Annotated in this window: 52 protein-coding genes, 1 tRNA gene and 1 rRNA gene (1 of these 54 running past the window's edge); 52 read left to right on the forward strand and 2 right to left on the reverse strand. The window is 37.5% G+C overall.

Annotation, left to right across the window (positions count from 1 at the left end; translation table 11 throughout):
- The 8 genes from holB to AB1K81_RS11600 all read left to right on the forward strand — a co-directional run.
- Window positions 1–742: the 3' portion of a DNA polymerase III subunit delta' gene (gene holB / locus AB1K81_RS11565; protein WP_412976788.1), read on the forward strand. It extends 245 nt beyond the left edge of the window; only the last 742 of its 987 coding nucleotides appear in the window; its start codon lies off the left edge, out of view; the stop codon is at window positions 740–742.
- 4 nt (window positions 743–746) lie between these two features.
- A complete protein-coding gene (locus AB1K81_RS11570) occupies window positions 747–1574 on the forward strand; it encodes a PSP1 domain-containing protein (protein ID WP_412976789.1) in 828 nt (275 codons plus the stop codon).
- 14 nt (window positions 1575–1588) lie between these two features.
- Complete coding sequence (yabA, locus tag AB1K81_RS11575; protein WP_412976790.1) at window positions 1589–1927, forward strand: DNA replication initiation control protein YabA; 339 nt, start codon at window positions 1589–1591, stop codon at window positions 1925–1927.
- Between the two features lie 305 nt (window positions 1928–2232).
- On the forward strand, window positions 2233–2973 hold the full coding sequence (locus AB1K81_RS11580; protein WP_412976791.1) for a tRNA1(Val) (adenine(37)-N6)-methyltransferase: 741 nt from the start codon (window positions 2233–2235) through the stop codon (window positions 2971–2973).
- Entirely contained in the window at window positions 2966–3259 is a 294-nt protein-coding gene (locus AB1K81_RS11585) for a GIY-YIG nuclease family protein (RefSeq protein WP_412976792.1), read from the forward strand. Before AB1K81_RS11580 ends, AB1K81_RS11585 begins: the two co-directional genes overlap by 8 nt.
- Entirely contained in the window at window positions 3237–4103 is an 867-nt protein-coding gene (gene rsmI / locus AB1K81_RS11590) for a 16S rRNA (cytidine(1402)-2'-O)-methyltransferase (RefSeq protein ID WP_412976793.1), read from the forward strand. Before AB1K81_RS11585 ends, rsmI begins: the two co-directional genes overlap by 23 nt.
- Window positions 4104–4426: 323 nt before the next feature.
- Entirely contained in the window at window positions 4427–4963 is a 537-nt protein-coding gene (locus AB1K81_RS11595) for a DUF5412 family protein (RefSeq protein WP_412976794.1), read from the forward strand.
- A 118-nt stretch (window positions 4964–5081) separates the two neighbouring features.
- The gene (locus tag AB1K81_RS11600; protein ID WP_412976795.1) at window positions 5082–5765 is read left to right on the forward strand and encodes a hypothetical protein; all 684 of its coding nucleotides are present in this window, start codon (window positions 5082–5084) and stop codon (window positions 5763–5765) included.
- Window positions 5766–6001: 236 nt separating this feature from the next.
- On the opposite strand, the gene abrB is transcribed toward AB1K81_RS11600, so the two are convergent.
- Entirely contained in the window at window positions 6002–6277 is a 276-nt protein-coding gene (gene abrB, locus AB1K81_RS11605) for a transition state genes transcriptional regulator AbrB (protein ID WP_412976796.1), read from the reverse strand.
- 363 nt (window positions 6278–6640) lie between these two features.
- Between abrB and metG the strand changes: the two genes are divergently transcribed.
- From metG to AB1K81_RS11735, 26 genes are all read left to right on the forward strand, one after another.
- Entirely contained in the window at window positions 6641–8593 is a 1953-nt protein-coding gene (gene metG / locus AB1K81_RS11610) for a methionine--tRNA ligase (RefSeq protein ID WP_412976797.1), read from the forward strand.
- 328 nt (window positions 8594–8921) lie between these two features.
- Window positions 8922–9689, forward strand: a complete 768-nt coding sequence (locus AB1K81_RS11615) for a TatD family hydrolase (RefSeq protein ID WP_412976798.1) — start codon at window positions 8922–8924, stop codon at window positions 9687–9689.
- Window positions 9690–9929: 240 nt separating this feature from the next.
- A complete protein-coding gene (locus AB1K81_RS11620) occupies window positions 9930–11111 on the forward strand; it encodes a ubiquitin-like domain-containing protein (protein ID WP_412976799.1) in 1182 nt (393 codons plus the stop codon).
- A gap of 205 nt (window positions 11112–11316) precedes the next feature.
- Window positions 11317–11883: a ribonuclease M5 gene (gene rnmV / locus AB1K81_RS11625; protein ID WP_412976800.1), complete on the forward strand. Its 567-nt coding sequence runs from the start codon at window positions 11317–11319 to the stop codon at window positions 11881–11883.
- The gene (gene rsmA, locus AB1K81_RS11630) at window positions 11876–12760 is read left to right on the forward strand and encodes a 16S rRNA (adenine(1518)-N(6)/adenine(1519)-N(6))-dimethyltransferase RsmA (protein ID WP_412976801.1); all 885 of its coding nucleotides are present in this window, start codon (window positions 11876–11878) and stop codon (window positions 12758–12760) included. Before rnmV ends, rsmA begins: the two co-directional genes overlap by 8 nt.
- 114 nt (window positions 12761–12874) lie before the next feature.
- Window positions 12875–13771 carry a sporulation peptidase YabG gene (gene yabG, locus AB1K81_RS11635; RefSeq protein ID WP_412976802.1) on the forward strand — a complete coding sequence of 299 codons (897 nt, stop codon included), beginning with the start codon at window positions 12875–12877 and terminating at the stop codon, window positions 13769–13771.
- 245 nt (window positions 13772–14016) lie between these two features.
- Complete coding sequence (gene veg / locus AB1K81_RS11640; protein ID WP_412976803.1) at window positions 14017–14283, forward strand: biofilm formation stimulator Veg; 267 nt, start codon at window positions 14017–14019, stop codon at window positions 14281–14283.
- A gap of 76 nt (window positions 14284–14359) precedes the next feature.
- Window positions 14360–14707 carry an SCP2 sterol-binding domain-containing protein gene (locus tag AB1K81_RS11645; protein ID WP_412976804.1) on the forward strand — a complete coding sequence of 116 codons (348 nt, stop codon included), beginning with the start codon at window positions 14360–14362 and terminating at the stop codon, window positions 14705–14707.
- A 105-nt stretch (window positions 14708–14812) separates the two neighbouring features.
- Window positions 14813–14986, forward strand: a complete 174-nt coding sequence (locus tag AB1K81_RS11650) for a small, acid-soluble spore protein, alpha/beta type (RefSeq protein WP_412976805.1) — start codon at window positions 14813–14815, stop codon at window positions 14984–14986.
- Window positions 14987–15295: 309 nt separating this feature from the next.
- On the forward strand, window positions 15296–16147 hold the full coding sequence (gene ispE, locus AB1K81_RS11655) for a 4-(cytidine 5'-diphospho)-2-C-methyl-D-erythritol kinase (RefSeq protein ID WP_412976806.1): 852 nt from the start codon (window positions 15296–15298) through the stop codon (window positions 16145–16147).
- A gap of 65 nt (window positions 16148–16212) precedes the next feature.
- Window positions 16213–17022, forward strand: a complete 810-nt coding sequence (gene purR, locus AB1K81_RS11660) for a pur operon repressor (protein ID WP_412976807.1) — start codon at window positions 16213–16215, stop codon at window positions 17020–17022.
- 178 nt (window positions 17023–17200) lie between these two features.
- Complete coding sequence (gene spoVG / locus AB1K81_RS11665; protein ID WP_412976808.1) at window positions 17201–17488, forward strand: septation regulator SpoVG; 288 nt, start codon at window positions 17201–17203, stop codon at window positions 17486–17488.
- A 246-nt stretch (window positions 17489–17734) separates the two neighbouring features.
- The gene (gene glmU / locus AB1K81_RS11670) at window positions 17735–19120 is read left to right on the forward strand and encodes a bifunctional UDP-N-acetylglucosamine diphosphorylase/glucosamine-1-phosphate N-acetyltransferase GlmU (RefSeq protein ID WP_412976809.1); all 1386 of its coding nucleotides are present in this window, start codon (window positions 17735–17737) and stop codon (window positions 19118–19120) included.
- A gap of 14 nt (window positions 19121–19134) precedes the next feature.
- Window positions 19135–20085, forward strand: a complete 951-nt coding sequence (locus tag AB1K81_RS11675; protein ID WP_412976810.1) for a ribose-phosphate diphosphokinase — start codon at window positions 19135–19137, stop codon at window positions 20083–20085.
- Window positions 20086–20217: 132 nt separating this feature from the next.
- Window positions 20218–20841 carry a 50S ribosomal protein L25/general stress protein Ctc gene (locus tag AB1K81_RS11680; protein ID WP_412976811.1) on the forward strand — a complete coding sequence of 208 codons (624 nt, stop codon included), beginning with the start codon at window positions 20218–20220 and terminating at the stop codon, window positions 20839–20841.
- A 379-nt stretch (window positions 20842–21220) separates the two neighbouring features.
- Complete coding sequence (pth, locus tag AB1K81_RS11685) at window positions 21221–21781, forward strand: aminoacyl-tRNA hydrolase (RefSeq protein ID WP_412976812.1); 561 nt, start codon at window positions 21221–21223, stop codon at window positions 21779–21781.
- A 97-nt stretch (window positions 21782–21878) separates the two neighbouring features.
- Complete coding sequence (fin, locus tag AB1K81_RS11690) at window positions 21879–22109, forward strand: anti-sigma-F factor Fin (protein WP_412976813.1); 231 nt, start codon at window positions 21879–21881, stop codon at window positions 22107–22109.
- Between the two features lie 123 nt (window positions 22110–22232).
- Window positions 22233–25751 carry a transcription-repair coupling factor gene (gene mfd, locus AB1K81_RS11695; RefSeq protein WP_412976814.1) on the forward strand — a complete coding sequence of 1173 codons (3519 nt, stop codon included), beginning with the start codon at window positions 22233–22235 and terminating at the stop codon, window positions 25749–25751.
- A 218-nt stretch (window positions 25752–25969) separates the two neighbouring features.
- Window positions 25970–26506, forward strand: coding sequence for a stage V sporulation protein T (spoVT, locus tag AB1K81_RS11700; RefSeq protein WP_412976815.1), 537 nt, complete (start codon window positions 25970–25972; stop codon window positions 26504–26506).
- Window positions 26507–26712: 206 nt separating this feature from the next.
- The gene (locus AB1K81_RS11705) at window positions 26713–28260 is read left to right on the forward strand and encodes a putative polysaccharide biosynthesis protein (protein WP_412976816.1); all 1548 of its coding nucleotides are present in this window, start codon (window positions 26713–26715) and stop codon (window positions 28258–28260) included.
- Window positions 28257–29699 (forward strand): bifunctional methyltransferase/pyrophosphohydrolase YabN, encoded by a 1443-nt coding sequence (gene yabN, locus AB1K81_RS11710; RefSeq protein ID WP_412976817.1) that lies wholly within the window; start codon window positions 28257–28259, stop codon window positions 29697–29699. The genes AB1K81_RS11705 and yabN overlap by 4 nt, the downstream gene beginning before the upstream one ends.
- Window positions 29700–29704: 5 nt before the next feature.
- A complete protein-coding gene (locus AB1K81_RS11715; RefSeq protein ID WP_412976818.1) occupies window positions 29705–29968 on the forward strand; it encodes an RNA-binding S4 domain-containing protein in 264 nt (87 codons plus the stop codon).
- Between the two features lie 53 nt (window positions 29969–30021).
- The gene (yabP, locus tag AB1K81_RS11720) at window positions 30022–30324 is read left to right on the forward strand and encodes a sporulation protein YabP (RefSeq protein WP_412976819.1); all 303 of its coding nucleotides are present in this window, start codon (window positions 30022–30024) and stop codon (window positions 30322–30324) included.
- A complete protein-coding gene (gene yabQ, locus AB1K81_RS11725; RefSeq protein ID WP_412976820.1) occupies window positions 30321–30920 on the forward strand; it encodes a spore cortex biosynthesis protein YabQ in 600 nt (199 codons plus the stop codon). The genes yabP and yabQ overlap by 4 nt, the downstream gene beginning before the upstream one ends.
- A 4-nt stretch (window positions 30921–30924) precedes the next feature.
- Window positions 30925–31302 carry an FtsB family cell division protein gene (locus AB1K81_RS11730; RefSeq protein ID WP_412976821.1) on the forward strand — a complete coding sequence of 126 codons (378 nt, stop codon included), beginning with the start codon at window positions 30925–30927 and terminating at the stop codon, window positions 31300–31302.
- Window positions 31303–31373: 71 nt separating this feature from the next.
- On the forward strand, window positions 31374–31757 hold the full coding sequence (locus tag AB1K81_RS11735; RefSeq protein WP_412976822.1) for a S1 domain-containing RNA-binding protein: 384 nt from the start codon (window positions 31374–31376) through the stop codon (window positions 31755–31757).
- A 181-nt stretch (window positions 31758–31938) separates the two neighbouring features.
- On the opposite strand, the gene AB1K81_RS11740 is transcribed toward AB1K81_RS11735, so the two are convergent.
- Window positions 31939–32012: transfer RNA gene (locus AB1K81_RS11740), tRNA-Met, on the reverse strand.
- A gap of 158 nt (window positions 32013–32170) precedes the next feature.
- On the opposite strand from AB1K81_RS11740, the gene AB1K81_RS11745 reads away from it, so the two are divergent.
- The 18 genes from AB1K81_RS11745 to AB1K81_RS11830 form a co-directional block, all read left to right on the forward strand.
- On the forward strand, window positions 32171–32632 hold the full coding sequence (locus AB1K81_RS11745) for a DinB family protein (RefSeq protein WP_412976865.1): 462 nt from the start codon (window positions 32171–32173) through the stop codon (window positions 32630–32632).
- Between the two features lie 502 nt (window positions 32633–33134).
- The gene (spoIIE, locus tag AB1K81_RS11750; protein WP_412976823.1) at window positions 33135–35582 is read left to right on the forward strand and encodes a stage II sporulation protein E; all 2448 of its coding nucleotides are present in this window, start codon (window positions 33135–33137) and stop codon (window positions 35580–35582) included.
- A gap of 87 nt (window positions 35583–35669) precedes the next feature.
- Window positions 35670–36404 (forward strand): hypothetical protein, encoded by a 735-nt coding sequence (locus AB1K81_RS11755; protein ID WP_412976824.1) that lies wholly within the window; start codon window positions 35670–35672, stop codon window positions 36402–36404.
- A complete protein-coding gene (locus AB1K81_RS11760) occupies window positions 36379–37308 on the forward strand; it encodes a protein kinase domain-containing protein (protein ID WP_412976825.1) in 930 nt (309 codons plus the stop codon). The genes AB1K81_RS11755 and AB1K81_RS11760 overlap by 26 nt, the downstream gene beginning before the upstream one ends.
- Window positions 37309–37371: 63 nt before the next feature.
- Window positions 37372–38766: a tRNA lysidine(34) synthetase TilS gene (tilS, locus tag AB1K81_RS11765; protein ID WP_412976826.1), complete on the forward strand. Its 1395-nt coding sequence runs from the start codon at window positions 37372–37374 to the stop codon at window positions 38764–38766.
- A 10-nt stretch (window positions 38767–38776) separates the two neighbouring features.
- The gene (gene hpt, locus AB1K81_RS11770; protein WP_412976827.1) at window positions 38777–39325 is read left to right on the forward strand and encodes a hypoxanthine phosphoribosyltransferase; all 549 of its coding nucleotides are present in this window, start codon (window positions 38777–38779) and stop codon (window positions 39323–39325) included.
- A 109-nt stretch (window positions 39326–39434) separates the two neighbouring features.
- Window positions 39435–41411, forward strand: a complete 1977-nt coding sequence (gene ftsH, locus AB1K81_RS11775) for an ATP-dependent zinc metalloprotease FtsH (RefSeq protein ID WP_412976828.1) — start codon at window positions 39435–39437, stop codon at window positions 41409–41411.
- A gap of 217 nt (window positions 41412–41628) precedes the next feature.
- Window positions 41629–42408: a type III pantothenate kinase gene (locus AB1K81_RS11780; RefSeq protein ID WP_412976829.1), complete on the forward strand. Its 780-nt coding sequence runs from the start codon at window positions 41629–41631 to the stop codon at window positions 42406–42408.
- Window positions 42409–42425: 17 nt separating this feature from the next.
- A complete protein-coding gene (hslO, locus tag AB1K81_RS11785; protein ID WP_412976830.1) occupies window positions 42426–43301 on the forward strand; it encodes an Hsp33 family molecular chaperone HslO in 876 nt (291 codons plus the stop codon).
- 26 nt (window positions 43302–43327) lie between these two features.
- The gene (locus AB1K81_RS11790; RefSeq protein WP_412976831.1) at window positions 43328–44227 is read left to right on the forward strand and encodes a peptidylprolyl isomerase; all 900 of its coding nucleotides are present in this window, start codon (window positions 43328–43330) and stop codon (window positions 44225–44227) included.
- Window positions 44228–44389: 162 nt separating this feature from the next.
- The gene (gene cysK / locus AB1K81_RS11795) at window positions 44390–45316 is read left to right on the forward strand and encodes a cysteine synthase A (protein ID WP_412976832.1); all 927 of its coding nucleotides are present in this window, start codon (window positions 44390–44392) and stop codon (window positions 45314–45316) included.
- Window positions 45317–45455: 139 nt separating this feature from the next.
- Window positions 45456–46277, forward strand: coding sequence for a dihydropteroate synthase (folP, locus tag AB1K81_RS11800; RefSeq protein WP_412976833.1), 822 nt, complete (start codon window positions 45456–45458; stop codon window positions 46275–46277).
- Window positions 46277–46636, forward strand: coding sequence for a dihydroneopterin aldolase (folB, locus tag AB1K81_RS11805; RefSeq protein ID WP_412976834.1), 360 nt, complete (start codon window positions 46277–46279; stop codon window positions 46634–46636). The genes folP and folB overlap by 1 nt, the downstream gene beginning before the upstream one ends.
- Window positions 46637–46638: 2 nt before the next feature.
- Window positions 46639–47139 (forward strand): 2-amino-4-hydroxy-6-hydroxymethyldihydropteridine diphosphokinase, encoded by a 501-nt coding sequence (gene folK / locus AB1K81_RS11810; protein WP_412976835.1) that lies wholly within the window; start codon window positions 46639–46641, stop codon window positions 47137–47139.
- On the forward strand, window positions 47121–47333 hold the full coding sequence (locus AB1K81_RS11815) for a helix-turn-helix domain-containing protein (protein WP_412976836.1): 213 nt from the start codon (window positions 47121–47123) through the stop codon (window positions 47331–47333). The genes folK and AB1K81_RS11815 overlap by 19 nt, the downstream gene beginning before the upstream one ends.
- Before the next feature lie 2 nt (window positions 47334–47335).
- A complete protein-coding gene (dusB, locus tag AB1K81_RS11820; RefSeq protein WP_412976837.1) occupies window positions 47336–48325 on the forward strand; it encodes a tRNA dihydrouridine synthase DusB in 990 nt (329 codons plus the stop codon).
- 189 nt (window positions 48326–48514) lie between these two features.
- Window positions 48515–49996, forward strand: coding sequence for a lysine--tRNA ligase (lysS, locus tag AB1K81_RS11825; RefSeq protein WP_412976838.1), 1482 nt, complete (start codon window positions 48515–48517; stop codon window positions 49994–49996).
- Between the two features lie 530 nt (window positions 49997–50526).
- Window positions 50527–50802: ribosomal RNA gene (locus AB1K81_RS11830) — 16S ribosomal RNA — on the forward strand; the annotation flags it as partial.

A 50802-nucleotide genomic window follows, 5' to 3' on the forward strand; every position in this document is an offset into this window, starting at 1 on the left:
GATTGAACCGGATGGTCAATCTATCAAAATCGAACAGATTAAAAACTTACAAAAAGAATTTACCTATTCTGGTCTAGAGTCTGATCAGAAAGTTTATATAATAAAAGGTGCCGATACCCTAACGGCTAATGCAGCAAATCGTATTTTGAAATTTTTAGAAGAACCTAGCAAAAAAACAACGGCAATCATGATGACAGAGAATAGTCAGGCTATATTACCTACGATTCGTTCTAGGTGTCAAATTATTGATCTTCAGCCATTAAACCCAATTCACTTTAGACAAAAATTAATAGAATCAGGGTTAAATGAACAAAGTGCAAAATTAATGAGTGCTTTAACGAATAATTTAGAAGAAGCAATGGAATGGAGCCAAGATGAGTGGTTTGCCGTAGCTAGAAAGTTAGTGGTACAATTAGTAGAAGTATTTACAGATAATTCAAATGATGTATATTTGTTTATACACAATCATTGGTTATCTACCTTTAAAGACAGAGCACAGTTAGAGCAAGGAATCGATTTATTGCTATTAGCTTTTAAAGATATACTGTACTATCACTTGGAAAATGAGGAAGCGTTAATCTTTTTCCAGCAAGACGAGAGACTGGAGCGTCTAGGTATGTATTTTTCACAGGAGAAATTAGTCTCTATTTTACATGATTTACTAGATGCTAAAAGAAAATTGAAGCAAAATGTTCATCCGACTCTTGTGATGGAACAGCTGACACTTCAAATAGAGAGGTGAAAAAATGATTGGGGTCATTGGTGTCCGTTTTAAAAAAGCGGGTAAAATATATTATTTCGATCCAGCTGGGCTTGATATCGAAGTTGATAGCTATGTCATCGTTGAAACAGTTCGGGGGATTGAGTTTGGTAAAGTAGTTATTGCCAATAAACAAGTTGACGAGGAAGATGTTGTTCTTCCATTAAAGAAAGTTCTTCGTCTAGCAACAGATCAAGATAAATTAACCGTAATGGAAAATAAAGAATATGCCGATCAAGCATTTGCCGCATGTACAGAGAAAATCGAAGAGCATGTGTTAGATATGAACTTAGTTGATGTGGAATATACATTTGATCGCAATAAGATTATTTTCTACTTTACAGCAGACGGACGAGTAGACTTCCGTGAACTGGTAAAAGATTTAGCCACCATGTTTAAAACGCGAATTGAATTAAGACAAATTGGAGTCCGTGACGAGGCAAAAATGCTTGGTGGGATTGGTCCTTGTGGTAGAATGTTATGTTGTTCCACTTTCTTAGGGGATTTTGAGCCAGTTTCCATTAAAATGGCAAAGGATCAAAACTTGTCTCTTAACCCAGCAAAAATATCTGGTTTGTGTGGAAGACTTATGTGTTGTCTAAAATATGAGAATGATGAATATGAAGAAGCAAAACGTGAGCTTCCGGATTTAGGTGAACATGTCAAAACACCACATGGAAGAGGACAAGTTGTTGGTCTAAATATTCTTGATCGCGTAATTCAAATTGAAATTCCAGCAAAAGAACGTGTTATTGAATATACCTTGGATGAACTCATCGAAGAAGGAATTGTGACAGCTCAGGGCCAAGAATAATGGAGTGAGTCGACTTGCAAAAAAGACAAATATTTGACCAAGTATCCGATATGGAAAAACAAATTGGTGAATTATATGAACAACTAGGTGACTTAAAAGGGAAGCTTAGTGATTTACTAGAGGAAAATCATCGCTTAGCTATGGAGAATCATCATTTGCGAAATCGGTTAGATGTATTCGAACCTGACCAGGATGTTGCTGGTGAGGAATTTACGAAGATGCCGAGTGAGGGTTATGATAATTTAGCTAGGCTGTATGAGGAAGGTTTTCATATTTGTAATTTAGAATTTGGAAGCCCGAGACGAAATGAAGATTGTATGTTTTGTTTAGATTTTCTTAGTAAAAAGAAATAACATATAATATAGCTGTCTGGTTAAGATTAAATCCAGACAGCTTTTCTTTGTTTTGGTTTCTATGCCGGAACCGCGGCCAGAATACACTCCGCTTTCCACGGGGTGACCGGTGAGCCTCCTCGGACTACGTCCTGCGGGGTCTCACCCTGGGGCTGCGATTACTCGCCCCATCGAAGACCGTTTGCTCACTATTCCCGTAGGAGTCTCCGTGTATTCTGGCCGCTCAGTGCAATAAAATTAATTAAATTCTCCTATTTCATATTTTTTAAGAAATATTACTTTCACTATTAGAAAGGATTTAGATTATGGTTGAGTTGTTTGGTGATGAGAGGTTGGATTATTTGGTGGCGGATGAGGGGATGCAGATTATTCAGAGTCCTACTGCTTTTTCCTTTTCACTGGATGCGGTGTTGCTTTCGAATTTTGCCCAAATACCAATGAAACGTGGTAAGATTCTTGATTTATGCAGTGGCAATGGCGTCATCCCGCTCCTTTTGTCTAGAAAAACGAAAGCTAGTATAGTTGGTGTAGAAATACAGGACAGGATTATTAGTATGGCAAAGCGTAGTGTGGAGCTTAATAACCTGAACGAGCAAATTAGAATGATTCATGGAGATATCCGAAATGTAAAGGAAGAATTGGGACATTCTAGCTTTGATGTGGTAACCTGTAATCCACCATACTTTAAAACCCCATCTAGTACAGAGCATAATCAAAATGAGCATCTAACGATTGCAAGACATGAAGTGCTTTGTACGTTAGAAGATGCGGTAAAAGCTTGTAAACTACATGTTAGACCTGGTGGGAAGGTCGCGATGGTGCATAGACCTGGACGTCTTGTTGATATTCTAGAGACGTTCCGTGCATATAAATTAGAACCAAAGCGCATCCGCCTTGTTTATCCAAAAAAAGGTCGAGAGGCGAATATGCTGTTAGTTGAAGGCATTCGCGATGGAAAAGCAGATTTACATATCTTGCCTCCACTATTTATTTATAACGAAGATGGTACATACACTGAGGAAGCAAAGGAGATTATCTATGACTGATCAAGAGCATACAGTATATATACTAAAATGTGGTGACGGCTCATTATATACAGGCTACACGAATGACCTAGAAAATCGAATCAAGATGCATGAATCAGGTAATGGAGCTAAATATACCCGTGGACGTGGTCCTTTTCAAGTAATGTTTGTGGAAAAATTCCCTACGAAAGAAGAAGCGATGAAAAGGGAATATGAGATTAAGCAGTTAACTAGAAAAGGGAAATTCCAATTAATCCGGGATAAATTGAAAGAGGTTATGCAATATGATAGTACAAAAGAGCTTTGAGACGCATGATGTAGGGTCTTTGTATATTGTACCGACGCCAATTGGGAATTTAGAAGACATTACCTACCGAGCACTTTCTATTTTAAAATCAGTTTCGGTTATTGCGGCTGAAGATACGAGGAATACGAAGAAACTATTAAATCATTTTGAGATTTCAACACCGCTTATTAGCTATCATGAGCATAATAAACATGGACGCGAAGAGCAGCTGCTTGAAAGATTAGCAAACGGTGAATCTATCGCGTTAGTAAGTGATGCAGGTATGCCAGCCATTTCAGATCCCGGATATGAAATCGTAAAAGCGGCAACCGAACAGGAATATCCTGTCATTGTGCTTCCTGGTGCAAATGCTGCTTTATGTGCATTAGTAGGGTCGGGATTACCGAATAAAGAGTTTTTATTTTACGGCTTCCTTCCAAGGAAGCAAAAGGATAAAGAGGCAGAACTTGAACGATTAGGGCGTTTGCAAGCAACGATTCTTTTCTATGAGTCCCCATATCGAATTAAGGAAACACTTAAGTCTATCCAGAAAACACTCGGAAACCGTCCTATCGCCATTGCTCGTGAACTAACGAAACGCTTTGAAGAATATGTACGTGGAACCGTGGATGAGTTAGTAGAATGGGCAAATGAAAATGAACCTAAGGGTGAGTTTTGTATAGTAGTAGAGGGTAGTTCAGAGCCGGAAGAAGTAGAAAAAGAAGCTTGGTGGGAAAACTTAGAGCTAAGTGACCATGTGAAGCATTATATGGAGGAAGGTATGTCCAGTAAAGACGCTATTAAGCAAGTAGCAAAAGATAGAAACCTTCCGAAACGAGAAGTATATCAAGCCTATCATGTGTAAAAAAGAGCTCAACTTTAACGGTAAATAGTTTAGTATTTATGGAGAAAATTTAAATGAAAGTATAAATGTAGTGCTAATTCTTATAGGATTTAGCACTATTTTTTTGTTTTTATATTATAGCCACTGGATTGAATGTACTGTGAATTGTATGCTATTTGGTACGATAACTCCTAGTTAAATTGCGGGTTAATTAAGAATTTAGGGTGTTGAAAAAGTCTCATAATTATAATACGATTTATACATAGTAATTCTAGGTATATAGTTATTTTACTTAAATAAAAAGGATAGATGTCAATATAGGATAATTTAAAGGGGGAAATTTTGTGGCAAAAAGATATAACGTAGGTTCCTTTTATTTAATACTTGTTTGTTTTGGATTAGGGCTTTATTCGCTGTATTCTAATCTTAATCATACTTGGATGATCGCACAACCAAATTATATTTTATTAGTATTTAGTTTATTAGCTTTTGTTTTTGGCATAATTGGTTTTAAAGATAAAAGGAATTGGCGAACGAAAATTAGAAGTTGGTTCACTATAATTTTGTCACTATTAATGGCTATTGTTCTCTCCCTGGCGGTTTTGTTAACGCTATTTGCATCTTCACTTGGCGCGAATGAATACATAAAAACAGTGCAGTCTCCTGATGGTAAGTATACAATTGATTTTTATCGTTATGATGCAGGAGCTCTAGGCTCACATGGGATAAGAGGGGAATTAAACGGACCGCTCTGGTTTAAGAAACGAATATATTATCGTGATAGAGAAGAGCAAGTTGAAGTGGAATGGAAGAATAATAGCACTATATCAATTAACAATCACACCCTAAATTTAAAAAAAGGAGAAACATACGGATATTAGTGATCATCTTTTTTTATTTGTAAAATCCAATAATGTTTTTTGAATATTATGTTAGTATTAAGTATAGAACTAATGGAGCGAGTTTGTTGAATTAGGCTATTTATTAAGGGGATACATAATGGAGAAAAAGAACAGATTTATTATTATAGGACTGATATCAATTTGTTTTGTATTGATAACAGCTTTTGGGTTTAAACAATACAAAGAGAACCAACAATTTGAAAGATATTTATCTTTCACACTGGTAAATGATATTTCTATATTATCATCCTCAACAGTAATGAATAGTAATTATTTAGAAGAAATTATTGAGAAGGAACAAATAACTAAAGAGCAATTAGACTATTTACAATCAAATTATGTAGAGATTTATAGAAGAGGAGAAAAAGTAGTCAACCTTGCAGAAGACTGGTTAAAACGTAAAGAGGATGAGAACCATTTTGCTAATCCTTATCCTGTATATATGGCATCATACTTTGGAATATATTTAAGAAAATTGGATGAGGCAGAATTGAGTAATAATAATACTTTTGTGTTGTCTTCGGATCAAGTAGAGAAATTTAAATTGATGAAGTCTGTTAATGATGAATGGGTAAGAGCAATTCTAGATAATATAGAGGGTATGCATTCACCGACAATAACGGAATTAGAAAATGGAGCAGATATTGCTACTGATAGTTATTTTCAAACATATAGAGAAGAAATGATAAATTCCGAAGATTGGATAGAAATGATAAAACAAATGCAAAGCTCATCTAAACCACATGAAAATGAGGTAGAATATTTCAAAGATGAAAAGTAAATTCTATGAGAATATTTATACTTCAAGTAACGGGTACATTACGTGAAAGCAAAATACAAAGTATTAAAAGAAGCTTAGAAATAAACCGGACGCCAATTGTTATGATTTGAGTGTCCAACAATTGGGACCGGTTCCATATTTTTAAGTACTTTGATGTTAATTAGGTTTTTTAATATATCGGTGTTTTTTGTATGGTTTTTAACGTGATTTTTGCTTCTTCAGCTTATCTGAACTACCTATTTAAAACGAGACTGAATTTCCTCAATTAGTAGTTTTGCTCCTTCAGGGCTTAATACGATTTTACCGTTAGCCAATGAAATATTTTCATCAGATGATTCCCCAGTAATTTGGCACGCCATATTTGGTTGATATTTTTTCAATACTACTTTGTCATTGTCTACATAAATTTCAAGTGGGTCCTTGATGTTGATATCTAAAGTTCTACGTAGCTCAATCGGGATTACTACTCTTCCAAGTTCATCTACTTTTCTTACAATACCAGTAGATTTCATAAATATTCCCCTCCTTATTATAAGCCTATTTCGTCACTTTTCGACATATTTCTTTGCTATATTAGCAAACCTCTCCTATATCTGTCAAATTTATTAATACAATAATAGGAAAATTTTATGAATTAACATTCTTTGTTTTCATACCCATTATTTCGGGACCCTAAACCAAAAAATGCAAAAAAACTTATAAATATCCAGTTACAATATAAAAAATATGCCTGTCTACACCATGTTTGGTCTAAAATATCTTCTTAGCGCCAATAATTCAAGGTAGATGTTATTTTTATAATATGAAAAAATGGAAATCTATAGTTAAAATCGATACAATAGAAGAATCATAAAAGGTTGCGAGGAGGCCATTTGATGAGTGAGAAGAAAACGTTTTATATTACAACACCGATTTATTATCCAAGTGGTAAATTACATATAGGACATGCTTATTCCACAGTTGCAGGAGATGCCATATCTCGATATAAGCGTATGCGTGGCTATGATGTAATGTACTTAACTGGTACAGATGAGCACGGTCAAAAAATTCAACGTAAAGCAGAAGAAAAGGGTGTAACCCCGCAGGAATACGTAGATGAAATTGTAAGTGGGATTCAGCAGCTTTGGAAAAAGCTAGAAATAACAAACGATGACTTTATCCGTACAACGGAAGAACGTCATAAAAAAGTCGTGGCGAAGATTTTTGATCAATTAGTGAAACAAGGCGATATTTATTTAGATCAATATGAAGGCTGGTATTGTACTTCTGATGAGTCCTTCTTTACCGAGCGCCAACTCGTAAATGGGCATTGCCCGGATTGTGGTGGCAAGGTAGAAATGGTGAAAGAAGAGTCTTATTTCTTTAAAATGAGTAAATATGTAGATCGTTTAGTTCAATATTACGATGAGCATCCAGAGTTTATCCAACCAGAAAGCCGTAAAAATGAAATGCTTAATAACTTTATTAAGCCAGGTTTAGAAGATTTAGCGGTTTCTAGAACGACGTTTGACTGGGGAGTTAAAGTTCCAGGGGATCCGAAGCATGTTATTTACGTTTGGATTGATGCGCTAAGTAACTATATTACGGCAATTGGCTATGGCTCTGAAAATGAAGATAAATTCAAGAAATACTGGCCAGCTGACGTCCATTTAATGAGTAAGGAGATTGTTCGTTTCCATACGATTTATTGGCCAATTATGTTGATGGCATTAGATTTACCACTTCCTAAAAAAGTGTTTGCTCATGGTTGGATTTTAATGAAGGACGGTAAAATGTCTAAATCGAAAGGGAATGTAGTAGACCCGGATAGCTTAATTGATCGCTATGGTCTTGATGCATTACGTTATTATTTACTACGTGAAGTACCATTTGGTTCAGACGGAGTATTTACACCAGAAGGCTTTGTAGAGCGTACGAACTTCGACTTAGCAAATGATTTAGGAAATCTATTAAACCGTACTGTTGCCATGATTGAAAAATACTTTGATGGTGAGCTTCCAGAATATCGTCTTGCGGAAACAGAAGTAGATGAATCACTAGAGGCGACGATTAAAGAAACAATCAAACAAGTAGAAGATGCACTAGAAGACATGCAGTTCTCTGTCGCTCTATCCTCTATTTGGCAATTGATAAGTAGAACGAATAAATACATCGATGAGACTACACCGTGGATTCTAGCAAAGGATGAAGCGAATAAAGCTAGACTAGGAAATGTAATGGCTCATCTAGCAGACTCTCTGCGTATCGTAGCTGTTATGCTTCAACCATTCTTAACCAAATCACCAGCTGAGATGTTTAAGCAACTTGGTGTACAGGATGAGGCTTTAAAAGAATGGGATAGCATTTATGAGCTAGGACAAATTAATCCTGGCACGAAGGTTGTAAAAGGTGCACCATTATTCCCACGTCTAGAAGTGGAAGAGGAAGTAGCAGCTATTAAAGCGATGATGCAAGGTCCTGCGGTAGAAGAAAAAGAAGAAGAGAAGCTAGAAGATAAAAAAGCTGAAATAGTCTATGATGATTTTATGAAACTAGATATGCGTGTAGCAGAAGTTATTCATGCTGAAAAAATGAAAAAAGCAGATAAACTACTAAAACTACAGCTAGATTTAGGTAGCGAAAAACGCCAAGTCATTTCAGGAATCGCAAAATACTATACACCAGAAGAAATGATAGGCAAAAAAGTCATCTGCGTCACAAACCTAAAACCAGTAAAACTACGCGGAGAAATGTCAGAAGGCATGATCCTATCAGGCGAAGACCAAAACGGCAACCTATCCCTAGCAACCACAGACCAAACCCTACCAAACGGTTCGGTAGTTAAATAACAGTTTTCTATAATAAAAAATTGTAGTTGTTTTATTATAGATATGGTTTTTACCACGGAGCAGGCAGAATACACGGAGACTCCTGCGGGAGGAAAGGCAAAGGTGAGACCCCTAGATGCCCCTGCGTCTGAAAGCGATGCTCTGTAGCAAGCTTCCTCGGGGAAAGGCAGCAAAGAAGTCTACTCAAGTAGTAGCCTGGCTCACAGCCGCCCGCGGAAAGCGGAGTGTATTCTGCCTGCGGACATGGTAGGTGGCAGACATAGAATTTATAAAGGTCAGCATACTACATTTGTAGATTCTGACCTTTTCCTATAGAAAGGACGATAACATGCTATTCGATACACACGTACACTTAAACGCAACCCAATTCCTAGAAGACCGCGACCAAGTCATCAAACGCGCATTTGACACCGGTGTCAATCATATGGTCGTCGTAGGATTTGACCGCGAAACTATCCCACTAGCAATAGAAATAGCAGAACAACACGAAACCATTTATGCGGCAGTAGGCTGGCACCCGGTAGATGCTATCGATATGACCAACGAAGACCTCGCATGGATTGAAGAATTATCACAACACCCCAAAGTCGTAGCCATTGGTGAAATGGGCTTGGACTATCATTGGGATAAATCACCAAAAGATATTCAAAAAGAAGTATTTCGCAAACAAATTCAATTAGCCAAAAAAGTGAACATGCCAATCATTATCCACAATCGCGAAGCAACAGAAGACATCATCGAAATATTAAAGGAAGAAAACGCTAAAGAAGTTGGCGGAATTATGCACTGTTACAATGATTCTGTCGATTATGTCCAAACATGCCTCGACATGAATTTCTATATTTCGTTAGGTGGACCAGTGACCTTTAAGAATGCACCAATGCCAAAGGAAGTAGCAAGCGTTGTACCAATCGATCGTTTACTCATCGAAACGGACGCTCCATACTTAGCTCCACACCCAAATCGTGGCAAACGAAATGAACCAGCATTTGTAAAATTAGTAGCTGAAAAAATTGCAGAAATAAGACAAATATCTTACGAAGAAATATGTGAAAAAACGACTAAAAACGCATTCGAAGTTTTCGGAATAAAATAGTAGTTGGGGTAAATTTTACTACAAATTTCATATTTTATTCATATTTTTAGATAGAAAAGACTAGAAATACGCTAGTCTTTTTTTCGTGCTTAAAAGCTAGTAATAGCAACGGTTTTTGAGACTTTTAAGACTTGTTGACAAGCGCATTGTAATAAAACTGTAAAGTAACCGTAATCCTATAAATATTTACTTTTACATAATAGTGTCTATATAATCAATTCGAATAAGGAGGCAAGATGCATGCGAATTCTTTCAAAGCTATTGCCGGCCTCGAAACGGATGCTGGTTATTTCAAATATTGGTATAATTGCTCTTTTAGCATTTGCCAGTCTAATACTATTTCATGCTACTCAAAAAGAAATAGTATTCGCTGAAAATGGGAAAGATAGAACAATTGCTACACATGCTGATACTGTAAAAGAACTACTAGAAGAAGTAGGAATTGAAGTCGGAGAGCATGATGCGCTATCACATGATATAAGTGCAGAGATTGCAGACGGAATGAAAATAGAATACAAAAAAGCAAATAAAGTTGTCGTAACAATAGATGGCGAAGAACAAACATACTTTACAGTTGCCGATACAGTTGGAGATTTTCTAAAAGAAAAGAATCTCTCTTTCTCTGAACATGATGAACTTTCTGTAGCCTTAGATACTGCGATTAAAGATGGAATTAACGTTACCGTTGAGCAAGCATTCCAAATATCGATTCAAGATGGCGGGAAAGAAGAAAAGGTTTGGACAACAGGTGGATCTGTAGAGGAATTGTTAAAGTCTCGAAATATTGAATTATCAGAGCTAGACAAAATTAAGCCAGCTCTTGATAAAACAATTACAAAAGATACTACAATCTCCATTGTTCGAATTGAAAAGAAAGTAGAGGAAGTAACGGATTCCGTCGCTTTCGATACAGAAACACGACATGATAGTTCTTTAGAAAAAGGAAAAGAAAAGGTTATTTCAGCTGGTGAAGAAGGTTCCGTTGTCAAAACATATGAAATTACGTATGAAAATGGCAAAGAGGTTGACCGTGAACTAGTAAGTGAAGAAGTAACAAAAGAAAGTAAGAACCGAATTGTAGCAGTAGGAACAAAAGAACCACAAAATCTAGTTGCGCTATCATCAGGTAGTGGCAAAGAATTTACGATGACAGCAAGCGCATTTACTGCTCTATGTAGTGGTTGTTCTGGATATACAGCTACCGGTTTAAATCTAAAAGCAAATCCAAACATGAAAGTCATTGCAGTTGATCCAAGTGTCATCCCTCTCGGCACTAGAGTGTGGGTAGAAGGCTATGGAGAAGCAATTGCTGGTGACACCGGTGGTCACATCGTAGGAAACCGCATCGATATCCACGTCCCAACAAAGGCAGACGCATATCAATGGGGCGTACGAAAAGTAAAAGTAAAAATTTTAGATTAATGAAAACCGTGCTCTTACCATGTTATAGTGGTAAGAGCATATTTTATTATGAAATAAAGTTATACTATATAAATAGACTTCACTTTTAAGTGTTTCCCCTTAGTGGCAATATACAAGGAGACTAATGTGGTAGGATGCATAGTGTATATGGACCGGAAAGTAGGTCAGAGGGTAGGTTTATTTTGTATAAAGCGAGGAAGAATCATTGAAAATAAAAGAAATAATCGTCGTTGAAGGAAAAGATGATACAACTAAAATAAAACTAGCGGTCGACGCAGACACGATCGAAACTAACGGCTCAGCCATAAATCAAAAAACCTTACAACAAATAAAACACGCCAAAGAAAAACGTGGCGTGATCATATTCACTGACCCAGACTACCCAGGCGAACGGATCAGGCAAATTATTAATAATGCCATACCAGGGTGTAAGCACGCATTCCTAACAAGAGATAACGCCCGTGCAAAGCATCCCACTAACAAAAGTCTAGGAATTGAACATGCCTCTGTAGAAGCCATAAGAAAGGCATTAGAGGATGTATATGAACTGTCTGAGGTGGAAGAGACTGATATTACGAAAGAAGATCTTATTCACCATCAGTTAATTGGTGGGCCGGGTGCGAGTAGAAGACGAGAACAGCTCGGGGAACTATTACAAATTGGTCACACGAATGGAAAACAATTACTGAAACGTCTAAACATGTTTCAAATATCAAAAGCACAATTTGAAGAAGCGTTAAGTAAGTTAAATCAGGAGGACATTCATGGATAAGAAATATATCGCAACCCCAATCAGAACAAGAGAAATACTACAAAAATACGCTTTTACCTTTAAAAAGAGTCTCGGACAAAATTTCTTAATTGATGTGAATGTACTCAAAAACATTATTGGTCATGCAGGAATAGATAAGACGACAGGAACGATGGAAATTGGTCCTGGTATTGGGGCATTAACGGAGCAACTTGCCATCCACTCTGATAAAGTCGTTGCTTTTGAAATTGACGGGCGCCTGTTACCGATATTAGAGGACACATTATCTGATTATGATAATATACGAATTGTTCATGAAGATATTTTAAAAGCGGATGTACACAACGTCATAAAAGAAAACTTTGAAGAAGGCCAGCCAATCCATATCGTAGCTAACTTACCTTATTACATTACGACACCAATTTTAATGAAATTGCTACGGGAAGGCTTACCGGTGGAAAGTATTACCGTTATGATTCAGAAGGAAGTAGCTGACCGTATGGCTGCGCAGCCTAATACGAAAAGCTATGGATCGTTAACGATTGCAGTACAATACTATACCGAAGCAAAAGTGGTCATGAATGTTCCAAAAACGGTATTCATGCCACAGCCAAATGTGGATTCCAGCATATTAAAGCTGGTAACTCGAAATGAGCCTCCAGTACAGGTAGAGGATGAGGATTATTTTTTCACTTTAGTACAAGCAGCATTTGCACAAAGGAGAAAAACACTCCGCAACAATCTTACTAGTCACTTCAAAGGCGTGTTCGATAAAGATACTATAAATGAACAACTTGAAGCGATTGGTATTGACGGTACAAGACGTGGCGAATCACTCGATATGCAAGAATTTAGCACTCTTGCTAACGCTTTTTACAAGTTACAACAGGATAATTAGAAGGTGCCAGGTCATGGCACCTTTTTTATATTGGTTAAAGCACGTATAAGGCACTTTACTCATAACCTATAGAGGAGAATGCTTTCATGTACATGAAAGCTGTGAGGTGTATATATGGAGCGTAAATTAGTAGGTGAACTAGTCACAAGGAAATCATATCATCATGATTTATTATTTCGAGTCTCATCCATCAAACAGGGTAAAGCAATTCTTTACGGAGAAGATATACGATTAGAAGCAGATGCCCCGTTAGATGATCTAACAAAGGTCGAAGAAAGAGAATTGCAAAAGAGACGACAAAAAGGAAAAGAACAAGAAGAATTTTCTTACCGGTTGTTTCGCCAAGATTACCAGTTGATGAAGGAAAAGCGCGATTACCAATCTACAGATGGGTATCAATATGCAGAGTACTTTCAAATACCTGCTAAAGTCCTCCATCTAGATGGGGATCAAACATACTTAAGGAAATGTATCAGTTTATATCAACGATTAGGATTACAAGTGCACGGAGTTCATTTGAACGAAAAAGAAATGCCATTTCACATACACTCGCTAATTGAAAAAATTCAACCAGATATTATTGTCATAACCGGACACGATTCATTTTCCAAAAGTAAAGGTACGAAACAGGATTTACGAGCATATCGCCATTCTAAATATTTTGCAGAGACTGTCAGAGAAGCAAGAAAAATGGTTCCACACCTTGACCAGTTAGTTATTTTTGCAGGAGCATGTCAGTCCCATTTTGAATCGTTAATCCGCGCAGGAGCGAATTTTGCCAGCTCTCCGCATCGAATTAACATTCATGCCTTAGATCCAGTCTATATCGCAGCTAAGATAGCGTATACACCGTTTATGGAGAAGGTCAGTGTATGGGATGCACTTCGTAATACAATGACAGGAGAGAAGGGAATGGGTGGCGTGGAAACGAAAGGATTACTCCGAACTGGTTTACCTTATTTAATTGAGGATGAATCAGAATCAAGTAATTCCATTCAGACGGAACAATAGGGCATAGCTCGACTTGCTAGAAAAAGGAAGTCGAGTTTTGTTTTTTATTCAAATACGGTGCCACTAGGACTTTTATCACTAAAATCCAAAAAAATATACATATTATGTTAACATTTAGAAATAATAAGACCAATAACTAGAATTTACTTGTTGACAGTAAAAAACGTATCTTGTTATAATATAAGATTTTATTTGACTTTGAAACAAGCATATGTTATAGTTAACTTACAGTGAGGTGGAGTGTATTGGCTAAAACATTAACCGAAATTAAGCAAGGTCTTGAGTGTCAAATTGGGAAGCGATTAACGTTAAAAGCTAATGGTGGCAGAAGAAAGACGATAGAAAGAACGGGAATTTTAGCAGAAACGTATCCTTCTGTATTTATCGTAGAACTAGATCAAGATGAGAATGCTTTCGAACGTGTTTCATACAGCTATGCAGACGTACTAACAGAAACAGTAGAACTTAACTTCAATGATGAACATACAAAAATGATGTTAATGGATCAGTAGCCTAATGGTTTACTGATCTTTATTTTTTGGTTATAATTATTTGACAATTTTTAATTTTTAACATAGGGGGGAGAACATGAGCTCACTTGAAACGGCTACATTGGAAGATGTATGGAAGGATATTGAGGCAAAACTATCCGATAAGAAAGAGCCTTACGCAGGAACAACGGCTACATATGAAATTCAAATTACGGATGAGGATGCTAGCTACGTGTTACGTTTTGATAATGGCAACTTATCGATTCATGCAGGAGCCGCTGAAAATGCTGATTGTACTTTAAAAATGAAGGATGCTATCTTTAGAAAATTTTTAGCAGGAAATCTCAATAGTATGACTGCGTTTATGACGGGGAAACTTAAAGTAGACGGTAATATTGGATTAGCACTCAAGTTAGAAAGTATGCTGAAGGAATATCAGTTTTAGTCATATTTTTCCTTGTTTACCTACATATAACTAGGCTAACTCCTCCATTAATGCAAAGAATATAAATGTCGTAACAGGTTATAACACGAAAGGGGTTGTTCTTCTTTGGGTAGACGTGGGATTATGTCTGACCAGTTGAAAGAAGAAATTGCAAAAGAGTTAGGCTTTTACGACACGGTTCAAAAAGAAGGTTGGGGCGGTATTAAGGCAAGGGATGCCGGGAACATGGTGAAACGTGCAATTGAAATAGCCGAGCAAAACTTATCGAGCAGATCATAAGAGGTCTGCTCTTTTTAATTTATATAAAAGTATAACTACAGGTACAGACCATGACACGAATAGTCAACAGCGATCTAGAGACTAGATAAACTTTATCAGTTTCCTAATTTAATGCTCCAGCATTGAATAGGGTTTAGATAAGCCTCATCAGTTCCCTTCTTTATCGCCCCAGCACTAAATAGGGTTTATATAAACTCCGACTGTTCCCGTATATATTTCTTGAGCGGCATCAGAAGAACCATATTACAAGTCGCAACCGTTTTTAATATATGTTACAATTTCCATACATGAAAAAAGTAGGTGACGGAGATGACTCACTTTGAGAAAGCGCCTGCTAAAATCAATCTATCGCTTGACGTTTTACGTAAACGTGATGATGGTTATCATGATGTGGAAATGATAATGACGACCGTTGATTTAGCAGATCGAATTGAGTTAAATACCTTGGAAGAAGATCGGATTGAAGTTTCATTATGGAGCAGGTACGTTCCGAATGATGAGAGGAATTTAGCCTATAAGGCTGCTAAGGCATTTAAACAAAAATATAATATTACAAAAGGGGTCCATATTAAGATTGAGAAGGTAATTCCAGTATCGGCAGGGCTAGGTGGTGGTAGCACGGATGCTGCTGCGGTATTACGCGGGTTAAATCAATTATGGAACATGGATATTCCATTAGATGAATTAGCAGATCTTGGATCAACCTTAGGATCGGATATTCCGTTTTGTGTTTATGGTTCAACTGGAATTGCTAAAGGATTCGGAGAAATAGTGGAAAAGTTACCATCACCCCCACCATTTTGGGTCGTATTAGCTAAGCCAAATATTGGTGTTTCGACTCGAACCATTTTTCAACGAGTGAAAATGGACGAGATTATCCACCCGAATACGGAAGCCGTTGTGGAAGCATTGTATGAAAAGGACTTTGATAAGCTTTGTAAAAATATCGGTAACTCCCTAGAACCGATTACCTCATCCCTGCACCCAGAAGTAAACAGGATAAAAGAAAAAATGAGACAAGCTGGTGCGTCTGGAGTATTAATGAGCGGTAGTGGTCCGACGGTTTACGGATTAGTAGAACAACAAAGTAAAGCACAGCGAATTTACAATGGAATGAAAGGCTTTTGCCAAGAAGTTTATTTAGTAAGACTAATCGGCTAGCACTTGCTAAATACGTATAATGGTGGTATGTTTAGATATAATAATTCGGTTTTAGAGGTGAAGGCATGAAAAGAAGTGGACGTTTAGTTGCAATTACGAACTTTTTTCTAGAAAACCCTAGAGTGCATAAGAACTTACCATCATTTGCAGAAAAGTATAATGCAGCAAAAGCTTCTATCAGTGAAGATTTGGACATTATAGACCAAATGTTTAGAGCGGAAGGTTTAGGATATTTAAAACGATTAGCGGGTTCTGCAGGCGGCGTAATGTTTATCCCTGAAGCATCGACAGAGAAGGGAATAGAATTTGTTGATCAGCTATGTCAACGCTTAAAGGATCCAAATCGTATTCTCCCGGGCGGATATTTATATATGAGCGATATTTTGGGTGAGCCGAATACTGTACGTGAAATTGGACGGATATTTGCTTCAAACTTCTCAAAATTAGATATAGATGTTGTCGTAACGGTCGCTACCAAAGGAATCCCCCTGGCATATGCAGTTGCATCCTTCTTAAATGTTCCAGTCGTTATTGTGCGAAGAGATCCAAAGGTGACAGAAGGTTCCTCGGTAAGTATTAATTATGTCTCTGGTTCATCTAGAAAAATCCAGACGATGGTACTTCCAAAACGGAGCTTGAAGGAAGGCTCTAACGTATGTATTATCGATGACTTTATGAAGGCTGGCGGCACGATTAATGGTATCGTAAGTCTATTAAAAGAATTTAATACGAATGTTAAAGCAATTGGAGTACTAGCAGAAGCTGATGATGAAGAAGAAGAGCGTGTAGTGAATGAATATTTGTCGCTCGTAAAAATATCTGATGTAGATATTAAAGAAAACTTTATTTCGGTGCAGCGTGGTAATTTCATTTAGTTATTTTTGAAGACTAGCCTTTAGAGGATAGTCTTTTTTTTAGTAAAATAGTAAAAAATACTCTAATATTTTACTTTTTGTGTAAATTATTAAACTTTTTTCAAAAACTAAGCAGGAATTTTCAAATTTTTGTAGAATTTAATTAACTAACTCGAAGACGAAAAGGTGGTGAATCAGCATGGAAGTAACTGACGTAAGATTACGCCGTGTTAATACGGAAGGTAGAATGCGTGCCATCGCATCTATTACGTTAGATCAAGAATTTGTCGTTCATGATATCCGAGTAATCGATGGAAATAATGGATTATTCGTAGCAATGCCATCTAAACGAACTCCTGATGGTGAATTCAGAGATATCGCACATCCGATAAACTCTAATACTAGGGCTAAAATCCAAGAAGCAGTATTAGAAGAATATCGCCGTGCAGGTGAAGAAGTGGAATTTGAGGAAGCTGGGGCTTCCTAAGAATTGAAACCCTTTTCAACTAGAGGTCTAATCTCCTAAAGATTAGCCTTCTTTTTTTGTTCCTCTAAGAATAATTCTCCTACTTTGAAAGAATACTACTTCGTTTAGCTTTCTCATGTAGTTTTTTACCCACCGGTTTTGCTTCCAATTGGTTGAAATCAACTGTCTTTTAAGATATAGTCAAAATGGATATTTATTAGAATATGATGATGGAGACATCGATCTTAAATATTGGAGGTTATCCTCATGAAAAAGCGTTATGCCATTATACTTGCGGCAGGTCAAGGAACTCGTATGAAGTCAAAGCTATATAAAGTACTTCATCCGGTCTTAGGCAAGCCGATGGTACAGCACGTGCTGGAACAAGTAAAGGCGGTAGGGTTAGAAGAAGTTGTTACCGTTGTTGGATTTGGTTCTGACAAAGTGAAAGAACACCTCGGTGATCATACAAAGTTCGTCTTACAAGAAGAACAGCTTGGAACAGGTCATGCAGTAATGCAAGCAGAAGAGCTGATGAAAAATAAAAAAGGCACAACGATTGTAGTATGCGGTGATACGCCCCTTATTACACAAGAAACTTTTGCTAAGCTATTTGAGCATCATGAAAATGAAGAATCAAAAGCGACGATCCTTACTGTGAAAGCTCCTAACCCAACTGGTTATGGAAGAGTCATTCGTAATGAGCAAAATGAAGTAGAACGTATCGTAGAGCATAAGGATGCTAGCCCAGATGAACTTTTAGTCGCTGAGATTAATACAGGAACATATTGCTTTGACAATGAAGCGTTATTCGATGCTTTGCAAAGTGTGTCCAATAACAATTCGCAAGGTGAGTATTACTTAACCGATGTCATTGAAATACTAAAAGGAAAATCGGCAAAGGTTACGGCTTATCAAATCGATAACTTCGAAGAAACGCTTGGTGTAAATGACCGAGTAGCCTTAGCCCAAGCTGAGAAGACGATGAAGCTACGTATCAATGAAAACCATATGCGTAATGGTGTTACCATAATGGACCCAGAAAATACGTATATCCAACCTGATGTTGTGATTGAATCGGATGCTGTTATTTATCCAGGAACGATCATTGGCGGTAAATCTATCATTCGTGGAAATGCGGTGATAGGACCAAATAGTGAGATTCAAAATTGTGAAATTGGTGAGTATTCGGTTGTGAAACAAAGTGTTGCAACAGATAGTAAAATTGGTGATCGCGTCAACATTGGGCCATTCGCTCACATTAGACCGGATGCTAATATCGGTGACGATGCTAAAATTGGCAACTTCGTAGAAATTAAAAAGGCGGAATTAGGCCAAGGAAGTAAAGTATCCCATTTAAGTTATATTGGTGATGCAAAAGTAGGAAGTAATGTTAATGTCGGATGTGGTACAATTACAGTAAACTATGATGGCAAAAACAAGTATTTAACTACAATCGAAGACGACGCCTTTATCGGCTGTAACTCGAATTTAGTTGCCCCAGTGACCATTGGGAAAGGCTCCTTTATTGCTGCGGGTTCTACCATCACGAAAGATGTACCTTCAGATGCATTGTCTGTTGCTCGTGCTAGACAATCAAACAAAGAAGGATATGCATCTAGATTAAAAAACAGATTAAAAGACAATAATTAACGGAGGGTCATTTCATGTCTCAATACCAAAATTCAAACATGAAGGTTTTTTCACTTAATTCGAATCAAAAACTAGCAGAAGAAATTGCTGATCACATTGGTATTTCTTTAGGAAAATGTACGGTAACAACATTTAGTGATGGTGAAATTCAAATTAATATTGAAGAAAGTGTTCGTGGCTGTGACGTGTATGTTGTACAGTCTACAAGCTCACCAGTTAACCAACATTTAATGGAGCTTTTAATTATGCTGGATGCATTAAAACGTGCATCTGCTAAAACGATTAATGTCGTCATGCCGTATTACGGTTATGCGAGACAAGATCGTAAAGCACGTGCGAGAGAGCCTATCACTGCTAAGCTAGTTGCAGATTTAATTGAAACAGCAGGTGCTGACCGTGTAATTACACTAGACCTACATGCTCCACAAATTCAAGGTTTCTTTGATGGACCAATCGATCATCTACAAGGTGTGCCACTTCTATCTGATTACTTTGAAGCGAAAAATATTGACGATATCATTATCGTTTCACCGGATCATGGTGGTGTAACGAGAACGAGAAAAATGGCTGATCGTCTAAAAGCACCAATTGGTATTATTGATAAAAGAAGACCCCGTCCAAATGTTGCTGAAGTAATGAATATTATTGGAAATATTGAAGGTAAAACAGCAATTCTTATTGATGACATCATCGATACTGCTGGTACCATCACACTTGCAGCAAATGCGTTAATCGAAAATGGTGCAAAAGCAGTTTATGCATGCTGTACACATCCAGTATTATCAGGCCCAGCAATCGAACGTATTCAAAACTCGCAAATTAAAGAATTAGTGATTACGAACTCTATTCCTCTACCAGAAGAAAAACTGATTGATAAGATTACCCAATTATCAGTTGCTCCTTTAATCGGGGAAGCGATTATTCGTGTCCATGAAGAACAATCCGTTAGTATTTTATTTGATTAATGTTTAATCTAGTTGTTTTAAGGGAACATACTATATGATGTAAGCTGCTTTAGATAAACAATAGAATAATACGAGGAAGTTGTCACAAAAAATTGGATGAGATACTAGTTTTACATTGGAAGGATGATAATGATGTCAGTAACCTTAAATGCACTAAAACGAGAAGATCATACAAAGTCGGCAACGAAACAGCTTAGAGAAAGTGGACAAGTACCTGCAGTTGTCTACGGTAAAGATAATGGAGCAAAGTCCATTTCAGTTGATAGTATGGAACTACTTAAAACCGTTCGAGATGAAGGGAAAAACGCTGTAATTTCACTACAAATTCAAGGTGAATCGTCATTAAATGTAATGTTACATGATTACCAAACAGATAAAATTAAGGATCACGTATTACACGCTGATTTTTATGTAGTGAATATGTCACAGGAATTGGAGACAACCGTTCCAGTCCGTGTCGTTGGGGAACCCGAAAATGGTGTCGTACAACAACCTTTATATGAAGTAACGGTACGAGCTACACCAAATAACTTCCCTAATGAAATTACAGTAGACATTTCCAATAAAAGTATTGGTGATATCGTCACAGTAGCTGAAATCGGTGAGTCAACAACATATGAAGTAACAGACGACCCCGAAACCATCGTTGCAAGTGTCCTTGCCCCTACAACGAATGCAGACATGGAAGGACAAGAAGAAACTGATGCAGAACCAGAATTTACCGGAGAAGCACAAACTGATAGAAACGAAGACTAAAACCAATCATATTACCCAAAAATAAAAACCAAACCCTCCATATAAATCAATTTATCATGGAGGGATTGTTGTATTTATTTATAGAGAAAATAATTATTATTAAATTATGGTTAAAAATTGTAATTTAAAACCAAATTATGGTGCGTTGCTGTGAGCGGTCCGAATACACGGAGACTCCAGCGGGAGGATAGGCATAGGTGAGACCCCGAGATGCCCCTGCGTCTGAAAGCGATGCTTCGTAGCAGGCTTCCTCGGGGCAAGGCAGCAAAGAATTTTACTCAAGTAGTAGCCTGGCTCACCGGTCACCCGCAGGAAAGCGAAGTGTATTCGGTCCGCGGGTATCGCACAATACTAATACATAAAAAGGAAGAAATATATTATGAAATGTATTGTCGGCTTAGGAAACCCGGGAAAAAAATACGAGAAAACCCGGCATAATATCGGTTTCATGGTAATCGATGAATTAACATCCCGCCATAATCTAAAATTAAACAAAACTAAATTCAAAGGCAATTATACAACAGCAACCATTAACGGAGAAAAAGTACTACTACTAGAACCACAAACGTATATGAACCTATCGGGTGAATCACTCAGACCACTAATGGAATATTATGATATACCATTAGAAGATGTCCTCGTTATTTACGATGACCTAGATTTACCTACAGGCAAAATACGCTTACGCCAAAAAGGCGGACACGGCGGTCATAATGGTATTCGCTCCATAATCGATCAATTAGGGACAAAAGACTTTAAACGAATCCGCTTAGGAGTGGGACGACCAGTATCACCAGTCCCTGTAGTAGATTATGTTCTAGGAGCATTCCCGAAAGAGGAAGAAAATCTAGTCCAAGAAAGCATCACCAAAGCAGCGGATGCTTGTGAGAAATGGTTAGAGAATTCCTTTGAAGAAGTAATGAATGAATTTAATGTTTAATGCGTAAAATGAACAAATTGATTCTAACCGTATAAAATAACACTTTTCGGATAAACCTATTAACTAATAATTTAAGTTTATTCGAGGAGGTTTTTCTATGTCTATCGTCTATAAATGTAGACATTGTGGGCAGAAACTCGGTGAAATAAAAGAGCAAGTAGTCGATACAACAATGCTCGGTTGGAATACACTTACAGATAAGGAAAAAAGGGAAATGATTCAGTACAAAGCGAACGGAGATGTCGAAATTAACGCCATATGTGAGAATTGCGAGGAATCATTAGGACATCATCCGGAATACCATGAATTAGATTATTTTATACAATAAAACAAGTAAGACAAAGCTTTGGTTCTCTAACCAAGGCGTTTTTGCGCTTACACTAATAGATTTTAAAAGCTATTAAATTAGTAAGGCTATGCTCGAAGGGAAAGTCATAATGGGGGTTTTGATGTGAAAGCGTTTAATCAATACTTAGGATCACAAAAGGATGTACAATCTATTATCGATGGTATTGATAGTGGATTAAAGGAGCAGTTAGTAGCTGGTTTATCTGGTTCAGCCAGAAGTATGCTAGTTTCTGCCATGGAAGAATCGTTAAACAGGCCAATACTACTTGTTACATACCAACTGGTGCAAGCGCAACAATTATATGATGATTTATCTGCATTTTTAGATGAAGAACATGTCCATTTATATCCAGTTAACGAGCTTATCGCATCGGAAATTGCAATCGCAAGTCCAGAGTTGCGCAGTAGCCGGATTGAGGCATTAACGAAATGGTCGAATCAAAAATCAGGTATTCTCATTGCGCCGGTAGCAGCACTTAAGCGGATATTACCCCCAATAGATTATTGGAGTAAATATCAATTGCTATTTCGTGAGGGAGAAGAAATCGATATTGACTCCTACCTTAGTTCATTAGTAGATATGGGATATGAGCATGCTTCTATGGTTACAACCCCTGGTGAATTTAGTAGACGCGGGGGAATAATTGATATTTACCCTGTCACGGAAGCTCATCCTATTCGAATTGAACTGTTTGATGATGAAGTGGATTCTATTCGATATTTTGATGCAGACACACAGCGCTCCTTAGATCGATTACAGGAAGTAACCGTAGGACCTGCTACAGAGTTACTTTTAACAAGTGAGGATATTTTGCGAGGGGCGCAACGTTTAGAAGAGGCGTTTTCTAAAACATTAAAAAAGTTAAAGTCAAAAGAGGCAAAAGAAACACTTTCCGAAGCCATCGAAGGAGATATCGATCGATTAAAAAATTTAGAACATTTTCCTGAAATGCATAAGTATTTAGGATTTTTCTATGATAAACCTGCTAGTTTGTTAGATTATCTCCCGAAACAGGGAATAGTAGTTCTGGATGAAATGAGTAGAATCCAGGAAACTGCTACGAATTTAGATCAAGAAGAAGCAGAATGGTACAGCAGTCTACTTGAGGCAAGCAAAATGGTAGTAGATAGTAAGTTTTCCTTTGATTGGCATACTGTTTGGGGCAATATGAATGCGACCCGTATTTATATGTCTGTATTTTTACGTCATATTCCAAATACGAATCCGCAAAACATAGTCAACCTCTCTTCTAGAGCGATGCAGGATTTCCACGGACAAATGCATTTATTTAAAAATGAATTAAATCGGTGGGAAAAAGGGGACTATTCCGTTGTAGTCGTCGTACCAAATAAAAATCGTGCAGATAAGGTTCATTCAATATTAAATGACTATGATATTGAGGCAGTCATTTCAGAACAAATCCATTTGCCAGTTGAAATACCAACTATCGTAGTCGGGAATATCACAAGTGGTATAGAGTTACCGATGCATAAATTAGCGTTAATAACGGAAAATGAATTGTTTAAGAAACGAAATAAACGCCCTAGAAAGAAACAAAACATCTCCAATGCCGAAAGAATTCAAAACTATCAAGAGCTTAAAGTTGGTGACTATGTTGTTCATACAAACCATGGTATAGGACGATATTTAGGAATTGAAACGTTAGAGGTCCAAGGAAAGCATAAAGATTACATGCTGATTAAATACTCTGGCGATGACAAATTATTTGTACCAATTGAGCAGATTGATTTAGTGAAGAAGTACGTCGGTTCTGAAGGGAAAGAACCGAAGCTTTATAAATTAGGCGGTAGTGAGTGGACAAAAGTAAAACGAAAAGTACAATCCTCTGTGGAAGATATTGCCGACGACTTAATAAAGCTATATGCAGAACGAGAATCTCGTAAAGGGTTTGCCTTTTCATCAGATGGTGAGATGCAGCGAGAGTTTGAAGCATCGTTTCCATATCAAGAAACAGAAGACCAATTACGTTGTATTGAGGAAATTAAACAAGATATGGAAAGAGAACGACCAATGGATCGATTGCTTTGTGGTGATGTTGGTTACGGTAAGACGGAGGTTGCAATACGTGCAGCGTTTAAAGCAATTGCCGATGGTAAACAAGTAGCGATACTTGTTCCAACGACGATTTTAGCGCAGCAACATTATGAAACAGTTCGGGAAAGATTCCAGGACTACCCGATTAATATTGGGTTATTAAGTAGATTTAGGACGGCTAAACAACAAAAAGAAACGATAGATGGATTAAAACGAGGATTAGTTGATATCGTAATTGGTACCCATCGCATCCTTTCCAAGGACGTAGAATACCATGATCTAGGCTTATTAATCGTCGATGAAGAGCAGCGCTTCGGTGTGAAGCATAAAGAAAAAGTGAAGCAAATGAAGACAAATATTGATGTCCTAACTTTAACAGCAACACCAATTCCGCGTACACTGCATATGTCCATGCTTGGAGTTCGTGATTTATCTGTCATTGAAACACCACCGGAAAATCGTTTCCCAATCCAAACGTATGTAATGGAATATAATCCAGTATTAATCCGGGAAGCAATCGAAAGAGAAATGGCTCGAGATGGTCAAGTATTCTTCTTATACAATCGGGTTGAAAATATTGATAAAATGGCTCGAGATATCGGTATGCTAGTACCAGAGGCTCGGGTAGCATTTGCCCATGGACAGATGAATGAGGCAGAGCTAGAAAATGTCATGTTTGGTTTTCTAGAAGGCGAGTTTGATGTACTTGTTAGTACGACCATTATTGAAACCGGTGTGGATATTCCGAATGTAAATACATTAATTGTTTATGATGCAGACCGAATGGGACTTAGTCAACTTTACCAGCTTCGTGGAAGGGTTGGACGTTCTAATCGTGTAGCATATGCTTACTTTACGTATAAAAAGGATAAAGTATTAAACGAAGTGGCGGAAAAACGCTTGCAAGCAATTAAAGAATTTACTGAACTAGGATCTGGCTTTAAAATTGCCATGCGAGATTTATCCATTCGTGGAGCAGGTAATCTACTAGGTGCTCAACAGCATGGATTTATTGATTCCGTTGGATTTGATATGTACAACCAAATGTTAAGTGAAGCTATTGAAGCAAAAAAACTAGGGAAAGAAATGGAAGAGATTAAACCGTTTGATCCAGAACTGAACGTATCCATCGATGCCTACATCCCGGATACGTATATTGAGGATGAAAGACAAAAAATTGATATGTATAAGCAGTTCCAAACAATCACCTCAAAAGACGATATAGAGGAGTTACAGGATGAATTACTCGACCGTTTCGGTGATTTTCCAACAGAGGTTGAAAATTTATTTATAGTTTCGGAGCTTAGATGGTTAGCGAAACGAGAGCGGATTGAATCGATTACGGAAAAAAATAACAAAATTGAATTGCTCGTATCAGAAGACAGAAGTCAGTTAGTCGATGGGGCGAAAATCTTTGAACTTGCTAATGAATATGGACGAGATATTTTACTCGGAACAGAACAAACAAAATTAAAAGTGATTTACCGTTTTTCCAGAGATACGAAATTTTCACGCTACGATACCATAAAAGATTTTATTGGAAAAATGGATAAAATTAATCGTTAACTACAATAAATGGTATTTCATGTATAGTTCTTCCAAGATGATTCATACTACTAAAACACAACTGGAGTTTACTTAAAAAAGAAGTTAAGGTTGTGTAAGTACTTAGGTTAGGCTACCCCTGGTATCTTAACTAAACTTTACCACCAATTAAGAAGACATAATAGCTTAGCTTCTAACTTTAGCACCAGAAATCATCATAAGAAAGAGAGGCTTCAGGAATGAAGGCAACAGGAATTGTACGACGGATTGATGATTTAGGTAGAGTAGTCATCCCGAAAGAAATTAGAAGAACTTTACGTATACGTGAAGGAGACCCGTTAGAAATTTTCATTGACCGAGAAGGTGAAGTGATTTTAAAGAAATATTCACCAATCAATGAATTAGGAAACTTTGCTACAGAATATGCACAAGCACTATTCGATTCACTTCATCATCCTGTCCTAATATGCGACCGTGATGAAATTATCGCCGTAGCAGGAGAATCCAAAAAAGATTACTTAAATAAAAACATCGGCCCTAAAATCGAAAAAGCAATCGAAAGTAGACTTCAAACACTAGAGACCGACGCAACATCATTAGAGCTATTACCAGGAAAAGAAGAAGAAGTAAATTCATATTGCATTAGCACAATCATTGCAAATGGAGACCCAATCGGTTGCGTTGTCATGTTCTCAAGAGAAGGAGAGAAGCTTAGCGAAGTAGAACAAAAATCCCTAGAAACAGCAGCAAGCTTTTTAGCAAAACAAATGGAATAAAATTAAAAAAGAGTAAAAATTAGTCCTAACACACTAATTTTTACTCTTTTTCTTGTGAAGAGGTAGATAATAGGATTGTATAGAGCGAATATGAAATTACGTTGTGATATAATGTATGGGAATTTCAGGAAGGCTCTAGACATATTGAATGGTTAATCTGATAACCAAACAAAACATACAATAATCAGCTCCAAAGGACGTTACATATGGAATCGAATAAATTCGTTAAAGGTGCCCTAATCCTCACACTAGCCGGGTTAATCAGCAAAATACTAAGTGCAGGATACCGAATACCACTACAAAACCTTACAGGTGACATTGGCTTTTACATATACCAACAAATATATCCAATTATCGGTATTACATTAATTCTAGCCCTATACGGCTTTCCAACAGCAATCTCAAAACTTACCGCTGAAGCCGAAGACATATCCTTTAAATATTTTATGTTACCAATCTGGGCTATCTCTTTCGGGCTAAGTAGTTTCTTCGCCTTACTCCTTTATCTAAGTGCCGATGAAATTGCCATATTTGTTGGCGACAAGGAGCTAGCTAGTGGATATAAAATTGCAAGCATACTATTTCTAGTCATTCCTTTTACGGCTTTATTACGAGGCGTATTCCAAGGGAAGTCAGACATGAAACCAACCGCCTATTCTCAAATTGGAGAGCAGCTTTTTCGTGTCTCGATTATCATTGGTATCGCAAGTCTTGTCGCAGTACATGGGTTGGATATTTATTGGATTGGAAATATGGCTGGGATTGCAGCTATTTTTGGGTCTGTCGTTGCTTTTGTTATATTAGTGTACTTCTATGTTAAGAATAAACCCGTAAAAAAAGTAAATCGGAACATTCCGTGGAAATACTATAGTAAAACCATTGTAGTATATGGATTTATAGCCGCATTAAGCCATATGATATTGTTAATCATTCAATTTGCCGATTCGTTTACCGTAGTTCCTGGACTAATGGAGAGTGGCCTAACAAATCAAGAGGCAATGGAAGCAAAAGGAGTATTCGACCGTGGCCAACCACTTATCCAAATCGGTGCAGTGTTAGGATCATCATTTGGTTTGGCCCTCATTCCAAGTGTGATCAAAGGTGCAGTGTATCCAGGAGAATCGCTAGCTTTTGATAAGATTGGAAGCTCGTTAAAGATTAGCTTTTATTTAGCCTGGGCTGCTAGTCTGGGATTAATATTACTATTTCCAGAAGTGAATCGGTTGTTATATGAAGACAATCATGGTGACATCGCCTTAATGATTTTAATGTCAGCTGTTTTATTAAGTTCTATCACCATAACTTCAAGCTCTATTTTGCAAGGGCTCGGGTTTATAAAATGGACAGCCGTTTATATTGTGTTAGCATTTATAATGAAATGGTTATTAAATATATGGTTCGTCCCACATTTCGGAATCGTAGGAGGTGCAATTGGTACAGTAGCTAGTTTATTGTTTCTAACTATTGCAACCATAATAAAGCTGAAACAAACGAGCCCACATGGAAAACTATTAACCGTGAAATGGAAGCCATTTTTAACTGCGACTATTGGTATGGTAGCCTTTTTATTAATTGCAGATGCTATCTTACCGACGGAGAGCTTTTCAAGGTTAGCGCTGCTTTTCACTGTCCTCTTATTGTCAGGAATCGGGGCGGTTATTTATATCGGGTTATTAATTCGCTTTAAGGCGTTCTCTGAAAAGGAACTCCATCTTATCCCTTTTGGAGCGAAATTTAGGAGGTCTAACAAATGAAAATCGAAGTAATAGGCCTAGGTGCAGGGGATATCGACCAGCTACCACTTGGCGTTTATAAAAAATTAATAAATGAAAAAACAGTGATCTACGCACGGACTTTAGACCATCCCGTAATCGAAACATTACAAGCTGAAGGTGTCCAGTTTACATCGTTTGATCATTTATATAAGCAAAATCAGACGTTTGAAGCGGTTTACCAAGAGATTGTTTACACTTTATTAGAGAAAGCAAAAGAATCTAATGTGATGTATGCCGTACCGGGGCATCCGATGCTTGCGGAGAAAACCGTTCAGTTATTACTTGAGCAAGATAACACCGACGTAGAAATTATTGGTGGACAGAGCTATTTGGATGCTTTATTTACCTCACTAAAAATTGACCCGATTGACGGGTTCCAATTTGTAGATGCTACCGGGTTTAATCGGAGTGAGCTTAATTACCAAAATCATATTGTGTTTTGCCAGGTTTATGATCAGTTTACTGCTTCAGAAGTAAAGCTTGCACTATTAGAGGATTTACCGCCTGATTATCAAGTAACGATTATAGATGCAGCTGGGAGTAATAAGGAAAAGAAACTTACGATTCCAGTGGAGGAATTAGACCATTCGGTAGAAGTGAGTAATTTAACGAGTGTCTATATTCCACCAGCACCGAAACAGTTATTACACCATACCTTTAATCGTCTTAGGGAAGTGATTGCGATATTAAGGGGTCCTAATGGCTGCCCGTGGGATAAGGAACAAACCCATGAATCGTTACGAGAATATGCCATTGAAGAGGTTTATGAGCTTATTGATGCGATTAATGATCAAGACGATGACGGGATTATTGAAGAGCTTGGAGATGTATTATTACAAATTATGCTTCATAGCCAAATCGGTGAAGATGACGGATACTACACAATAGATGATGTCATTAAATCCATTACCGATAAAATGATTTACCGACATCCACATGTGTTTTCCGATGTCTCAGTTGATTCTGTAGATGACGTATTAACCAACTGGGAAGCATTAAAACGGGAAGAGAAAAAAGAAACCCGGAAGTCTATACTAGAAGGAATACCAAAAGGATTACCAGCTCTTCTTAAAGCCTATAAATTACAGAAGAAGGCAGCTAAAGTTGGATTTGACTGGAATCAAGTAGAGGATATTTGGCAAAAGCTAGATGAAGAAATAAAAGAAGTCCGTGTTGCTATTGAATCCGGACATAAAGTGGAAATAGAAAAAGAGTTTGGCGACGTACTATTTGTACTAGCGAACTTAACAAGATATTATAAAGTAAATCCAGAGAATGCACTTAGTCAAACGAATCAAAAATTCATCCAGCGGTTTACGTATATAGAGGAAAAGCTTGAAGAAAAGGGACAAGATATCACGAAGTCTACGCTAGATGAAATGGATCATTATTGGAACGAAGCAAAGGAAAGAGAGTGAGAAGGATGCGTTTAGATAAATTTTTAAAGGTTTCTCGATTAATTAAGAGAAGAACATTAGCGAAAGAAGTAGCAGATCAAGGGAGAATCTCCATTAATGGAAATCCAGCTAAAGCTTCTTCTACCGTAGCCATTGGGGATACATTACAAATCAGGTTCGGACAAAAGCTTGTAACAGTAGAAGTTACATCGCTAAAAGAGACAGTTCGAAAAGATGAAGCAGGTATGCTTTATAAGATTGTAAAAGAAGAAAAAATCGAAGTAGAGTAGTTCTATACTTGTCCCTCCTATCATAAGTTATTAGTGATAAGGAGGAAGCGGATATGAACTATTATGAAAAAGAAAATAGTACAAGAGTACAACAGCAAGACCATCAATTAAAACTGAATAATCGTAGACTGTTAGAGATTACCGGCGTAAAAGAAGTGGATAGCTTTGATAATGAGGAGTTTTTGCTAGAAACCGTAATGGGATATTTAATCATTCGTGGACAAAACCTCCAGCTAAAAAACTTAGATGTTGGCGAAGGTGTAGTATCCATTAAAGGAAAGGTTTATGAAATGTCTTACGTCGATGAACATCATCAGGAGAAGGCTAAAGGCTTCTTTAGCAAGCTATTCCGATGACACTGAGTGTCCAATTCTTAACGATGGTTTCTATGATAGGTGGAGGCCTTTATCTTGGCATGGCACTTGAAACCTTTCGCCGATTCCAAAAGCATTGGAAAGAGAATTTGTTTTTAGTGTATTTTATGGAAGTTAGCTTTTGGCTCACCCAAGTTTTCATTTTATATTTTGTTCTATTCCAAGTGAATGCTGGGGAGCTACGTTTTTATGTATTTGCTGCATGTTTATTAGGTTTTGCGGCATATCAAGTCTTTGCCGCAAACCTGTATAAACGGCTCTTGGAACGAATGATTATCATCATATATAGAATCTACCAATTTTTGCGTAATGTAGTGAACATGTTAATTATAGCTCCCATACGATATATGATTAAATTATTGATTGCAGCAGTAATCTTCCTCTTTAATTTGCTGATACTTATCGTAGGCTTTATCTTAAAGTGCATCTATATTCCATTAAAATGGTTCTTTAGTATGATTTATCGCCTTCTACCTCAAAAATTCAAATTATTTTTACACCATTTAGCAGGATTTTATAGTAAAATACAGAATATATGTAGAAAAGTATTAAGATATATCACAGCAAAGAGGAGGTGACGCTATGCAGAAGAAGAAAACAGTAACGAAATTGAACTCGCAATATATGGATCAATATGATGCTTACATAGAAAGACAGAAACGTAAAAAGCAGCGACTTTTTCGTAGGCTGGCTCTTTTTCTTGTTGTAGTTGCAATTGCTGCTGGCAGCATGGCGGTCTACCACTTTCAACAACGAGCTCTACATGCTGAAAAGTTAGAAGAATATAAGCAACTGCAGGAAGAGCTTGCAGATTTAGAGAAAAAAGAGAAGAAGTATAAAGAAGAAATTCAATTGCTAAATGATGAAGAGTATATTCTAGAGATTGCTCGTACGAAATACTTTCTATCAAAAGAAGGCGAGTTAATTTTTAAAACTCCGGAAGAAGACTCGTCATATTGACACACTTTTACTGGCTTAGCTATAATATATAAGTAAAGTATTTTAATTTCTTAAGGAGGAGCATTTTTTTTATGTCAATTGAAGTAGGCAGCAAACTGCAAGGTAAGGTAACCGGTATCACTAATTTTGGTGCTTTTGTTGAACTTGGAGAAGGGACAACTGGACTAGTTCACATTAGTGAGGTTGCTGATAATTATGTCAAAGACATTAATGAACACCTTTCTGTAGGAGACGAAGTAGAGGTTAAAGTAATTAATGTTGAAAAGGATGGCAAAATTGGTTTATCCATTAAGAAAGCGAAGGAGAAAAAGCCAGTCCGTCAAAATCCTAGAGAACGTACGGAGACATTTGAAGCTAAAATGAACCGTTTTCTAAAGGATTCAGAAGATCGCTTAGCCTCTTTGAAAAAGCACACAGAATCCAGACGTGGGGGTCGAGGTGCTAAAAGAGGATAACAAATGCTGTCTACCCGGATAATGCTCTAAAATTTTTATATATATAAAACTAAACGGCTATCAATATGATAGCCGTTTTTCTATCTATTTTGACTTTGCAAGCATGTAGTCAGGTCAGCGGACCTGGCTAAAAATGCAAGAAAAACCTGCTATCTAAAAAGATAACAGGTTTTTTGTTTGATAGCGGCGGAGGGGATCGAACCCACGACCTCACGGGTATGAACCGTACGCTCTCGCCAGCTGAGCTACGCCGCCATAATATATAATTGATGAAAAACAAATTGGTTTGTTTAGTCAACAAGAATCATAATACATGACGATTTCACTCATGTCAATATGTTTAAATAAAGAGGATATTTTCAGATAAATGTCGAATGTATATAGTAATTTTCGAAAGAAGAAGGTGTAGAATGTTGAAAGCACGTCATAAAGTACTGTTCAACCAGCTAAACACCTATCGTCAAGAAACGTTACAGCTGGTTGAAAACATCACAGAAGTAGAAGCAGATATCATACCAGAAGGATTTAATAATAACATTAGATGGAACTTAGGGCATCTATATCTTGACCAATACCTTTGGATCCAAGCTGTTACAAAGGAAAAATCCGAAGAAGCAAACAAATTAAATCAATGGTTCGGTTTTGGTACAAGTCCCAGCGATTTTACTGCAGAAACACCAAACTTACACGAGCTAAAGGAATTATTACAACACCAAATCACAAATATTAAAGAAAAATACCAAGACCGACTAGAAGAGGAGTTCCAGCCAACCGAAATGGGCATGCACACCATCGAACAAGTTCTAATCCGAACCATCTACCACGAAGCCCTACACACAGCAGCAATACAATATATAAAACGATTTATAAAATAAAACAGTAGATGTTAAAAACTCGTATCGTTATTTTTTGATACGAGTTTTTTGTTTGTAGTGCTTGGAAAGAAATGTATATTGTTTTATAGCACTGAGTGGCGGGAATACACGGAGACTCCCGCGGGAGCAGTGGCCTAGGTGAGACCCCACAGAGCTTTAGCTCGAGGAGGATCACCAGCCCCCGCAGGAAAGCGGAGTGTATTCCCGCCACGGGATTGGCAAGAAGCATTTCTAAAAGATTACAATTAAATTACAACAATAAAAACCCCGACTTACTCTGACAAAAACAACAACCAAAAAATAAAGAATATGTAGAAAACCCAATCACCTACTAGATTTCAGTCGAACGATTTTTCTAAACAACCCTCTTGTTTTGACAAAAAAAAATAACCAACTATGTTTTACTGTTATGAAAGAGGAACTGTCCATAAAAATAGTATATGCACAAAAAACCATCAGTAGAACAGAAAACAAAAATAATCCGTCAAAGAGGAGTGGTTGAATGGAATCTGTTTCAAGAGTCCAGACAAAAGCAATCGATGTAGAAAATACATTTTTACATAACCTAAGGATGAAATTATACACACAAGGTAAAAGGATTTTACTAGACTATGGCTTACTATATATGATCGTAGGCTTTTTACTAGGACGAGCTATCATTCTATCGGTTGTCTCACCTTTTGCCGTCGCCTTCTTAGCAACATTATGGTTTATGCATCGAGACAAATCAGCAAAGACACTACTCGCAACGATGCTTGGTGCATTTACAATATCATTATCCCACGGTTTATTTGTCGGTATTGCGTTATTCTTCTTCATAATTCTGTCTACCATCTTTAAAAACTTAAAAGGACAACAAACTAAAATTCCTATATTCGTATTTTTAGCAACCGTAGGGCCGAGGATTTTCTTATATACCATTTATGGACAACTTACTTCCTATGAATGGATGCTTATTGTTGTAGAAGGAGTTCTAGGAACCGTATTAGTTTTAATATTTATGCAAAGTGTCCCTCTGATTTCCCAGAAGCGATATCGTCCGGGATTAAAAAATGAAGAAATTGTTTGTATGATTATATTAATTGCATCCATCCTTACTGGAACGGTTGGGTGGGAGTTATACAATGCGTCGATCGAACAAGTGTTATCACGATACTTCGTTTTAATGTTTGCATTTGTTGGTGGTGCGGCAATAGGTTCAACTGTTGGGGTTGTTGCAGGCTTAATATTATCTCTAGCAAATGTCGCTAATTTATATCAAATGAGCTTACTAGCATTTTCTGGTCTTCTTGGTGGGTTACTAAAAGAAGGAAAAAAGATTGGTGTCGGTGCCGGTTTACTAGTTGGAACGTTTTTAGTAGGAATCTATGGAGATTCTAATGCCTTAATCCCGTCTCTTATTGAATCAACTGTTGCGATTTTATTATTTTTAATCACACCTGGTAGCTGGTTTAAAAAATTATCCCGTTACATTCCAGGAACAGAAGAACATGCCAATGAACAGCAGCAATATTTGCAGAAAGTACGGAATGTCACGGCAAAACGTGTAGAGCAGTTTTCTGAAGTCTTTGAAGCATTGTCAAAAAGCTTTAGCTCTGCTGAAAACTATTCATTAGAAGATGAGGAATCACAACGAGAGACCGATTACTTCCTTAGCAATGTAACCGAAAAAACCTGTCAATCATGCTTCATGAAGGAAAGATGCTGGCAGCAGCAATTTGATAAGACGTATTCCTTAATGGGAGAAATGAAGCAAGATATTGAAACTGGAAATGATCCGAGCCGAAAGCTTATCCGCGAATTTGAAAATCATTGTATAAAATCTCGCAAAGTAATCGATACGATGAAAGAGGAGATGTCGTATTTTGAAGCGAATCGAAAATTGAGAAAGCAAGTATTGGAAAGTAAAAAACTAGTAGCAGAACAACTTCAAGGTGTATCGGATGTCATGGAAGACTTTGCAAAAGAAATTTTAAAAGAGCGAGAACATCATGAAAATCAAGAATTACAAATCGTTCATGCATTAAAATCGATTGGAATTGAACTGGAGAAGTTAGATGTGTATAGGTTGGATAAAGGTAGCGTCGATATTGAAATGACTGCTGCTTTCTATGAATACCACGGTGAAGGGGAAAAGCTCATTGCCCCAGTATTATCGGATATCTTAAATGAAACGATCGTTGTTAAGCAGGAAGATATTTCGCCTTTCCCAAATGGCTACTCATTCTTAGCGTTCGGTTCGGCTAAAGAATATACCGTCGAAACAGGGGTTGCCCATGCTGCAAAAGGTGGAGGTATTATTTCTGGAGATAGCTATACGATGATTGAGCTTGGTGAAGGTAAATATGCAATGGCAATAAGTGACGGAATGGGTAATGGTGTCCGGGCTAGTGAAGAGAGTAAAGAAACGTTAAGGCTCTTGCAACAAATTTTGCAAACCGGTATCCCAGAAAAAGTAGCAATCAAATCAATCAATTCGATTTTAGCACTACGAACTACTGATGAAATGTTTGCAACTCTAGATTTAGCTGTCATTAATTTACACAATGCCTTTGTTCGATTCTTAAAAATTGGTTCCACACCAAGTTTCGTAAAACGAGGCGATCAGTTACTAAAGATCGAGGCAAGTAACTTACCGATGGGGATTATTCGCGAATTCGATGTTGACATTGTCAATGAACAATTACAGTCAGATGATATTCTGATTATGATGAGTGATGGTATTTTTGACGGTCCGAAACATGTAGAAAACACAGATGTTTGGCTAAAGCGGAAAATCCGTGAAATGGAAACGGATAATCCACAAGAAATTGCTGATCTATTACTTGAAGAAGTCATTCGAACTCGTAGTGGTGAAATTGAGGACGATATGACAGTACTAGTTGCGAAAGTGCAAAAGAATATTCCTAGATGGGCAACTTTTCCAATCTATCAAACAGAAGCATTGTGAATAAATTGCTAGATTCCTTCTTTCTATATGTATACCTCTAAGCATTTTTGTCAATGATGGTAAAGGAATAATATGGAGGTGTTTCGTATGAAGAAGGGGACTTTAAAGCAAATTCTATTAATTACAGATGGGTGTTCGAATAAAGGAGAAGACCCAGCAGCAACAGCAGCACTAGCGTATCAGCAAGGAATTACCGTGAATGTAATTGGTATTTTAGAAGATGACCAAACAGAAGAGCCAGAAGGTTTACAAGAAGTAGAAGAAATTGCCTTGTCTGGGGGCGGTGTAAGTCAGTTAGTGTATAAGCAGGCATTATCACAAACCGTGCAAATGGTTACGAAGCAAGCAATGACCCAAACGATTCAAGGGTTTGTAAACATGGAATTAAAACAAATACTAGGGAAAGAACAAACGATGGAAGATTTAGACCCAGAAAAACGGGGCGAAATCATGGAAGTAGTGGAAGATTTAGGAGAAACAAGTGATTTAGAGGTACTTGTATTAATTGATACAAGTGCAAGTATGCATGATAAATTACCAACGGTGAAGGAAGCATTAATGGATTTATCGATTAGCCTAAACTCTCGTGTTGGTCGAAACCGTTTTGCTATTTATAACTTTCCAGGTAAACGTAAAGATATTGATAAAGTACTAGATTGGTCTCCGAAGTTGGATTCCATTTCATCCGTTTTCCCGAAGCTTACAAGTGGAGGCATTACACCGACAGGCCCGGCAATACGCGAAGCAATGTATCAATTTGGCAAAAAAAGCTTGTTAAGGAGCTTTAGAAATAACCATGAACAAGACGTCGAAAACGCATGATGCATTTTTAAGACCTGGGATGTCCATTACGGGTAAGTGGCATCAAAAACGCTACACGATAATTCGTAAGCTTGGAAATGGGGCAATTGGGTCGGTTTATCTATGTGATGCAGGTGGAAGGAAAGCAGCACTAAAAATTAGTGATAAAAGTGCTTCTGTTACTATGGAAGTAAATGTATTAAAGTCACTAGAAAAGGTCCAAGCACAAAGTCTTGGGCCTTATTTGTTAGATGTCGATGATTGGGTGACACCACAGGGTACGACTTTTTCCTTTTATGTCATGGAATATATACAAGGAAAACCCCTTCCTGAATTTATGAAGCATAACGGAAATGAATGGATTGGCGTGTTTATGCTGCAATTACTTGAAGACCTTGGGAGCTTGCATCAAGCAGGATGGGTCTTTGGTGATCTAAAGGTGGATAATTTATTAGTAACGAGTTCCCCAATACGTCTTAGATGGATCGATGTTGGAGGAACGACACAAATCGGTAGGGCAATAAAAGAATATACCGAGTTTTATGACCGAGGTTACTGGGGTCTTGGTACGCGAAAAGCAGAACCAAGCTATGACTTATTTGCACTAGTCATGGTATTTGTCAGCGTCTACTACCCAAAGCAATTTCCAAAAGGAGCAAATCCTCAAAACGTACTATTTAAAAAAATTGATGAAGTAAAAGCACTTCAACCATACCGGCAGTCTTTCAAAAAAGCATTGCTCGGGAAATACCATACTAGTGAAGAGATGAAACTCGAACTCTCTAGCGTTATCTATGATTTGCAAAAGCAATCGAGAGTCACAAAGCGTAAGGGAAGTGATGATAAACCATCTGTCGCAGCAGAGTCCATTGGATTCCTATTAATTGCACTTGGGTTTTACTTATCCTCATTAATAATTCCTTAAGGTTCAATGCTTCCGTATGGTAAAATGTAGGAGTACTTAAGAATTTAAGAAGGTGGACATGAAGTGAATGATGTAGTCACGTCTTTTATTCATAAACATCAACTGCTTTCACCAGATGCTACAGTGTTAGTCGCGGTATCAGGAGGACCGGATTCATTAGCACTTTTACATTTTTTCAAAACAATTCAACGCGATTGGAAATTACGGGTAATTGCCTTATCTGTTGATCACCAATTACGCGGTGAAGAAAGTAAAGAAGACCTCGATTATGTGGAGGAAATTTGTAGGAAGTGGGACATTGAATTTGTAGGGACATCGATTGATGTTAAAGGATTTAAGAAGAAAGAACAAATCGGAACCCAAATAGCTGCTAGAAAACTTCGCTATGCTTTTTTCGCTGAACAGATGAAGTTTTTTCATGCTGACTATTTAGCCTTTGGTCATCATGGCGATGATCAAGTTGAAACAATGGTCATGCGAATGGTCCGAATGGCGGATTCCAGCTCCTTTTCCGGCATACCCGTGAAGCGAGAATTTGCTGGTGGATTAATCATTCGGCCATTTTTATGTTTAACAAAGGATGAGATTGAACAGTATTGTAAAGAGAATCAAATCGTTGCGCGTTTAGATCCTTCTAATGAAAGCGTGGATTACACACGTAATTATTTTCGTAAAAACGTAATCCCGTTACTAAAGGAAAAGAATCAAAATCTGCATAGGACCATTCAGCATTTGAGTGAGTCAAAGGAAGCGGATGAAAGGTTCCTCCAATCAGAAGCAGAAAAACTGTTTGAGGAGATTGTCCAAATAGAAGAAAACCCAGTCAAAGCATTGTTACAGATTGATATGTTTCTAACACGTGCATCTGCTTTACAAAGGCGTACCTTTCATCTAATATTAAACTATCTATATAGTGATGACTTACCTAAAGATTTATCCTATGTCCATGAAGAGCAATTTTTCATGTTATTGAATAATGAAAAAGGTAATGTGCAAATTGATTTTCCCCGTCATTTAAAGGTAGAAAAAGCATATAATAAACTTATCTTTTATTTCCATCAAGATGAAAAAAATGAACCGTTCCACGAGGTATTAGATGTACCCGGTGAAGTCATACTTCCTAACGGTGATAAAGTAAGTGCTACATATATAAATGAAATTCCAATTCAAACGAACAATACATATATTTGTTTGGAAAAAGACATTAGTCTTCCATTCCATATACGGAATCGTAAGGCGGGAGACCGGATGAGATGGAATGGGTTAAATGGTAGTAAAAAGCTAAAAGATATTTTTATTGATGCTAAAATACCGTTACAAGATCGGAATAGTTGGCCAGTAGTAACGGATAATAATGGGGATATCCTTTGGCTAGTTGGTCTGAAAAAACGAGACACTATCCCGAAAGAGGAACAATCAATTTATATACAACTAAACTACGAACAAGGTAATGTGTAGGAGGATTATCGTGCATAACGACATTAAAGAGATACTAATTACAGAAGAGCAAATTGCAGCGAAGTGCAAAGAATTGGGTGAAAAGTTAACAACTGAGTATGAGGGGCGCTTTCCGTTAGCGATCGGTGTGCTAAAAGGTGCATTACCTTTTATGTCTGATGTGTTAAGACAAGTGCAAACCCATTTAGAGATGGATTTCATGGACGTCTCCAGTTACGGTGGAACAAGTATGGTTTCCTCAGGAGAAGTAAAAATAGTAAAAGACTTAAATACAAAAGTAGAAGGTCGCGATTTACTAATTATTGAAGATATCATTGATAGCGGTAATACATTACGCTATTTAGTTGATCTATTTAAATATCGCAAAGCAAAGTCGGTTAAAATTGTAACCTTGTTAGATAAGCCATCTGGAAGAACTGCTGACATTGAAGCGGATTTAGTTGGATTTGAAGTTCCGGATGCATTTGTAGTGGGATATGGATTAGATTATGATGAAAAATACCGAAACTTACCATATATTGGCGTATTAAAACCGGAAATTTACGGTGGTCAAGAATAAATAGAAGTCTTAAGAATATTGTTGGGTATCAAGGAGCAATTAGTTGAAAAATTTAAATTTTGTATGATACTATTGTTAATAGTTTTTCCCGTCTGGGAGGAGGTAGGCAATGAACCGAGTATTCCGTAGTGCATTTTTTTACTTAATTATATTTTTGGTTATTATAGCCGTAATTAGTTTATTAAGTGGTCAGCATGAGCAAGCTGAAGAACTTAACGTCAATGAGTTTATGCAATCACTTGAAACAGGCAACATTAAAGAAATGACCATGCAGCCTGTTAATGGAATTATGCGCATAACCGGTACCTTAGAGGACGACAAACAATTTGTCGCTCAAGTACCTGAAAATAATGATATTATTACGGATATCACAACAAAAGCAAGAGAACAGAGTGTATTAAAAACGATTCCGATGGATCAGCCTAGTATATGGGTGACACTGTTAACAACGATGATTCCGTTCTTAATCATTGGACTTTTATTCTTCTTCTTACTTAGTCAAGCACAAGGCGGCGGTGGCGGCCGAGTGATGAACTTCGGTAAAAGTAAAGCGAAAATGTATAGTGAAGAAAAGAAAAAGGTTCGATTTACAGATGTAGCTGGTGCCGATGAAGAAAAGCAAGAATTAGTCGAAGTCGTAGAATTTTTAAAAGATCCACGAAAATTCTCAGCAATCGGGGCAAGAATTCCTAAAGGGGTACTATTAGTTGGACCTCCGGGGACTGGTAAAACATTACTAGCCCGTGCGGTAGCTGGTGAAGCAGGAGTGCCGTTCTTCTCTATTAGTGGTTCGGACTTCGTTGAAATGTTCGTTGGGGTCGGTGCAAGCCGTGTTCGTGATTTATTCGAAAACGCGAAGAAGAATGCACCATGTATTATCTTTATCGATGAGATTGACGCAGTAGGTCGTCAACGTGGAGCAGGTCTTGGTGGAGGTCACGATGAGCGTGAACAAACACTAAACCAATTACTAGTTGAAATGGATGGTTTCGGGGCGAACGAAGGAATTATTATCGTTGCCGCAACAAACAGACCAGACATTCTAGACCCAGCGTTATTACGTCCAGGACGTTTTGACAGACAAATTACCGTTGATCGTCCAGATGTTAAAGGCCGTCAAGAAGTACTTAAAGTACATGCGAAAAACAAACCGTTAAATGCTTCGGTTGATTTAAAAACAATTGCAATGCGTACACCAGGATTTTCTGGAGCGGATTTAGAAAACCTTCTAAACGAAGCTGCCTTAGTTGCAGCCCGTCAAGATAAGAAGGAAATTGATATGACAGATGTGGATGAAGCAATTGACCGCGTAATTGCAGGTCCTGCGAAGAAAACGAGAGTTATATCAGAGAAGGAACGAAATATTGTTGCTTACCATGAGAGTGGTCATACGATAATTGGTATGGTGCTGGATGAGGCGGATATCGTTCATAAAGTTACGATTGTCCCTCGTGGTCAAGCTGGTGGATATGCTGTAATGCTTCCGAAAGAAGACCGCTACTTCATGACCAAGCCAGAGCTATTCGATAAGATTACTGGACTTTTAGGTGGTCGTGTTGCGGAGGAAATTGTATTTGGTGAAGTAAGTACAGGTGCTTCTAATGACTTCCAACGCGCAACTAATATTGCTCGTAAGATGATTACTGAATATGGAATGAGTGAAAAGCTCGGACCACTTCAATATAGCAGTGGCGGTGGAGAGGTATTCCTTGGTAGAGATATAAATAACGAACAAAACTATAGTGATGCAGTTGCTCACGATATCGATACAGAAATGCAAAACTTCATTAACTATTGTTATGATCGTGCCAAAACAATCCTTACCGAGAACCGCGACAAGCTAGAATTAATTGCACAAACACTTCTAGAAGTAGAAACATTAGATGCAAGACAGATTAAGTCTCTATTTGAAAAGGGTGTTCTTCCTGATCCAGAAGATCTTGAAGAAGAGGGTACAAGTGAAGTTAAAGTAAATATTAATTCTAAAAAAGATGATGATACAGTTGATTCTTTTGAAGAAGCAAAAGAAAAAGCAGATCAAAAACTTCACGAAGAAATAGAAGAAGACAAAAACAAAGATGAGTAATTAGAAAGGCGGCCTTTTAAAAAGGCTGCCTTTTGTTCGGTTTGGAAATTTCACTTACGTATTTGATTTTGGTATATTATTAAGGACTTAGGATTTTGTTAAAATATAATGAAGACAGATTGCTTATGAGAAGTGACTTCGATTTATGCACTGAGCGGAGTGTATTTCCTCCGCGGGTTACGATAGAAAGTCAATTTAATAAGGAAGGACTCAAAATATGTTATTTGTTCTAGATGTAGGAAACACTAATACAGTATTAGGTGTTTTTGAAAAAGATGAACTAAAATATCATTGGCGAATCAAAACTGACCGCTACAAAACAGAAGACGAATTTGGCATGCTAATCAAATCATTATTTGATTTTAGTGGAATCAAATTTAACGATATCGACGGAGTCATGATTTCATCCGTCGTACCACCAATCATGTTCTCTCTAGAGCGAATGTGTAAAACCTATTTTCATATAGATCCAATTGTGGTCGGAAAAGACACCGTTAAGACGAATTTAAAAATGTGCTATCCGAACCCGAAAGAAATCGGTGCAGACCGAATCGTAAATGCAGTTGGGGCAATCAAAGAGCACGAAGCACCACTTGTTATCATTGATTTCGGAACCGCAACTACCTACTGCTACATTAATGAAAATAAAGAATACTGTGGTGGGATCATATCTCCAGGGATAAATATTTCCATGGAAGCATTGTACCAAAGAGCTTCCAAACTTCCTAAAATAGAAATAGAAGCACCAGCAAATGTTGTCGGGAAATCAACTGTAGAGGCCATGCAATCGGGTGTTTTTTATGGCTATATAGGTCAAGTTGACGGATTAGTAAATCGCATAAAACAAACATCAGGAAAAGAAGCAAAGGTTATCGCAACCGGAGGACTAGCGTCTCTAATCGGGGAAGCATCGGAGACGATTGATTATGTGGACCCATACTTAACATTAAAGGGCTTAAACGAAATTTATAAAATTAACTTAAACGAAAACAGTTAAAAAGGAGTTTATACAGCATGTCAGATTACTTAATAAAAGCAACGACATATAAAGGAATGGTTCGTGCTTATGCCATACGTTCTACTAATATGGTAGAGGAAGCAAGACGTAGACAGGATACTTGGGCAACAGCATCAGCAGCTATGGGGCGTACGATGACCATTTCTGCCATGATGGGTGCCATGTTAAAAGGGAACGATTCGCTTACGGTTAAAGTGGAAGGTGGCGGTCCAATTGGCGCTATTGTTGCTGATGCGAATGCCGAAGGAGAAGTTAGAGCATATGTTACCAATCCACATGTAGATTTTGAATTAAATGCGAAAGGTAAGTTAGATGTTGCAAGAGCAGTTGGTACAACAGGGAGCATAAGCATTGTAAAAGATCTAGGACTTCGTGAATATTTCACAGGACAAACACCAATCGTGTCTGGTGAAATTAGTGAAGACTTTACGTATTACTTTGCAACGTCAGAACAAGTTCCTTCAGCAGTAGGAGCAGGAGTACTTGTAAATCCAGACCATACGATTCTTGCTAGTGGTGGCTTTATTGTGCAAGTAATGCCGGGTGCTGACGAAGAAGTGATTGATAAATTAGAAAATCGCATCAAAACGTTCCCACCAATTTCTTCTCTTGTTCAAGCAGGGAAAACACCGGAGGAAATACTAGAACAATTATTTGAAGGGGAAGAATTAAAAATTCATGAAAAAATGCCCGTTCAATTTAAATGTAAGTGTTCAAAAGAAAGATTAGCCAATGCGATTATTGGATTAGGCAAACAGGAAATCCAAGAAATGATTGATGAAGACCACGGTGCAGAAGCATCTTGTCATTTTTGTAATGAAAACTATCATTTTTCTGAGGAAGATCTTAAAGAACTAATGGATCAAGTCTAGGATTCGGTAATGGGAAGGGGTTAACTATGTCAAAAAAACTACTACTAGGTATCATTGTTGTACTTCTCATAACCAATGTGACAACGATGTTATTATGGAAAAATGATCAACCAGAAGAATCTGTCGGTGAAAATGAAGCAATAGACACAAAGAAACCTGTTGCTTCTATTAATGGGACTAAAATTTCCTTTCAAGACTGGATGAAGTCGCTTCGTAATAATTATGGAAAAAAAGAGCTTAAAACTATTATTGATCGTGAAGTGGTGAAGCAACTAGCAGAGGAAAATAATATTACGGTTAGTGATAAAGTAATCGAACGCGATATTGCAACATTAACTACCATGCAAGGATTAGTTTCAGAGGAAGAACTAAAGGAAATGGAAGCTAGTTGGCGAGAGGATATTGTTTATCGTTACCAATTAGAGGCGCTCCTAGCACAGGATATTCAAGTATCAGATGCAGAAGTGGAGTCTTATTTCAATAAGTATGATAGGCAGTATCAATTTTCAGAATCAGTACAGTTATCGCATATATTAGTCTCAGACATGGACACAGCTGAAAAAGTCTACGATGAGCTACTAGCAGGAGCATCATTTTCGTTACTTGCTAAAGAATATTCCATTGATGAAGAGACGAGAGAACGTGGTGGATATTTAGGTTTTAATTCGGTTAATACGGAATTTTTACCTGCTAATTATTTTGATATTGCGGAAGGCCTTGAGGAATACTCTTACAGTGAGCCATTTGTGACAGATAATGGAGTAGCGATACTGTTTCTTCATAAGGAATTACCGGACATAACGTTTACTTATGATGAGTTAAAGCCTTATATTCGAAATGAGCTTGCGCTGCAGTCGGTCAATCAAAACTTAGTTGCAGATCCATTATGGGAAAAATTAGATATAGAATGGATATTTGGGGAATAGACTAATAAAAGGTATGACGAGAGATTATGATTGTTCTGTTTTGGAATATTTTTTAAATTTTCCCAATAACATGGGCATTTTGATTGACTTTATTATGTTCAAGAATTACATTATAAATAAATCCTATCAGTTTAGTAGGGATTATGAGGAGGTAATTTTAGAATGAGAGTTGCAGATAATATTACTGGATTAATCGGCGAAACACCTATTGTAAAATTAAACCGAATTACAGACGAAGATAGTGCTGACATTTATGTGAAATTAGAGTTCTTTAACCCTGGTAGCTCGGTTAAAGACCGTATTGCACTTGCTATGATTGAAGCAGCAGAAAAAGAAGGAAAACTAAAAGAAGGCGATACGATTGTTGAACCTACTAGTGGTAACACGGGTATCGGTTTAGCAATGGTCGCTGCAGCTAAAGGTTACAGAGCGGTATTAGTTATGCCAGATACAATGAGCCAAGAGCGTCGTAATTTATTACGTGCATATGGTGCGAAATTAGTACTTACTCCTGGTGCTGAAGGTATGAAAGGTGCAATTAAAAAAGCAGAAGAATTAGTTGAAGAAGAAGGCTATTTCATGCCACAACAATTCGAAAATCCAGCAAACCCAGAAATCCATGCTCGCACTACAGGTAAAGAGATTGTAGAGCAAATGAAAGACGGACTAGATGCATTTATTTCTGGTGTTGGAACGGGTGGTACCGTGACAGGCGCAGGTAAAGTTCTTAAGGAACATTTCCAAGGTGTTAAAATATATGCAGTTGAGCCGGTTGACTCTCCAGTATTATCAGGCGGAAGCCCGGGTCCTCATAAAATCCAAGGTATCGGAGCTGGCTTTGTTCCGGGTGTATTAGATACACAGGTTTATGATGAAGTCATTCAAATTGCGAATGAAGAAGCATTTGAAACATCTCGTGAAGTTGCAAAAACGAACGGAATTCTTGGAGGTATCTCTGCCGGAGCTGCGGTTGCAGCAGCGAAGAAAGTTGCCAAAGAACTAGGAAAAGGTAAAAAAGTTCTAGCGGTATTCCCTGACAATGGGGAACGTTATCTATCTACTCCGCTTTATCAGTTTGATGAAGAATAATAACGGACTTAAGGCTAGCATCAAAAATGATGCTAGTCTTTTTTTTCGCCTACATCCACATATTTTAGGCGTATGCGCATCCTTCTAAGATGTGATAGGATGGTACTAGATATATCGCTTGAAAGGAAAAGATGTCCTGATGAAGTTAAAAACAAAGTCAACCATATATGATTTATCTCAACGAACACATATTATGGGAATTCTAAATGTAACACCTGACTCCTTTTCGGACGGAGGGAATTATACAACGGTAGAGCGAGCGGTTCAGCAGGCTGTTCATATGGAACAATTAGGTGCAGATATTATCGATATCGGTGGTGAGTCCACTCGTCCAGATCATGACGCTATCTCTGTTGAAGAAGAACTAGCACGAGTATTACCGATGATTAAGGCAGTAAAGGAGTCTATCCATATACCTATTTCAATTGATACGTACAAAGCAGAAACAGCTCGTCAAGCAGTAGAGGCTGGTGCTGAAATTATAAATGATGTTTGGGGAGCAAAACGTGACCCAGAAATTGCTTCCGTTGCAGCAACATATGATGTACCAATTATCTTAATGCACAATCGCACTAACGAAAACTATACGTCGATTATCGATGATATGAAACGTGATTTAGAAGAAAGTATTGAGATTGCAATAAAGGCAGGTGTTCCAAAGGAGAATATCATATTAGACCCAGGGATTGGATTTGCCAAAAATGCTCAGGATAATCTCGTTGTCATGAACAACTTGGAAGAGTTAACGAATATGGGGTATCCACTATTATTAGCTACTTCTCGAAAACGATTTATTGGAAGTGTGTTAGATTTGCCACCAGCTGAACGTGACAACGGCACCGGAGCAACAACTTGCCTTGGAATAGTTAAGGGCGCACATATGGTACGTGTCCACAATGTCAAAGTAAACGTAGAACTAGCTAGAATGATGGATGCCATGCTTAGAGCGGAGGATAAATAATGGATAAGATCATCTTAACGAATATGCAATTTTACGGCTATCACGGATTATTACCAGAGGAAAAAAAGTTAGGCCAACGATTTTTCGTGGATTTGGAATTATATTTAGATACACAAAAAGCAGGTAAAACGGATGAGATGCAACACTCGATTGATTATAGCAAGGCGTACAGTCATGTGAAAAAAATCGTGGAAGGCAGTTCCAAAAATTTAATCGAAGCTGTCGCAGAGGAAGTTGCGTCAACCTTACTTGCTTCTTTTACCTTACTGGAAGCTTGTAAAGTAAAACTTGTTAAACCGGACCCACCAATACCAGGTCATTATCAATCGGTGGCAGTAGAAATCTATCGGGAGAAATAAAAATGAATAAAGCATATATCGCACTAGGAACGAATATCGAACCAAGACAGCAACATTTAGAAAAGGCTATAAAACTATTGGTACAAAAAGAAAACATCGAACTAATTAGCTTATCTTCTATCTATGAAACAGCACCTGTTGGCTATACGGATCAGGCTCACTTTTTGAATATGGTATTAGAAATCGAAACATCGCTCTATCCAGAAAAGTTATTAGATGTATGCCAAGCAATTGAAACTCAACTAGGTAGAGAGCGTACTATTCGATTCGGTCCGAGAACAATTGACCTTGACATTTTACTTTATAATGATGAAAATAGAACATCGGAGCGTTTAAGCCTCCCTCATCCTAGAATGGGAGAACGAGGATTTGTCTTAATACCTTTAAAAGAGATTGCCCCAAATTTAATCTTTCCGGTAACGGGTAAGCCCATTACCGAGTTGGTCAATGACCTTCCAGAACAAGATAAGAAGGATATTCATTTATGGAAAAAAGCCGAATAGGGAAAAGAATAAAGGCTTTTCGGAAATTAAAAGGATTTACACAAATTGATTTCGCAAAAGAATTAGACGTATCCATTAATATACTGGGGTCAATAGAACGAGGTACTCGTGAAGTGCCAGAAGAATTATGTGAACAAATAGCGGAAACGTTAAAAATAGATTTGGAAGAATTGAAAGGATTGAAGGAGGAGTAGCAATGTGGAATATTGGGGACATCACGATTCCAAACCGCGTAACACTTGCCCCAATGGCTGGAGTTAGTAACTGGGCGTTTCGACTAACGGTAAAAGAATTTGGTGCCGGATTGATCACAGCTGAAATGGTTAGTGATAAAGGCATTCTAAACCGAAACAAACAAACGATGAAAATGCTCTATATCGATGAGCAGGAGATGCCAATGAGTTTACAAATATTTGGCGGAGATAAAGATACCCTTGTCCAAGCAGCGCAATATGTAGACCAAAATACGAACGCTTCGATTATTGATATTAATATGGGATGTCCAGCACCAAAGATAACGAAAATTGATGCTGGGTCACGTTGGTTACTAGATCCGGATAAAATTTATCAAATGGTAAAAGCGGTTGTTGAAAATGTGGACAAGCCAGTAACAGTTAAGATGCGTACGGGATGGGACGAAGACCATATTTATGCAATTGATAATGCAAAAGCAATCGAATCGGCAGGTGGAAGTGCTATTGGTCTTCACGGACGTACTAGAAAGCAAATGTACGAAGGTTATGCGAATTGGGATATTATTAAAGAGGTAAAAGCTGCGGTGAATATTCCGGTAATCGGGAATGGTGATATTGGTAGTCCTGAGATGGCGAAGAAACGCCTTGATGAAACAGGTGTAGATGCGGTAATGATTGGCCGTGCAGCCTTAGGTAACCCTTGGATTATTTACCAAATCGTGAAATACCTTGAAACAGGTGTCTTAACCAAAGACCCAACTCCCCAAGAGAAAATTGATGTATGCTTACTTCATATGGATCGTTTAATTAAGATTAAAGGTGAAAAAGTGGCGATTCTAGAAATGCGTAAACATGCAGCATGGTATTTAAAAGGTATAAATGGAAATGGCAAAGCACGTAAGCAAATTAATAGTGCAGAAACACGGGATGAATTAGTAAATATACTGCTTGAATTTGTACGAGAAGTAGAAGCGGAAATGAGGGCTTCTTAATAGATAGAAAAAAATCTGCTAATTTTAAACTAGCAGATTTTTCTTTTAGCCTAAGATATAGTATGATAAGTTGATGATAAAGCCTTATCAGGTGTAAAATGAAGGTTATGTTGAGATAATGTTTAATAACTATATAAGGTCGAACTAATTATACCTTTATCTTAAAAATTGATTAATGGAGTTGATTTTATGTCTGAAGAATTAAACGATCACATGCGGGTACGGCGTGAAAAGCTAGATACATATCGCGACCTTGGCCTTGATCCTTTTGGAGGTAAATTTGCCCGTACAAATCTAGCAAAAGAGCTACACGCAAAATACGAACAATTCTCAAAAGAGGATTTAGAAGAAGCAGAACATCAAGTTACGATTGCTGGTCGAGTAATGACGAAGCGTGGAAAAGGTAAAGCCGGATTTGCTCACATTCAAGACTTAAGCGGCCAAATACAACTTTATATACGAAAAGATGCGATTGGTGAAGAAGCTTATGAAGTGTTTAATTCCATTGACTTAGGAGATATAGTTGGGGTTACGGGTGTTATGTTCAAAACAAATGTTGGTGAACTATCCGTTAAAGTAACTGAGTTCCAGCTACTTACTAAATCACTAAGACCTCTACCGGAAAAGTATCACGGATTAAAAGACGTGGAGCAAAGATACCGTCAACGTTATTTAGATTTAATCACAAATATGGAAAGTAGAGAAACGTTTGTAACACGTAGTAAAATCATTCGTGCAATGCGTAACTATTTAGATAGCCAAGGATTTTTAGAAGTAGAAACACCAATGATGCACAGTATTCCGGGTGGTGCATCTGCTCGTCCGTTCATTACCCATCATAATGCGTTAGACATTCCGCTATATATGCGTATCGCAATTGAGCTTCACTTGAAGCGGTTAATTGTTGGTGGACTTGAAAAGGTATATGAAATCGGAAGAGTTTTCCGTAATGAAGGGGTATCTACTAGACATAACCCAGAATTTACGATGATGGAATTATATGAAGCATATGCAGATTATCATGATATCATGGAACTTACGGAAAATATGGTTGCCCATATTGCTCAAGAAGTACTTGGTACAACGACAGTGACGTATGGTGAACATGAAATTGATTTAAAACCCGAGTGGAAGAGGCTACACATGGTAGATGCGGTTAAAGAATATACTGGTGTAGACTTCTGGGAGAAGATGAGCGATGAAGAAGCTAGAGAACTAGCTAAAGAACACGGAGTAGAAATTAAAGATAATATGACATTTGGGCATATTGTCAATGAATTCTTCGAGCAAAAGGTTGAAGAAAAACTAATTCAGCCAACATTTATCTATGGACATCCAGTAGAGATTTCACCACTCGCTAAGAAGAATGAAGAAGATAAACGTTTCACAGATCGTTTTGAACTATTTATAGTAGCAAGAGAACATGCGAATGCATTCAGTGAGCTAAACGATCCGATTGATCAACGTGAACGCTTTGAAGCGCAAGTGAAAGAAAGAGCAGAAGGTAATGACGAGGCTCACTTAATGGATGAGGACTTCCTAGAAGCACTTGAATACGGTATGGCTCCAACTGGTGGACTTGGAATTGGTATTGATAGATTAGTCATGCTATTAACTAATTCTCCATCTATTCGCGACGTACTATTATTCCCGCAAATGCGTAATAAATAATCATATATATAGAAGAAGACAAGCTCTCATAATGGGGCTTGTCTTTTTCTATGTTGGTAAGTGTGAAAACTCTTATTAAATGATCATTATAACGGTGCGAGTTTCATTATATCTACATTCCATATATTTCCTGAAATAAATGCTTGATAATGAGAGATAATCATGATAAATTATATAACGTTGCTTGTTCGAGTGAGGCCAAGTAACAGTAACAAAAATACTTATAAAAAGTTGTTGACTTTAAGTCATCAGCGTGATATATTATTTAAGTCGCTAATTTACAAGGTGACGAGATATCGCGAAAAACTTTTATAAAAAACTATTGACATGGAAATGTTAAAATAGTATAATATAAGAGTTGACGCAAAAAGCGAAATAATATTTTTTGCTCCTTGAAAACTGAACAAAACAACCAGTATGTCAAGAAGAAACATACCCTGTTTTTTCTTAAATTTAAAGAATTACAGAAGCTAGCAGCTTCTTTGCTAAGAACTTTCCTATGATTGATTGGTGTCAATCATAGACAAACTTTTTTGGAGAGTTTGATCTTGGCTCAGGACGAACGCTGGCGGCGTGCCTAATACATGCAAGTCGAGCGAGTGAAACTAACTGATCCCTTCGGGGTGATGTTAGTGGATCTAGCGGCGGACGGGTGAGTAACACGTGGGCAACCTGCCTGTAAGACTGGGATAACTCGCGGAAACGTGAGCTAATACCGGATAATACTTTGAACCACATGGTTCGAAGTTGAAAGGCGGCGCAAGCTGTCACTTACAGATGGGCCCGCGGCGCATTAGCTAGTTGGT

Origin of the sequence: Ornithinibacillus jepli, assembly GCF_047228935.1 — a bacterium.
Taxonomy (GTDB): domain Bacteria; phylum Bacillota; class Bacilli; order Bacillales; family Amphibacillaceae; genus Ornithinibacillus.

Bases quoted from the DNA above. Each gene is read 5' to 3' on its own strand.
- AB1K81_RS11570 (WP_412976789.1), top strand. From the start codon at position 747: ATGATTGGGGTCATTGGTGTCCGTTTTAAAAAAGCGGGTAAAATATAT.
- AB1K81_RS11580 (WP_412976791.1), top strand. From the start codon at position 2,233: ATGGTTGAGTTGTTTGGTGATGAGAGGTTGGATTATTTGGTGGCGGAT.
- AB1K81_RS11585 (WP_412976792.1), top strand. From the start codon at position 2,966: ATGACTGATCAAGAGCATACAGTATATATACTAAAATGTGGTGACGGC.
- rsmI (WP_412976793.1), top strand. From the start codon at position 3,237: ATGATAGTACAAAAGAGCTTTGAGACGCATGATGTAGGGTCTTTGTAT.
- AB1K81_RS11600 (WP_412976795.1), top strand. From the start codon at position 5,082: ATGGAGAAAAAGAACAGATTTATTATTATAGGACTGATATCAATTTGT.
- abrB (WP_412976796.1), bottom strand. From the start codon at position 6,277: ATGAAATCTACTGGTATTGTAAGAAAAGTAGATGAACTTGGAAGAGTA.
- metG (WP_412976797.1), top strand. From the start codon at position 6,641: ATGAGTGAGAAGAAAACGTTTTATATTACAACACCGATTTATTATCCA.
- AB1K81_RS11615 (WP_412976798.1), top strand. From the start codon at position 8,922: ATGCTATTCGATACACACGTACACTTAAACGCAACCCAATTCCTAGAA.
- AB1K81_RS11620 (WP_412976799.1), top strand. From the start codon at position 9,930: ATGCGAATTCTTTCAAAGCTATTGCCGGCCTCGAAACGGATGCTGGTT.
- rsmA (WP_412976801.1), top strand. From the start codon at position 11,876: ATGGATAAGAAATATATCGCAACCCCAATCAGAACAAGAGAAATACTA.
- yabG (WP_412976802.1), top strand. From the start codon at position 12,875: ATGGAGCGTAAATTAGTAGGTGAACTAGTCACAAGGAAATCATATCAT.
- AB1K81_RS11645 (WP_412976804.1), top strand. From the start codon at position 14,360: ATGAGCTCACTTGAAACGGCTACATTGGAAGATGTATGGAAGGATATT.
- ispE (WP_412976806.1), top strand. From the start codon at position 15,296: ATGACTCACTTTGAGAAAGCGCCTGCTAAAATCAATCTATCGCTTGAC.
- purR (WP_412976807.1), top strand. From the start codon at position 16,213: ATGAAAAGAAGTGGACGTTTAGTTGCAATTACGAACTTTTTTCTAGAA.
- spoVG (WP_412976808.1), top strand. From the start codon at position 17,201: ATGGAAGTAACTGACGTAAGATTACGCCGTGTTAATACGGAAGGTAGA.
- glmU (WP_412976809.1), top strand. From the start codon at position 17,735: ATGAAAAAGCGTTATGCCATTATACTTGCGGCAGGTCAAGGAACTCGT.
- AB1K81_RS11675 (WP_412976810.1), top strand. From the start codon at position 19,135: ATGTCTCAATACCAAAATTCAAACATGAAGGTTTTTTCACTTAATTCG.
- AB1K81_RS11680 (WP_412976811.1), top strand. From the start codon at position 20,218: ATGTCAGTAACCTTAAATGCACTAAAACGAGAAGATCATACAAAGTCG.
- pth (WP_412976812.1), top strand. From the start codon at position 21,221: ATGAAATGTATTGTCGGCTTAGGAAACCCGGGAAAAAAATACGAGAAA.
- fin (WP_412976813.1), top strand. From the start codon at position 21,879: ATGTCTATCGTCTATAAATGTAGACATTGTGGGCAGAAACTCGGTGAA.
- spoVT (WP_412976815.1), top strand. From the start codon at position 25,970: ATGAAGGCAACAGGAATTGTACGACGGATTGATGATTTAGGTAGAGTA.
- AB1K81_RS11705 (WP_412976816.1), top strand. From the start codon at position 26,713: ATGGAATCGAATAAATTCGTTAAAGGTGCCCTAATCCTCACACTAGCC.
- yabN (WP_412976817.1), top strand. From the start codon at position 28,257: ATGAAAATCGAAGTAATAGGCCTAGGTGCAGGGGATATCGACCAGCTA.
- AB1K81_RS11715 (WP_412976818.1), top strand. From the start codon at position 29,705: ATGCGTTTAGATAAATTTTTAAAGGTTTCTCGATTAATTAAGAGAAGA.
- yabP (WP_412976819.1), top strand. From the start codon at position 30,022: ATGAACTATTATGAAAAAGAAAATAGTACAAGAGTACAACAGCAAGAC.
- yabQ (WP_412976820.1), top strand. From the start codon at position 30,321: ATGACACTGAGTGTCCAATTCTTAACGATGGTTTCTATGATAGGTGGA.
- AB1K81_RS11730 (WP_412976821.1), top strand. From the start codon at position 30,925: ATGCAGAAGAAGAAAACAGTAACGAAATTGAACTCGCAATATATGGAT.
- AB1K81_RS11735 (WP_412976822.1), top strand. From the start codon at position 31,374: ATGTCAATTGAAGTAGGCAGCAAACTGCAAGGTAAGGTAACCGGTATC.
- spoIIE (WP_412976823.1), top strand. From the start codon at position 33,135: ATGGAATCTGTTTCAAGAGTCCAGACAAAAGCAATCGATGTAGAAAAT.
- AB1K81_RS11755 (WP_412976824.1), top strand. From the start codon at position 35,670: ATGAAGAAGGGGACTTTAAAGCAAATTCTATTAATTACAGATGGGTGT.
- AB1K81_RS11760 (WP_412976825.1), top strand. From the start codon at position 36,379: ATGAACAAGACGTCGAAAACGCATGATGCATTTTTAAGACCTGGGATG.
- ftsH (WP_412976828.1), top strand. From the start codon at position 39,435: ATGAACCGAGTATTCCGTAGTGCATTTTTTTACTTAATTATATTTTTG.
- AB1K81_RS11780 (WP_412976829.1), top strand. From the start codon at position 41,629: ATGTTATTTGTTCTAGATGTAGGAAACACTAATACAGTATTAGGTGTT.
- hslO (WP_412976830.1), top strand. From the start codon at position 42,426: ATGTCAGATTACTTAATAAAAGCAACGACATATAAAGGAATGGTTCGT.
- AB1K81_RS11790 (WP_412976831.1), top strand. From the start codon at position 43,328: ATGTCAAAAAAACTACTACTAGGTATCATTGTTGTACTTCTCATAACC.
- cysK (WP_412976832.1), top strand. From the start codon at position 44,390: ATGAGAGTTGCAGATAATATTACTGGATTAATCGGCGAAACACCTATT.
- folP (WP_412976833.1), top strand. From the start codon at position 45,456: ATGAAGTTAAAAACAAAGTCAACCATATATGATTTATCTCAACGAACA.
- folB (WP_412976834.1), top strand. From the start codon at position 46,277: ATGGATAAGATCATCTTAACGAATATGCAATTTTACGGCTATCACGGA.
- folK (WP_412976835.1), top strand. From the start codon at position 46,639: ATGAATAAAGCATATATCGCACTAGGAACGAATATCGAACCAAGACAG.
- AB1K81_RS11815 (WP_412976836.1), top strand. From the start codon at position 47,121: ATGGAAAAAAGCCGAATAGGGAAAAGAATAAAGGCTTTTCGGAAATTA.
- dusB (WP_412976837.1), top strand. From the start codon at position 47,336: ATGTGGAATATTGGGGACATCACGATTCCAAACCGCGTAACACTTGCC.
- lysS (WP_412976838.1), top strand. From the start codon at position 48,515: ATGTCTGAAGAATTAAACGATCACATGCGGGTACGGCGTGAAAAGCTA.